54 protein-coding genes and 2 tRNA genes (1 of these 56 running past the window's edge) are annotated in these 57,404 nt (G+C 62.9%); 14 read left to right on the plus strand and 42 right to left on the minus strand.

The window, feature by feature from the left end:
• The first annotated feature begins 374 nt into the window (after positions 1–374).
• The 4 genes from BG57_RS00005 to BG57_RS00020 all read left to right on the plus strand — a co-directional run bounded on the left by BG57_RS00005 (position 375) and on the right by BG57_RS00020 (position 4,080).
• Positions 375–1,586: a DUF2863 family protein gene (locus BG57_RS00005; protein ID WP_035959353.1), complete on the plus strand. Its 1,212-nt coding sequence runs from the start codon at positions 375–377 to the stop codon at positions 1,584–1,586.
• A 185-nt stretch (positions 1,587–1,771) separates the two neighbouring features.
• Positions 1,772–2,581, plus strand: coding sequence for a response regulator transcription factor (locus tag BG57_RS00010; RefSeq protein ID WP_035959354.1), 810 nt, complete (start codon positions 1,772–1,774; stop codon positions 2,579–2,581).
• 68 nt (positions 2,582–2,649) lie between these two features.
• The gene (locus BG57_RS00015; RefSeq protein ID WP_035959816.1) at positions 2,650–3,324 is read left to right on the plus strand and encodes an energy-coupling factor ABC transporter permease; all 675 of its coding nucleotides are present in this window, start codon (positions 2,650–2,652) and stop codon (positions 3,322–3,324) included.
• Positions 3,325–3,462: 138 nt separating this feature from the next.
• Complete coding sequence (locus BG57_RS00020; protein ID WP_035959355.1) at positions 3,463–4,080, plus strand: BspC domain-containing protein; 618 nt, start codon at positions 3,463–3,465, stop codon at positions 4,078–4,080.
• A gap of 90 nt (positions 4,081–4,170) precedes the next feature.
• Here BG57_RS00020 and BG57_RS00025 read toward each other — a convergent pair whose 3' ends face one another.
• Positions 4,171–5,340 carry a M14 family metallopeptidase gene (locus BG57_RS00025; protein WP_035959357.1) on the minus strand — a complete coding sequence of 390 codons (1,170 nt, stop codon included), beginning with the start codon at positions 5,338–5,340 and terminating at the stop codon, positions 4,171–4,173.
• 47 nt (positions 5,341–5,387) lie between these two features.
• The gene (gene yaaA, locus BG57_RS00030) at positions 5,388–6,167 is read right to left on the minus strand and encodes a peroxide stress protein YaaA (protein WP_035959358.1); all 780 of its coding nucleotides are present in this window, start codon (positions 6,165–6,167) and stop codon (positions 5,388–5,390) included.
• A gap of 56 nt (positions 6,168–6,223) precedes the next feature.
• Here yaaA and BG57_RS00035 point away from each other — a divergent pair, with 56 nt between their 5' ends.
• From BG57_RS00035 to BG57_RS00065, 7 genes are all read left to right on the plus strand, one after another.
• A complete protein-coding gene (locus BG57_RS00035; protein ID WP_035959359.1) occupies positions 6,224–6,706 on the plus strand; it encodes a putative toxin-antitoxin system toxin component, PIN family in 483 nt (160 codons plus the stop codon).
• Between the two features lie 51 nt (positions 6,707–6,757).
• A complete protein-coding gene (locus BG57_RS00040) occupies positions 6,758–7,930 on the plus strand; it encodes a pyridoxal phosphate-dependent aminotransferase (RefSeq protein ID WP_152562468.1) in 1,173 nt (390 codons plus the stop codon).
• 62 nt (positions 7,931–7,992) lie between these two features.
• Positions 7,993–9,534, plus strand: a complete 1,542-nt coding sequence (locus tag BG57_RS00045) for a 3-hydroxyacyl-CoA dehydrogenase (protein WP_035959362.1) — start codon at positions 7,993–7,995, stop codon at positions 9,532–9,534.
• On the plus strand, positions 9,531–10,319 hold the full coding sequence (locus tag BG57_RS00050) for an oxepin-CoA hydrolase, alternative type (RefSeq protein WP_035959363.1): 789 nt from the start codon (positions 9,531–9,533) through the stop codon (positions 10,317–10,319). Before BG57_RS00045 ends, BG57_RS00050 begins: the two co-directional genes overlap by 4 nt.
• A gap of 3 nt (positions 10,320–10,322) precedes the next feature.
• Positions 10,323–11,048, plus strand: coding sequence for a histidine phosphatase family protein (locus BG57_RS00055; RefSeq protein WP_035959364.1), 726 nt, complete (start codon positions 10,323–10,325; stop codon positions 11,046–11,048).
• Between the two features lie 31 nt (positions 11,049–11,079).
• Positions 11,080–12,177 carry a phosphotransferase gene (locus tag BG57_RS00060; protein WP_035959365.1) on the plus strand — a complete coding sequence of 366 codons (1,098 nt, stop codon included), beginning with the start codon at positions 11,080–11,082 and terminating at the stop codon, positions 12,175–12,177.
• A gap of 21 nt (positions 12,178–12,198) precedes the next feature.
• Positions 12,199–13,422 (plus strand): acyl-CoA dehydrogenase family protein, encoded by a 1,224-nt coding sequence (locus BG57_RS00065; RefSeq protein WP_035959366.1) that lies wholly within the window; start codon positions 12,199–12,201, stop codon positions 13,420–13,422.
• 24 nt (positions 13,423–13,446) lie between these two features.
• Here the strand turns inward: BG57_RS00065 and BG57_RS00070 are convergent, their stop codons facing one another.
• The 27 genes from BG57_RS00070 to BG57_RS00200 form a co-directional block, all read right to left on the minus strand.
• Positions 13,447–13,905, minus strand: a complete 459-nt coding sequence (locus tag BG57_RS00070) for a MaoC family dehydratase (protein ID WP_035959368.1) — start codon at positions 13,903–13,905, stop codon at positions 13,447–13,449.
• Between the two features lie 19 nt (positions 13,906–13,924).
• Positions 13,925–15,058 (minus strand): acyl-CoA dehydrogenase family protein, encoded by a 1,134-nt coding sequence (locus BG57_RS00075; protein ID WP_035959369.1) that lies wholly within the window; start codon positions 15,056–15,058, stop codon positions 13,925–13,927.
• Between the two features lie 10 nt (positions 15,059–15,068).
• Positions 15,069–16,265 (minus strand): acyl-CoA dehydrogenase family protein, encoded by a 1,197-nt coding sequence (locus tag BG57_RS00080; RefSeq protein ID WP_035959370.1) that lies wholly within the window; start codon positions 16,263–16,265, stop codon positions 15,069–15,071.
• Between the two features lie 52 nt (positions 16,266–16,317).
• Positions 16,318–16,767 carry a DUF1178 family protein gene (locus tag BG57_RS00085; protein ID WP_035959371.1) on the minus strand — a complete coding sequence of 150 codons (450 nt, stop codon included), beginning with the start codon at positions 16,765–16,767 and terminating at the stop codon, positions 16,318–16,320.
• A gap of 188 nt (positions 16,768–16,955) precedes the next feature.
• The gene (locus BG57_RS00090; RefSeq protein WP_035959372.1) at positions 16,956–17,555 is read right to left on the minus strand and encodes an NUDIX domain-containing protein; all 600 of its coding nucleotides are present in this window, start codon (positions 17,553–17,555) and stop codon (positions 16,956–16,958) included.
• Between the two features lie 46 nt (positions 17,556–17,601).
• Positions 17,602–17,922 carry a DUF2818 family protein gene (locus tag BG57_RS00095; RefSeq protein WP_035959373.1) on the minus strand — a complete coding sequence of 107 codons (321 nt, stop codon included), beginning with the start codon at positions 17,920–17,922 and terminating at the stop codon, positions 17,602–17,604.
• Entirely contained in the window at positions 17,922–19,394 is a 1,473-nt protein-coding gene (nuoN, locus tag BG57_RS00100) for an NADH-quinone oxidoreductase subunit NuoN (RefSeq protein WP_035959375.1), read from the minus strand. Before nuoN ends, BG57_RS00095 begins: the two co-directional genes overlap by 1 nt.
• 25 nt (positions 19,395–19,419) lie before the next feature.
• Positions 19,420–20,910 carry an NADH-quinone oxidoreductase subunit M gene (locus tag BG57_RS00105; RefSeq protein ID WP_035959376.1) on the minus strand — a complete coding sequence of 497 codons (1,491 nt, stop codon included), beginning with the start codon at positions 20,908–20,910 and terminating at the stop codon, positions 19,420–19,422.
• Between the two features lie 13 nt (positions 20,911–20,923).
• Entirely contained in the window at positions 20,924–22,996 is a 2,073-nt protein-coding gene (gene nuoL / locus BG57_RS00110; RefSeq protein ID WP_035959377.1) for an NADH-quinone oxidoreductase subunit L, read from the minus strand.
• Between the two features lie 17 nt (positions 22,997–23,013).
• A complete protein-coding gene (nuoK, locus tag BG57_RS00115; protein WP_007588140.1) occupies positions 23,014–23,319 on the minus strand; it encodes an NADH-quinone oxidoreductase subunit NuoK in 306 nt (101 codons plus the stop codon).
• 21 nt (positions 23,320–23,340) lie between these two features.
• The gene (locus tag BG57_RS00120) at positions 23,341–24,030 is read right to left on the minus strand and encodes an NADH-quinone oxidoreductase subunit J (RefSeq protein ID WP_035959378.1); all 690 of its coding nucleotides are present in this window, start codon (positions 24,028–24,030) and stop codon (positions 23,341–23,343) included.
• Positions 24,031–24,191: 161 nt separating this feature from the next.
• Entirely contained in the window at positions 24,192–24,680 is a 489-nt protein-coding gene (gene nuoI, locus BG57_RS00125; protein ID WP_035959380.1) for an NADH-quinone oxidoreductase subunit NuoI, read from the minus strand.
• 26 nt (positions 24,681–24,706) lie between these two features.
• Positions 24,707–25,771: an NADH-quinone oxidoreductase subunit NuoH gene (nuoH, locus tag BG57_RS00130; RefSeq protein WP_035959381.1), complete on the minus strand. Its 1,065-nt coding sequence runs from the start codon at positions 25,769–25,771 to the stop codon at positions 24,707–24,709.
• A complete protein-coding gene (gene nuoG / locus BG57_RS00135; RefSeq protein ID WP_035959383.1) occupies positions 25,771–28,107 on the minus strand; it encodes an NADH-quinone oxidoreductase subunit NuoG in 2,337 nt (778 codons plus the stop codon). The genes nuoH and nuoG overlap by 1 nt, the downstream gene beginning before the upstream one ends.
• 50 nt (positions 28,108–28,157) lie before the next feature.
• Positions 28,158–29,480, minus strand: coding sequence for an NADH-quinone oxidoreductase subunit NuoF (gene nuoF / locus BG57_RS00140; RefSeq protein ID WP_035959384.1), 1,323 nt, complete (start codon positions 29,478–29,480; stop codon positions 28,158–28,160).
• Positions 29,477–29,962, minus strand: a complete 486-nt coding sequence (gene nuoE, locus BG57_RS00145; protein ID WP_035959385.1) for an NADH-quinone oxidoreductase subunit NuoE — start codon at positions 29,960–29,962, stop codon at positions 29,477–29,479. Before nuoE ends, nuoF begins: the two co-directional genes overlap by 4 nt.
• A gap of 168 nt (positions 29,963–30,130) precedes the next feature.
• Positions 30,131–31,384, minus strand: a complete 1,254-nt coding sequence (locus BG57_RS00150; protein WP_035959386.1) for an NADH-quinone oxidoreductase subunit D — start codon at positions 31,382–31,384, stop codon at positions 30,131–30,133.
• Positions 31,385–31,393: 9 nt separating this feature from the next.
• Entirely contained in the window at positions 31,394–31,996 is a 603-nt protein-coding gene (locus tag BG57_RS00155; protein WP_035959387.1) for an NADH-quinone oxidoreductase subunit C, read from the minus strand.
• A 20-nt stretch (positions 31,997–32,016) separates the two neighbouring features.
• Positions 32,017–32,496, minus strand: coding sequence for a NuoB/complex I 20 kDa subunit family protein (locus BG57_RS00160; protein WP_006052903.1), 480 nt, complete (start codon positions 32,494–32,496; stop codon positions 32,017–32,019).
• 61 nt (positions 32,497–32,557) lie between these two features.
• Entirely contained in the window at positions 32,558–32,917 is a 360-nt protein-coding gene (locus BG57_RS00165) for an NADH-quinone oxidoreductase subunit A (protein ID WP_035959388.1), read from the minus strand.
• Positions 32,918–33,094: 177 nt separating this feature from the next.
• Positions 33,095–33,179, minus strand: a tRNA-Leu gene (locus tag BG57_RS00170).
• 127 nt (positions 33,180–33,306) lie between these two features.
• Complete coding sequence (gene secG / locus BG57_RS00175) at positions 33,307–33,672, minus strand: preprotein translocase subunit SecG (RefSeq protein WP_035959390.1); 366 nt, start codon at positions 33,670–33,672, stop codon at positions 33,307–33,309.
• 80 nt (positions 33,673–33,752) lie between these two features.
• On the minus strand, positions 33,753–34,526 hold the full coding sequence (tpiA, locus tag BG57_RS00180; RefSeq protein ID WP_035959391.1) for a triose-phosphate isomerase: 774 nt from the start codon (positions 34,524–34,526) through the stop codon (positions 33,753–33,755).
• A gap of 186 nt (positions 34,527–34,712) precedes the next feature.
• Complete coding sequence (locus BG57_RS00185) at positions 34,713–35,729, minus strand: NAD(P)H-quinone oxidoreductase (protein WP_174447172.1); 1,017 nt, start codon at positions 35,727–35,729, stop codon at positions 34,713–34,715.
• A gap of 199 nt (positions 35,730–35,928) precedes the next feature.
• Positions 35,929–38,064 carry a polyribonucleotide nucleotidyltransferase gene (pnp, locus tag BG57_RS00190; protein ID WP_035959393.1) on the minus strand — a complete coding sequence of 712 codons (2,136 nt, stop codon included), beginning with the start codon at positions 38,062–38,064 and terminating at the stop codon, positions 35,929–35,931.
• Positions 38,065–38,432: 368 nt separating this feature from the next.
• Positions 38,433–38,702, minus strand: coding sequence for a 30S ribosomal protein S15 (gene rpsO / locus BG57_RS00195; protein WP_035959394.1), 270 nt, complete (start codon positions 38,700–38,702; stop codon positions 38,433–38,435).
• Positions 38,703–38,867: 165 nt separating this feature from the next.
• Positions 38,868–40,148 carry a branched-chain amino acid ABC transporter substrate-binding protein gene (locus tag BG57_RS00200; RefSeq protein ID WP_081850797.1) on the minus strand — a complete coding sequence of 427 codons (1,281 nt, stop codon included), beginning with the start codon at positions 40,146–40,148 and terminating at the stop codon, positions 38,868–38,870.
• Positions 40,149–40,296: 148 nt separating this feature from the next.
• On the opposite strand from BG57_RS00200, the gene BG57_RS00205 reads away from it, so the two are divergent.
• Positions 40,297–40,812, plus strand: a complete 516-nt coding sequence (locus BG57_RS00205; RefSeq protein ID WP_035959818.1) for a hypothetical protein — start codon at positions 40,297–40,299, stop codon at positions 40,810–40,812.
• Positions 40,813–40,877: 65 nt separating this feature from the next.
• On the opposite strand, the gene BG57_RS00210 is transcribed toward BG57_RS00205, so the two are convergent.
• The 6 genes from BG57_RS00210 to BG57_RS00235 form a co-directional block, all read right to left on the minus strand.
• Positions 40,878–42,422 (minus strand): 2-isopropylmalate synthase, encoded by a 1,545-nt coding sequence (locus BG57_RS00210; RefSeq protein WP_035959395.1) that lies wholly within the window; start codon positions 42,420–42,422, stop codon positions 40,878–40,880.
• A 376-nt stretch (positions 42,423–42,798) separates the two neighbouring features.
• Positions 42,799–43,455: a C40 family peptidase gene (locus BG57_RS00215; RefSeq protein ID WP_035959397.1), complete on the minus strand. Its 657-nt coding sequence runs from the start codon at positions 43,453–43,455 to the stop codon at positions 42,799–42,801.
• Positions 43,456–43,602: 147 nt separating this feature from the next.
• Complete coding sequence (locus BG57_RS00220; RefSeq protein ID WP_229753899.1) at positions 43,603–45,147, minus strand: ABC transporter ATP-binding protein; 1,545 nt, start codon at positions 45,145–45,147, stop codon at positions 43,603–43,605.
• A 50-nt stretch (positions 45,148–45,197) separates the two neighbouring features.
• On the minus strand, positions 45,198–46,310 hold the full coding sequence (locus BG57_RS00225; protein ID WP_035959400.1) for an ABC transporter permease: 1,113 nt from the start codon (positions 46,308–46,310) through the stop codon (positions 45,198–45,200).
• Positions 46,311–46,312: 2 nt separating this feature from the next.
• Complete coding sequence (locus BG57_RS00230) at positions 46,313–47,362, minus strand: microcin C ABC transporter permease YejB (RefSeq protein ID WP_035959401.1); 1,050 nt, start codon at positions 47,360–47,362, stop codon at positions 46,313–46,315.
• A 12-nt stretch (positions 47,363–47,374) separates the two neighbouring features.
• Complete coding sequence (locus BG57_RS00235; protein ID WP_035959819.1) at positions 47,375–49,207, minus strand: extracellular solute-binding protein; 1,833 nt, start codon at positions 49,205–49,207, stop codon at positions 47,375–47,377.
• 335 nt (positions 49,208–49,542) lie between these two features.
• Here BG57_RS00235 and fabI point away from each other — a divergent pair, with 335 nt between their 5' ends.
• The gene (fabI, locus tag BG57_RS00240; protein WP_035959402.1) at positions 49,543–50,334 is read left to right on the plus strand and encodes an enoyl-ACP reductase FabI; all 792 of its coding nucleotides are present in this window, start codon (positions 49,543–49,545) and stop codon (positions 50,332–50,334) included.
• A 93-nt stretch (positions 50,335–50,427) separates the two neighbouring features.
• Here fabI and BG57_RS00245 read toward each other — a convergent pair whose 3' ends face one another.
• Positions 50,428–50,772, minus strand: a complete 345-nt coding sequence (locus BG57_RS00245; protein WP_035959403.1) for a hypothetical protein — start codon at positions 50,770–50,772, stop codon at positions 50,428–50,430.
• 228 nt (positions 50,773–51,000) lie between these two features.
• The gene (locus BG57_RS00250; protein ID WP_035959404.1) at positions 51,001–51,339 is read right to left on the minus strand and encodes a hypothetical protein; all 339 of its coding nucleotides are present in this window, start codon (positions 51,337–51,339) and stop codon (positions 51,001–51,003) included.
• Positions 51,340–51,691: 352 nt separating this feature from the next.
• Here BG57_RS00250 and loiP point away from each other — a divergent pair, with 352 nt between their 5' ends.
• A complete protein-coding gene (gene loiP / locus BG57_RS00255; protein WP_035959405.1) occupies positions 51,692–52,462 on the plus strand; it encodes a metalloprotease LoiP in 771 nt (256 codons plus the stop codon).
• Positions 52,463–52,542: 80 nt separating this feature from the next.
• Here the strand turns inward: loiP and BG57_RS00260 are convergent, their stop codons facing one another.
• The 5 genes from BG57_RS00260 to BG57_RS00280 form a co-directional block, all read right to left on the minus strand.
• Positions 52,543–53,043 (minus strand): porin family protein, encoded by a 501-nt coding sequence (locus BG57_RS00260; RefSeq protein ID WP_035959820.1) that lies wholly within the window; start codon positions 53,041–53,043, stop codon positions 52,543–52,545.
• A 523-nt stretch (positions 53,044–53,566) separates the two neighbouring features.
• Positions 53,567–53,659: transfer RNA gene (locus BG57_RS00265), tRNA-Ser, on the minus strand.
• Positions 53,660–53,809: 150 nt separating this feature from the next.
• Positions 53,810–55,060, minus strand: a complete 1,251-nt coding sequence (locus BG57_RS00270) for an aspartate kinase (protein WP_035959406.1) — start codon at positions 55,058–55,060, stop codon at positions 53,810–53,812.
• A gap of 323 nt (positions 55,061–55,383) precedes the next feature.
• Positions 55,384–56,820, minus strand: coding sequence for a tRNA lysidine(34) synthetase TilS (gene tilS / locus BG57_RS00275; RefSeq protein WP_035959408.1), 1,437 nt, complete (start codon positions 56,818–56,820; stop codon positions 55,384–55,386).
• 28 nt (positions 56,821–56,848) lie between these two features.
• Positions 56,849–57,404, minus strand: the 3' portion of a protein-coding gene (locus BG57_RS00280; RefSeq protein WP_035959409.1) for an acetyl-CoA carboxylase carboxyltransferase subunit alpha. It continues 416 nt past the right edge of the window; only the last 556 of its 972 coding nucleotides appear in the window; the start codon falls outside the window, past its right edge; it ends in the stop codon at positions 56,849–56,851.

The following is a 57,404-nucleotide window of genomic DNA, read 5'->3' on the forward strand; positions in this document are numbered from 1 at the left end:
TGCATCAGCAGCAGAGAAACGAGATTATGAACATCGTTTCGAAGTCTGTCAACAAGTTTTTGAACCGCTTTACTTGCTGACTGCGCTCGAGAGAATGTTTTACCGCTCATCTCCAGCACCCCTCCGAACCGCTTACTCCCGCTTCCTTCGCGTTCCGTGAATCGCGAAGGAACGGAATTCTAGTTAGCCCGAACGCAATATGCAAGGGCTGCAACGTGAAATTTCTAGCGCGCTACGGCACGTCGCTCGTCCCCGCCGATCGCGTGGGGCGCGCCGCTTCGTCGCTCATGTCCTTCGACGACGAACGCTCCGGTAAAACAAGCGCCCAAGCGACTACAATAAAAGGTTCACTGCCCCAATTAACTTGTATCGATATGCGCACGCGAACCGCTAAACGTATTCCCCCAGACGCGGACAAGCTCGTCAGTCTCTCCCTCGCGCTGTTCGCCTCTGGCAGCCGCGTCGAGGATCGATTCTGGGAAAGCCGCCTCGACACACTCGTCGCCAAACTCGTGCGCAATGGCAACCAGACGACACTTGATGCCGCGCTCGATCACCTCCAGCAGAATCATCCCGATGCCTACGGCGCTCTGGCCGATATGGCCGAAACTCACAGCGAGTCGTTCCGCATCGACATCGATGGCGCCCCGCACGAAGCGCTGTTGATCGCGGCGCCCGTGCTGGCCTGGACGCGCTACGCGATCCCATCGGGGACACTCAAAAGCGATACCGTCGACGCCCTTCGTACGCAATTGCAAGCGCATGTCCTTGCTTCGGACGCGCGCGTCGCCGTCGCGCCTTATCTGTACAGCATCGACCAGTTGCCGCGCCATCACGTGGACACCGCGCGTCTCGCGCAACAGTTGATGCAGACTGCGCTTGGCGGCGCCACGGCCCGCCTGAACTTGTCGGACTTGCCTGAAACCTCGCCGATTCTCGCCGACCCGCGCTTCTTGCTCGCACTGGCTGTCGTTCCGGCGGACGCCGCGTTCTTCCGCTGGCAACAAGAAGAGAACGGCGTGCGGGTCGAGCGTAGTCAGTGTCTTGAGCAGTGGGCAACGCAAGGCGGTGCGAGCTTCGCGACGATTCTGCCCGGCTGTGAATTCGAATGCCTGCTGCCGGATGCCTACTATTCGGCGTGCCGTGATGCCGACGAGCAAGTTCGTCCCCATACCGTTCGCACCGCCGTCCGCTATCTTTTCGATACGCTCGGCACCGCGCCGCAGGAATTGCGAGCGGTTATCGCCGGCTTCGGGGAGCGGCGCATCGACGAATACCGCATCGGCTTCACGCGCCGCGGCAGCAACGACGTGATCTACGGCGTCGTCTGGCCGCTATATGGCCGTGAAAACGCGGACACCGATATGGAAGACGAAGGCGACCTGGAGGGGGAAGACGGTCCCATCGAAGAGATCGTCGAACTGTTGAGGAAAGCAGGCGTCTCGGATGTTCGTCGCCATGCCGGCCGCTTCGAGCCGGAATTTTGCGACGACTGCGGCGTTCCGCTGTATGCCGATCCCTTAGGCGAGATCGTCCACGCGGAAATGCCCGAAGACGCCGAGCCCGCGCAACCTCATTTTCACTGACCCGACTCAGCCATCTCGCCGTCCAGCCAAGCCCCGCCTCGCGCGGGGCTTTGTCCATTTTGCTTATGCCTTTCGGATAGGGGGCGGAACGACCGGAAGTTTGTCAATATGACGTCGACACCGACAGATTGCCGGCGTCGAGACCCGTCGCGAATGGCGGCGGACGTATTGAAACGAGGTCAAGCATGAAAATTATCATCATGGGTTCGGACGCGGAGCGCCGTGCGGGCCTGAAAACATTGCTGCGCCGTATCGCGCGTCAAGCACAGTTCACCGAAGCGAAAGACTGGCGGCAAGCTGCTTCCGCGCTGAAGCGCACCGAGGCCAGCATGATCGTCATCGACTGGGCGGAGACTTTGCGCATGAGCGATCTGGAGACATTGCTCGATAACGCGCCGGGCGTACCCGCCGCCACGGTGGTGGACCGCTGCGGAGCTGCGCAGGTGTACATGCTGATGGGCGCCGGCGCGATGGGCGTCATTCCGCGCACCCTCGAACCCGTTTTGATCCTCCGCGCGCTCGAGATGGTGCTGATCGGCGGCCACTATGTGCCGCCCGATGTCATCGACCTGGAGCCGCTGCGCGACCTTCCCCTGCGCCGCTTTCAGAACAACGCCGCACTTCCGCGCCCCACACGGATTCATTCGACCTTGTCGCCGCGCCAGCATCAGATCATGCGATGCGTCCATATGGGAAGCACGAACAAGATGATTGCGAAGACGCTCGGCATCAGTGAAGGCACGGTCAAGATTCACCTTGCGAGCATCTTTCAGCAACTCGGCGCGACGAATCGCGCGGCTGCCGTCGCCATCTATAACGGCGTGCAGAACTCGCATCTCGAAGTCCTGCGCAGCGAGGCGCAACGATCGATACGCCCCAAGCCCGGCGAATCCAACGTGATCCCGCTGCGTCATCGGCATATCCAGTATTCGCCGCTAACGGATGACGCAGCCGCGCCCCTGCCGATGGCGGCCGAGCCCGAGGCTTCGTTTTAGCAACAATCGCGAAAAGTGGGTTCGTGGATTGCGCACACGTTTCACACGCAACGAGTAATATGCAAGGCATGGGGTTCTTCTACACACCGCTACCGCTTTGGCTGACCCTCGGCAGCTGGATTGTCGCCGCGGGGCTGCTCGCACTCGTACTGGTGCAGCGGCCGTTCAGCCGGCTGCAAGACGCTACGCTTCAGCACGTGTGGCTGGGCGTCATCGTGTCGGTGACCGTGCTATGGGCGTGCAATGCATGGTTCGACGACGGCCCCGTCATCCATCTGCTGGGCGCAACGCTAATGGTCACGCTGTTCGACTGGCGGCTGGCGCTCATCGGCACCGCCGCCAGCACGGGACTTGCCGCAGTGGTACTCGATGCCTCGTGGCTCTCGGTTGCCACCACGTACCTGCTTTTCGGCGCGCTTCCCGTCGGGGTGTCGACTTTGCTGCAACGTCTCTCCAACGCGTGGCTGCCTCGCAATCTCTTCACGTTCATCGTCGGCCACGGATTCGTCACTTCGGCGGCGGCAGTTGCTGCTGCATGCGGCGCGACGGTGCTTCTAGAGATGGCGCTTGCCGGCGGTCACATCAATGTTCCTGCGTCATTTACGCGCGGCTCGCTGCTGCTTGGCATCGGCGAGGCGCTCTTCACCGGGCTGCTCACCATATTGATTACGGTGTATAAGCCCGCGTGGATCACCACCTACGACGTCCGTCGTTACCGGCTCGACCGCGGGCCTCGCGTCTGAACGCGCCGGGTTTTTTACCTGCCCGGCAACGTCATCTCGGACTTCAGGCGGTCCGAAGCGCGCACAAAGTACGATAAGATTGAACTCCTTCCCCACACGAGGCATCTTACTTGCCCGTGTCTTCTTAGCGCCAAATTGATGGAAAGTAACTACGCACCGCGCCGGCTCATGCGGCTCGTCGGCCGGTTCGCGGTATGCGCATGGCTTGCCTGCGCGGTATCCGCCTTTGCCGATACGCTCGACGAGCGCAATGAACTGATTCACCACTTCGTCACCGATTACAACGCCAACCCGCTGGTTGCCGATTGCGCCGCGCACGGCAACTTCATCGCCAGCACATCGGCGGCGTTCGATCACGTCGACTTTCCTCCCTCTTCTTTCGATCCCTCGCATTCCACCATCGAGCCCTGGAACGATTCCTTCGATGAGAAAAAGCAGCGCATCAAGGTCGACAACGTCGTGACGGTCGAGGGACAAGGCATGTCGAAGAGCGGCGAGAACGATTCCACGCCGCTCAAGTTCCGCTGCGGCTATGTCGGCAGTCAGATGCTCGCGTTCGGCTGGAACGACCCCGTGCCGCCCCTGCGTCCGCGCACCGAAGCGCCTGCTGCGCGAAGCACGGCACGCGGCGGGAAGCACGGCGCGAAGAGCAAGCCGGCGGCATCGGCAGGCAAGGCAAAGACCACGAGCAAGGCGTCCACGAAGTCAACGAAGGCATCGTCGGGCAGCACGAAGAAGACTTCGAAGAAGCACTGAGCTTCGGGAAGGCACATAGGCAAAGGGCGTGGCCATCGGAAGATGGCCACGCCCTTCGTTTTATCGCGCTTCAGCGATGCCCCGATGAACTCACGCGACGCCGTCGGCAAATGCCTGCAGGTGCCAAAGAATCGCCTGAAGCATCGATGCTCCCAGCGCCGCACTCCGCTCCCCGTTCCAGCCGACGCGCTCGTCCGGCAGGTTCGCGTTGTCCTTGAACGGCATCTCCAGCGTGAGCGACACGCACTTGTACTCATTGCCGATGTACTTCGACGCGAGCTTCAACGCATCCGACTGATACTTGCCCGACTCATAGCCGTGGACATCCTGAAAGTCCGGGCTCGCCTGCTTGAAGAAATCGACGAAGGCTTTCTGCTCTCTCGCCTGCTGCGCGGTGAAGCCCGGCAGCATCTCGGAGCCTGCGACGAACACGTACGGAATGGCTTCGTCGCCGTGGATATCGAAGAACATGTCGCAGCCGGTCGTCCGGATCGCGTCGCGCACGAGCAGCACTTCGGGGCTGCGCTCGGCGCTGGGCTCCATCCATTCGCGATTCAGATTCGCGCCCGCCGCATTCGTGCGCAGATTGCCGAGCACGCCGCCGTCCGGGTTCATGTTCGGCACGATATGAAACACCGCGCGATCGAACAGCGCGCGCGCAACCGGATCGCCGGACCAGTCGCCCCAGCCCGCGAGGCGCTTGACGAGCCCTTCGACGAACCATTCCGCCATCGTTTCGCCAGGATGCTGACGCGCGATGATCCAGACGTGCTTCTTCGCCCGCGCGTCCGGCTCGTTGTCGAGACCGAGCGTGAGCAGCGACATCGGCCGATGCTCGACCGTGCGGCCAAGCTCGGTCAGCCTCGCGTGCGGCATTTGCTGAAGCGCGCCGAGAAACTCGGCATGGCGCTCCTCGCTGTACGGCTCGAAGTAGGCGTAGTAGATGCGATCGAAATCCGGCGTATGGTCGATGACCAGCACCGTGCCGTCATACCGCGTCGGCACACGGAACCAGTTCACGCGATCGTAGCTCGCGACCGCCTGATAGTCGCGCCAGCCCTCGGGAAAGGCGCACTTCGACGCGTTCTCGAACGTCATCACGAGACGCTCGCCGCGCACGCCCGATACGCGAAAGTAAAACCACTGCGCAAAGTCGGCGCGGTTATCCGGACGAACGCGCAGACGAATGTCCGCCGGATTGCCGGCGTCGATGACTTCGATCGCGCCCGCGTCGAAGTTGCTGGTGATGGAAATGCTCATGTGGATGTCCCTTGCTCTGCGTCGCGATGCATGAATGCCACTGGCGGTCACTCCGCGATGCGGCGGCGAAAAACGTAAGTCGTATCGTTCGATGCTTTCGCGTCGAACCGGTAGCCTTCGCTGTCGAAACCCTTCAGCGCCTCCGGCTCGTCGATGCGATTCTGCACCGCGTAACGCGCCATCAACCCGCGCGCGCGCTTCGCATGAAAGCTAATGATCTTGTACCGCCCGCCCTTCCAGTCCTCGAACACCGGCGAGATCACCGGCACCTCCAGCAGCTTCGGCCTCACCGACTTGAAATACTCTCCCGACGCGCAATTCACCAGCACGCGCGCGCCGCGCTGCCGTTTGAACTGCTCGTTGAGCGCCGCCGTGATGCGCTCGCCCCAGAATGCGTACAGGTCCTTGCCGCGTGCGTTCGGAAACTTCGTGCCCATTTCCAGCCGATACGGCTGCAGCAGATCCAGCGGCCGCAACAGCCCATACAGCCCCGACAGCACGCGCACGTGGCTCTGCGCGAAATCGAGATCGGCGGAGGTGAGCGTCCTGGCCGCGAAGCCTTCGTACACGTCGCCGTTGAACGCGAGCACCGCCTGCTTCGAGTTCTGCGCGTCGAAGGTCTTCGACCATTCGGCGTAGCGCTGGAAGTTCAGCGTCGCGAGCTGATCGGAAATGCCCATCATGCCGCCGATCTGCTGCGGCGAAAGTTGCCGCAAGCCCTGTATGAGTTCGGCGGCGTCATCGACGAAATCCGGCAGCGTGTGTTTCCTGATATGGGCGGGCGTCTCGTAGTCGAGCGATTTGGCAGGCGAGAGAACGATTATCATGGAGGCTCGCCGGCACCCCGCCGACGATCATAGGCATAAACCCCCGATTGTATCGAATGGATAATTCCGCCGCGTCACCCGCCAGAGCGCGCGTCGTGCTCGATTCGAACGTGTGGATCGACATCCTCGTGTTCGACGATCCCGCCACCCGGCCGATCCGCGCCGCGCTCGAAGCCCGCACGCTCGACGCGCTGATCGATGCCCGCTGTCTCGCCGAACTGACGCACGTGCTCGACTATCCGCAGTTCGTGCGCATCGGCATCGACAAGGCAGCGGCACTCGATACGCTCGCGCGTCTGTCGACACTGATCGCACCGGAAGCGCCGGCGGACGAGCGGCCTTTGCCGAAGTGCCGCGACCGCGACGATCAGAAATTTCTCGAACTCGCGCATGCTTCGAACGCGGACTGGCTCGTTTCGAAGGACCGCGCGGTGTTGAAGCTCGCGCGCCGCGTCGCGCGCGATTTCGCGTTCCGTATCGCCGAGCCGAAGCCGTTCGTCGCGGCATTCGAAGCGGGAGTCGTCGCCGAACCTGCCTGAAAGCGTGCGCGAGAACCGCACAGCCCACGTCCAACAATCACCATGAACGCCATGCAATCCATGCCTGAAGCGTCACCCGAGCTGTCCTTTCCGTCGCGTCTGCCGAACGTCGGCACGACCATCTTCACCGTGATGAGCGCGCTCGCCGCCCAAAAAGGCGCGGTGAATCTCGGTCAGGGCTTTCCTGATTTCGATTGCGATCCGCGCATCGTCGATGCTGTCGCCTCCGCGATGCGCGACGGCCACAACCAGTATCCGCCGATGGCCGGCGCCGCGCCGCTGCGTCAGGCCATCGCGCGCAAGATCGAGGCGCTTTATGGCCGCGCCTACGACGCCGACCGCGAAATCACCGTCACCGCGGGCGCGACGCAAGCGCTGCTCACCGCCGTGCTGTGCTGCGTGCATCCGGGCGATGAAGTCGTCGTGATCGAGCCGATGTACGACAGCTACGTGCCCGCGATCGAACTGGCGGGCGGCAAGCCCGTGTTCGTATCGCTCGAAGCGCCGGACTACGCGCTGCCCTTCGACAAGATCGCCGCCGCGATCACGCCGAAGACGCGGCTCCTGATGATCAACACGCCGCACAATCCGACCGGCCGCGTCTGGCGCGAAGCGGACATGCGCAAGCTCGAAGACATCGTGCGCGGCACCAACGTGCTGATCGTCTCCGATGAAGTCTACGAGCACATGGTCTACGACGGCGCGCCGCACGAAAGCGTCTCGCGCTATCCCGAACTCGCGAAGCGCAGCTTCGTCGTGTCGAGCTTCGGCAAGACGTTTCACGTGACGGGCTGGAAGCTCGGCTATGTCGCCGCGCCCGCCGCGCTCACCGCCGAGTTGCGCAAGGTGCATCAGTTCAACGTGTTCACGGTGAACACGCCGATGCAGATCGGCCTCGCGCACTATCTCGAAGACCCGAAGCCGTATCTGGAACTGCCCGCGTTCTATCAGAAAAAGCGCGACTTCTTCCGCGCGGGCCTCGCGAACACCCGCTTTTCGCTGCTGCCTTGCGACGGCACGTACTTCCAGTGTGTCGATTATTCGGCGATCAGCGACATGTCCGAGGCCGACTTTGCGCAATGGCTCACGAGCGAGATCGGCGTCGCGGCCATTCCCGTGTCGGCGTTCTATCACGAGCCTCACGAATCCGGCGTCGTGCGTTTCTGCTTCGCGAAGAAGGAAGAAACGCTGGCGCTCGCGCTGGAGCGGCTGAGCAAGCTCTAGACGTCGATTCCGCTGCCGGACTTTCAGTTCAGACGAAGCACATCGAGGAGACGAAACGCATCATGAGTCCGCAGGAATACAAGATCGACACGCTGGGCATCGTCGGCAGCGGCGCGATGGGACGCGGCATCGCCCAGATCGCCGCGCTCGCCGGGCTGACCGTGCGTCTCTACGATTCAAACCCGGCCGCGCTCGACGCCGCGCGCGCGTATCTGTCGGAGACCTTCGGCAAGCTCGCCGCCAAGGGCAAGATCAAGGAGGCCGACGCGCACGCCGCGTTCGCCCTCGTCCACGATGCGCAAGACCTGAGCGAGCTTGCCGATTGCGGCGCGGTCGTCGAGGCGATCGTCGAGAAACTCGACATCAAGCGCGAACTTTTTCGCGAACTCGAAGCCGTGGTCGGCGCGTCGTGCATTCTGGCGTCGAATACGTCGTCGCTGTCGATCACCGCGATCGCCGCGGGCTGTTCGAAACCCGAGCGCGTCGCGGGCTTCCACTTCTTCAACCCTGTGCCGCTGATGCGCGTCGCCGAAGTCATCGACGGACTGCGCGGCGATCCCCGCGCCGGCGATGCGCTGATGCAGCTCGCGCGCCGCATCGGTCACACGCCGGTGCGCGCGAAGGACATGCCGGGGTTCATCGTCAACCACGCGGGACGCGGCATGAACACCGAAGGCCTGCGCGTGGCGAGCGAAGGCGTCGCGAGCTTCGCGGATATCGACCGCATCATGCGCGAGCAGGCGGGCTTCAGGCTCGGGCCGTTCGAACTGCTCGACCTGACCGCGCTGGACGTCTCGCACCCGGTGATGGAATCCATCTATCACCAGTTCTACGAAGAGCCGCGCTTCACGCCGTCGCCGATCACCGGCACGCGGCTCGCGGGCGGACTGATCGGACGCAAGGCGGGCGAAGGCTTCTATCGTTATGTCGATGGCAAGCAGCAAGCGCCCGAAGAAGCGCCCGCGCCGACGCAACTGCCGGCCCGCGTGTGGATCAGCCGGGCATCGCACGCCGCGCGCGAGCAAGTGCTGAAAGTGATTGCGAAGCATGACGCCGGCATTCACATCGATTGCGGCATCACGCCCGCGCCGGAATCGCTGATCGTCGTCACGCCGCTCGGCTTCGATGCGACGACGACCGCCGTCGCCGAACATCTCGACGCCACGCGCGTCGTCGCCGTCGACACGCTCTTTCCGCTCGATACCGTCGCGCGCCGCACGGTCATGACGACGCCCGCGACCACGCCCGCGATGCGCGACGCCGCCCACGCGCTCTTCTCCGCCGATGGCGTGCCCGTCACCATGATTCGCGATTCGACCGGCTTCGTCGCCCAACGCGTCGTGGCGACGATCGTCAACATCGGCTGCGATATCGCGCAGCAAGGCATCGCGACGCCGGAGGATATCGACCTCGCCGTGACGCTCGGGCTTGGCTATCCGCGCGGGCCGCTCGCGCTCGGCGACTCGCTCGGCGCGACGACCATCCTCACGATCCTGCGCAACATGCAAAGCGTGCTCGGCGATCCGCGTTACCGCCCTTCGCCGTGGCTCACGCGCCGCGCGCAGCTCGGACTTTCGCTCACCCACGACGAGGAGCGCCGATGAGCGCCGAACTTCTGACACACCGCCCGGCGGGCAGCGACACCACGCTCGTGCTGAAGCTGTCGAATCCGGGCGCACGCAACGCGCTGCATCCGGACATGTACGCCGCGGGCATCGAAGCGCTTTCGACCGCCGAGCGCGATAGCTCCGTGCGCGCCATCGTCCTCACCGGCGCGGACAACTTTTTCTGCGCGGGCGGCAATCTGAATCGCCTGCTGGAAAATCGCGCGAAGGAGCCATCGGTACAGGCCGAAAGCATCGACTTGCTCGCGGAATGGATCAGCGCGCTGCGGGCATCGACGAAACCGGTGATCGCGGCTGTCGAAGGCGCGGCGGCCGGCGCGGGCTTTTCGCTTGCGCTCGCGTGCGATCTGATCGTCGCCGCCGACGACGCGCGCTTCGTCATGTCGTACGCACGCGTCGGCCTCACGCCGGATGGTGGCGCTTCGTGGTTTCTCTCCCGCGCGCTGCCGCGCACGCTCGCGAGCGAAGTGCTGCTCGAAGCGAAGCCGATCGGCGCGGTGCGGCTGTACGAGGTGGGCGTCGTCAACCGGCTGACGAAGAAAGGCATCGCGCTGGATGCGGCGATCGCCTGGGCCGACGATCTCGGCAGCGTGTCGCCGAAGGCGCTCGCGCGCATCAAGTCGCTGATCAACGCAGCGGACGTGCAGCCGCTCGCCGCGCATCTCGATCTGGAACGCGACTGCTTCGTCGATGCCCTCCATCACGGCGATGCGCTCGAAGGCATCACCGCGTTCCTCGAAAAGCGCCAGCCCAACTACCGTTAAGTCATGGCTCACTACGAACTGCCGAAACGGCGGCGCATCTTTCTGATGCGTCACGGCGACGTCACTTATTTCGACGACACCGGCCGCGCGATCGATCCCGAAAGCGTGCCGCTCAACGAACGCGGCCGCGAGGAAGCGAGCGCGGCCGGGCGCGAGTTCGCGGCGCAGAAGATCCGCTTCGACCGCGTGATCGCGAGCGGCCTGCCGCGCACGGTGGAGACGGTGCAACGCGTCCTCGCGGAAACGGGGCAAGCGGCGGAAATCGAAATCTGGCCGGAATGGCAAGAGATACGCGGCGGCCGGCTCGCGAACCTGTCGACGAGCGACATCGAGCGTGCGTTTCTTTCGGTGTTCGACGGCGTCGTGCCCGAAGACACGCAGTTTCTCGGCGGCGAGACCATCGGCGAATTGCTCGACCGCGCCCTGCCCGCGATGGCCCGCCTGCGCGCGGACACGGCGTGGGACACGGTGCTGCTCGTGCTGCACGGCGGCGTCAACCGCGCGCTGCTCTCGCATGCGATCACGGCGGGCGGACGCGCGTTCTACGGGCATCTGTCGCAGGCGACGGGCTGCATCAACGCGCTCGATGTCGGCGACAAAAGCGGCGACTGGGTCGTTCACGCGATCAACCATTCGCCGCCCTCGCCGCTGCACGCCGGCGTCCGCAATACGACGATGGAACTGCTTTACGCCCAATTCGTGCGATTCAAGGCGAGCGGCATGAACTGACGACGCTTCGCCCACAAAACCGGAGGAGACAATGCCCGACAACGACACAGACAAGCACTCCGATTTTTCAGCATTCGAAGGCACGCGCCCCGTTCACGAACGGCAGCGCTTCGATACCGGCGCGCTCGCCGCGTGGCTCGCATCGCACGTCGATGGCTTCGCGGGGCCGCTCGAGATCGAGCAATTTGCAGGCGGCCAGTCGAACCCGACCTTCAAGCTCGTTACGCCGTCGCGCAGTTTCGTGATGCGTGCGAAGCCCGGCCCGGCCGCGAAGCTGCTGCCGTCGGCGCACGCGATCGAGCGCGAGTACCGCGTGATGGACGCGCTCGCCGCCACCGACGTGCCCGTCGCGCGCATGCTGGCGCTCTGCGAGGACGAGAGCGTGATCGGCCGCGCGTTCTATGTGATGGAGTTCGTCGACGGCCGCGTGCTGTGGGACCCGTCGCTGCCCGGCATGACGCAGGCCCAACGCGCCGCGATCTACGACGAAACCAATCGCGTGATCGCTGCCCTTCATACGGTCGATGCCGAAGCCGCCGGTCTCGCGAGCTATGGCAAGCCGGGCAATTACTTCGAGCGGCAGATCGGGCGCTGGAGCAAGCAATACGTCGCATCGCAGACGGAGGACATCGATGCGATGAACCGGCTGATCGACTGGCTGCCTCGACACCTTCCCCCTCAGTCGGAACGCAAAGCGAGCGTCGTGCATGGCGACTTCCGGCTCGACAATCTCATCTTTCATCGCGACGAGCCGCGCGTGCTCGCCGTGCTCGACTGGGAACTCTCGACGCTCGGCGATCCGCTCGCCGACTTCGCGTATCACTGCATGGCGTGGCATGTCGATCCGTCGCAGTTTCGCGGTATCGCCGGACTGGACTGGGCATCGCTCGGGATTCCCGACGAAGCCGCGTATGTCGCGCGCTATTGCGAGCGCACGGGCTTCGCGATCGAAGGCGACTGGAACTTCTACCTGGCGTACAACATGTTCCGCATCGCGGCGATTCTGCAAGGCATCATGAAGCGCGTCGCCGATGGCACCGCCGCGAGCGCGCAGGCCGTCGACGCGGGACGCCGCGCCCGCCCGATGGCCGAACTCGCGTGGCGATACGCGCAGAAAGCCGGACGATGAACACAACGGGGATACGACCGCATGAACTTCGATTACACGCCGAAAGTCGACGCGCTGCGCGAGAAGCTGCTTGCGTTCTTCGATGCGCACATCTACCCGAACGAGCGCGCGTTCTTCGATGAGATCGCAGCGAATCGCGCGGCGGGCAATGCGTGGGTCCCGACGCGGCTCGTCGAAAGCCTCAAGGAAAGAGCCCGCAGCGAAGGACTGTGGAATCTCTTTCTGCCCGCGTCGGAACGTGGCGCGGGCCTGACGAACCTCGAATACGCGCCGCTTTGCGAGATCATGGGCCGTGTGCCGTGGGCGCCGGAAGTGTTCAATTGCAGCGCGCCCGATACCGGCAACATGGAGACCATCGAGCGTTACGGCGCCGAAGCACAGAAGGCGCAATGGCTCGAACCGCTGCTGCGCGGCGAGATCCGCTCGGCGTTCCTGATGACGGAGCCGGAAGTAGCGTCATCAGATGCGACGAATATCCGGTGCAGCATCGTGCGCGACGGCGACAGCTATGTCATCGACGGTCACAAGTGGTGGTCGTCCGGTGCGGGCGATCCGCGCTGCAAGCTGTTCATCGTGATGGGCAAGACGAATCCCGACGCACCGAAGCACGCGCAACAGTCGATGATCCTCGTCCCGGCGGATGCGGACGGCATCACGATCCATCGCCCGCTGAACGTCTTCGGATACGACGACGCGCCGCACGGCCACATGGACATCACGCTCGATCGCGTGCGCGTGCCCGCTGCGAACATGCTGCTCGGCGAGGGACGCGGCTTCGAGATCGCGCAGGGACGGCTCGGGCCGGGGCGCATCCATCACTGCATGCGGCTGATCGGGCTCGCGGAACGCGCGCTCGAACTGATGACGACGCGCACGCTTTCGCGCGTCGCGTTCGGCAAGCCGATTGCGGAGCATGGCGTGACGCAGGAACGGATCGCACAGGCGCGAATCATGATCGAGCAGGCGCGGCTTCTCACGCTGAAGGCCGCGTACATGATGGACACCGTCGGCAACAAGGGCGCACGCGGCGAAATCGCGATGATCAAGGTCGTCGCGCCGAACGTCGCGTGTCAGGTCATCGACTGGGCGATACAGGCGCACGGCGCCGGCGGCGTCTGCGATGACTTTCCGCTCGCGTACGCCTATGCGTCGGCGCGGACCTTGCGCCTGGCGGACGGACCCGACGAGGTTCATCGCAACGCGATCGCCCGGCTCGAGTTGGCGAAATACATCGCGCGCGAGTAGCGACCCAGCGCGCGACGGCTGCCGTCAAGACTGCGATGCCGGCTCGCGCAATCCAAACAACGCGGCCGAATCGACCGTCAGGACGAGTTCGCCGTCCTGGTTATGCGCTTCCCAGCGCGTCGACACGATGCCGCGATCCGGCTTGCTCTTCGACACGCGCTTGTCGAGCACGCGCACCGTGAGGCGCACCGAATCGCCCACGCGCACGGGCTTCAGCCAACGAATGTTGTCGAGGCCCGGCGATCCCATCGATGTCGAATCGGCGAGCATGTCGCGCACCAGAATGCCCATCATCGCCGAGCAGGTGTTCCAGCCGCTCGCGACGAGCCCGCCGAAATGCGACGCCCTGCCCGCTTCCTCGGAGAGATGGAACGGCTGCGGATCGTAGCGGCCGGCGAAGTCGACGATTTCCTCGCGCGTGAAGGTATGGGCGCCGAGCGTCACCGCCGCGCCGACTTCGAAGTCTTCAAAGCTGTAGGTCATGCAAAGGTCCTCGTGAACGTCAAACGTTGGTGATGTTGGTGATGGAAAACGCGGGCGACGATGCAAAGCGCGCGAGATGATGATCCACGTCGCCGAGCGTCGTCTCGATAATCGACAAGCGCTTGAACCAGTGCGCGACCGGCAACTCGTTCGTCATGCCCATGCCGCCGTGCAACTGCACCGCCTGCTGGCCGACGAAGCGCGCGGCCTGTCCGATACGCGCCTTCGCCGCCGATATCGCTTGCGCGCGCGTCGCGGCGTCGTCGTGCCGGCAGCGCGCGGCGGCGAGATAGGTGATCGAGCGCGCCTGCTCCGTGTGAATCAGCATGTCGACCATGCGATGCTGCAACGCCTGGAACCGCGCGATCGGCCCGCCGAATTGCTGGCGCTCTTTCGTGTAGCCGACCGTCGCGAGATTGAGCGCATCGAGCGCGCCGAGCGCTTCGGCGCAGAGCAGGAACGTCGCGTGATCCGCGATGCGCTCGAGCGTGGCTGCGCCTGAGCCTTCGAGGCGGGTGGCGGGCGTCGCGTCGAAGACGAGGGTCGCGGCGCGCTGGCCGTCGATCGTGCGGTATTCGGTGATGCCCGCATTGGCCGCATCGCGCGCAATGAGAAACAGCGCGATCTCACCGTCCACGCGTGCCGGCACGATCCAGTAATCCGCTTGCGCGCCGTGCTGCACGACGGACTTTACGCCGGTTATCGCGCAAGCATCGCCGCTCAAGGTGGCCGTCGCGCGCAAGTCGAACACGTCATAACGCGCGTGTGGCTCGTTGAACGCGACCGTCAGGCGCACATCGCCGGTTGCGGCACGCTCGAGCAGCTCACTGGCTATCGCGCTTCCCTGCGAAGCGGCGAGCCGCAACGCCTCGATTCCCGTCAGCGTCGCCCAGACCGGCTCGACGACGAGCGCGCGCCCGAGCTCCTGCATGACGGCGAGCATATCGACCGGACCGCCATCGAAGCCGCCTTGCGCTTCCGGAACCGGCAGCGCAAGCAGGCCGAGTTCCGCGAAAGCACGCCAATGCTTGTCATCGACGCCGGACTCGGATGCAACGATTTTCTGCCGCACATCGAAGCTGTATTCATTGTCGAGATAGCGGCGCAGCGCATCGCGAAACTGCTGCTGTTCATCGCTGAAGTCGAAGTTCATGGGCGGCTCCTCAAAGTCCCAGAATCATCTGCGCGATGATGTTCTTCTGAATCTCGTTCGATCCGCCGTAGATCGATGTCTTGCGGAAATTGAAGTAGTAAGCCGCGAGCGGCGCGGCGTCATCGTCACCGGTAATGCCTGTTTGCCGCTCGCCGTCGAGGAACGCCGGATCGAAGGCGGCGGCCTGCGGACCGATGGCTTCGAACATCAACTCGGTCAACGTCTGCTGCACTTCCGTGCCCTTGATCTTGAGCATCGATGCTTCCGGCCCGAGGCCCTTCCCGCCCGTCTCGCTCCCGACGACACGCAGCACCGTCACCTCCAGCGCCATCAATTCGATTTCGAGCGCCGCGACCTTCGCCGCAAACAAGGGATCGTGGAGCAGCGGCTTGCCCTCTTTGTTCCGATCGAGCGCGAGGCGCTTGAGGAACGCCAGTTCCCGCTTCGATTGCCCGACGCGCGCGATGCCCGTGCGCTCGTGGCCAAGCAGATACTTCGCGTACGTCCACCCGTGATTCTCCTCGCCGACGAGATTGGCGACCGGCACCTTCACGTCCTGGAAGAAGACTTCGTTGACCTCGTGATCTTCGTCGAGCGTGATGATCGGGCGCACGGTGATGCCCGGCGTTTTCATATCGACGAGCAGGAATGAAATGCCTTCCTGCTTTTTCGCGCTGCTGTCGGTGCGCACGAGGCAGAACATCATGTCGGCGTGCTGGCCGAGCGTCGTCCAGGTCTTTTGCCCGTTGATGACGTAGTGATCGCCTTGCCGCTCGGCGCGAGTGCGCAGCGACGCGAGGTCGGACCCCGCGCCAGGTTCGGAATAGCCCTGACACCACCAGTCGTCGCCATTGAGGATGCGGGGAAGGTAACGAGACTTTTGCGCGTCGCTGCCGAATTTCATCAGCACGGGCGCGACCATCGACACCCCGAACGGCAGCACGATCGGCGCGCCGGCGCGGGCGCATTCCTCGTCCCAGATGTGGCGCTGCGTGGCGTCCCAGCCGGGGCCGCCGTATTCCCTCGGCCACGCGACCGCCGACCAGCCGCGTGCGGCCAGCAGCTTGTGCCAACTCGCGTAGTCATCGCGATTCAGGCGTTTGTGTCCGAGAACTTTATCGCGCAGCGCGCGCGGCAGACTGGCGTCGAGCCAGGCGCGGACGTCGGCCCGGAAGGCGTTGTCCGCAGGGGAATAGTCGAGATCCATGCGCGGTGTCTCCTTATCGTGCCGAAGCCTTCGGAGACGCCGCGCTCGCGCTCTACTGCAGCGGCTCCTTCAACGCTGCCGGCACCGGCAGCGGCATCACTTCGATTCCTTCTTCGAGCAAGGCATGCGCGTCTTCCGGCGTCGTGACGCCGCGAATATTGCGCGCGGGCGCTTCGTTGTAATGGATGCGCCGCGCCTCTTCCGCAAAACGCTCCCCCACGTTTTCCGTCTTCTCGACGAGCTCGCGCATGAACTTCAGCGCGCGGGCCTGAAGCGCGGCGGCGTCGGAGGCGGCAACCGGCGGCTGCGCCGATGCGGGCGCATCTCCGCGCGCCGACGTCAAATTCAGCCGCGGTGCGGACGGCATGCGGCTGACGTCCGTCGCCGAGCAAACGGGACAGGCGACCAGCTTGCGCGCCAATTGCGACTCGAACTCGTCGGCCGAAGCGAACCAGCCTTCAAAGCGATGTTCGTGCGCGCACTTTAAATCGAGGACCTTCATGCTGATGGGGCTTCGTGAAGTTTAATCTCGGAACTGCTGTTTGTGAACGGTCGTTCGTGACGGAGCGCGATGATGCGTCCGGCTTTTAGATTCTAGCTGTTCAACCGGTGCGACGCTTGGCCGTTCGAGTGCATACAAACGACAAAAGCGGCCACGTGGGCCGCTTTCGAATCCGCTGACGCTTTGGCTCAAGCCTTGACCGGATCGCCCGCCTGCCACTCGCCGGAGCGCAGCTTCTCGAGCCAGAACGCGCCGATGATCGTCTTCACGTCGCTGATGGTTCCGTCTTTAACCCACGTCATCAGCTGCGCGTGATCCACGATGAACGTTTCAAGGAATTCTCCCTCGTCGAGCTTCGCGTCGCCGGCGGTCAGGCCGCTTGCGAGATACAGATCGATGAATTCCGTCGAATACGAAATCACCGGATGAATGCGCGTCAGAAACGTCCACTCACGCGCGCTATAGCCCGTCTCTTCCTGCAACTCGCGCTTGGCGCACGTGAGTTCGTCCTCGTTCGGATCGAGCTTGCCCGCCGGGAACTCGAGCACCACGCGGCCGACCGGATAACGAAACTGGCGTTCGAGCAGCACGCGGCCATCGTCGAACACGGGGAGGATCATCACCGCGCCCGGATGCTCGACGAACTCGCGCGTCGCATGCTTGCCGTCGGGCAAAGCCACGGTGTCGCGCTTGAGCGTCAGAAATTTGCCTTCGTGCAACGTGACGCTTTCGACCTTTTTTTCGATAAGGCCATCGTCGCTACCGGGAGTGGACGTGTGATCTGCCATGCTGAACCCTAGCTTGGATGCAAACAAGCCGCTGACGGCAGAACCATCAGCGGCGTTTGACGAGGTATTGGTACGTGAAGCCCGGAAACGCGAACACCACGAAGAGACTGAAGGTAATGGCATAAAACTGCCATTCCTGACTGAAGCGATTGCCGGCGCGCGCTTCGAGCGTGAAGCCGAGCGCGCCGACGACGAAGTACAGAACGATCAACTCGCCGATTCTGATCCAGGCGCTTTTCTTCGCCGCCTTGCGTCCCGTCGACGCGGGAAGCGGCAACGGCACGACGGCGAAGAGGCGCTGATTCAGGAAGGGAATGTTGGCGCCCACGAGCGCCAACAGCACGATGAACCAGCCCGCCGCCGACATTACAGCGGCAGCGTATGCGAGATCGCCTGCAGGCACGCCGTCATCAGCGGACCGGGAACCAGGCCGAGCACCAGCACGGCCAGACCGTTGAACGCGAGCAGCGAACGATTGAATGCACCGGCCACGATCGGCGATGCGTCCTGCGGCGCGTCGAAGTACATCAGCTTCACGATACGCAGATAGTAGAACGCGCCGACCAGCGAAGTCAGGACGGCCAGCACTGCGAGCCACGTAAGGCCAGCGTTCATCGTCGCTTCGAGCACGGCGAGCTTCGCGTAGAAGCCGACCGTCGGCGGGATGCCGGCGAGCGAGAACATCATCACCATCATCACGAACGCGAAGACCGGGCTGCGTTGATTCAGGCCCTTGAAGTCGTCGATCATTTCGGCTTCGAAGTCGCGCCGCGCGAGCAGCATGACCACGCCGAACGTGCCAAGCGTCGTCACAAGATAGATGATGCTGTAGAACATCGCCGAGCTGTATGCGCCTGCCGCGCCCGTCACCTTGCCGTCCACGACGCCCGCAAGCAGGCCGAGCAGCACGAAACCCATGTTGGAGATGGCCGAGTAAGCCAGCATCCGCTTGATGTTCCGCTGCACGATACCCGTGATGTTGCCGACGATCAGCGACAGCGCCGCCAGAATCACCAGCATTTCCTGCCAGTCCACCGCCAGCGGCAGCAGGCCCATCACGAGGAAGCGCAGGCCCCAGGCGAACGCCGCGACCTTCGGGCCGCCGCCAGTGAGCAGCGTCATGGCGGTCGGTGCGCCCTGATAGACGTCGGGCACCCACATATGGAACGGCACCGCGCCCATCTTGAACGCCACGCCCGCGACGATAAAGATCACGCCGAAGAGCAGCACGGCGTCGTTGATGCGGCCGGAAGCCACCGCCTTCAGCACTTCGTTCAGTTCGAGCGAGCCGGTCGCGCCGTACAGCATCGACACGCCGTAGAGCAGGAAACCGGAAGCGAGCGCGCCGAGCACGTAGTACTTCATCGCCGATTCGTTCGACTGCGGCGCGTCCTTACGCAGCGCGATGACCGCATACAGCGACAGCGACATCAGTTCCAGACCGAGATACAGCGTCAGGAAGTTGTTGCCCGAAATCATCACGCACTGGCCGAGCAGCGAGAACAGGCCGAGCAGGAAGAAGTCGCCGCGGAACAGATCGCGGTCTTCCAGATACTTGCGCGAATAGATGATCGACACCGCGTACCCGAGCGTCACGACCGCTTTCATCGCGCTCGCGAACGGATCGACGACATACATGCGCGTGAAGAAGTAGTGCGGCGTCGGATCGAGCGCGGTGAAGGCGAACCACACGCCGACGACGATCGTCGACAACAGCGCGATCAGATACGTGACGCGACGGCTCGACGGTCCGAAGATGGTGTCGTTCAACCAGGCCACGACGACCGCGGCCATCAGGACCGCGTCGGGCAACAGCACACTCATAGGGGCGTTTTGCATGATCTTTTAGTTCCTCCGCACGGCGTTACTGAGCCAGCGGCAGCTTGGACTGCGCGACGTGGGAGAGCAGGTTTGCCACCGACTCGTGCATCACGTCGGTGAAGGGCTTCGGATGCAGGCCCATGTAAAGCGTGAACAGCGCGAGCACGACGAGCATGAACATCTCACGCTTGTTGATGTCCGCGAGTTTCGCGACGTGGTCGTTCGCGACCGCGCCGAAGTACACGCGCTTGTACATCCACAGCGTGTAAGCCGCGCCGAGAATCAGCGTGAACGTGGCGAGGAAGCCAATCCAGAAGTTGAACTTCACGGCAGCCAGAATCACCATGAATTCGCCGACGAAGCCCGACGTGCCCGGCAGGCCGCAGTTGGCCATCGCGAACAGCATCGACAGCGCCGCGAACTTCGGCATCGTGTTGACGACGCCGCCGTAATCCGCGATCTGGCGCGAATGGACGCGGTCATACAGCACGCCGATCGAAAGGAACATCGCGCCCGAGATGAAGCCGTGCGAGATCATCTGGATGATCGCGCCTTCGACGCCCAACTGGCTGAAGATGAAGAAGCCGAGCGTGACGAAGCCCATGTGCGCGATCGACGAATACGCGACGAGCTTCTTCATGTCCGCCTGCACCATCGCCACGAGGCCGATGTAGATCACCGCGATCAGCGACAGCGTGATGACCACGGGCGCCAGGAAGTGGCTCGCGTCCGGCGCAATCGGCAGCGAGAAACGCAGGAAGCCGTATGCGCCGAGCTTCAGCATGATCGCCGCCAGCACGACGGAGCCGCCCGTCGGCGCTTCGACGTGCGCGTCGGGCAGCCAGGTGTGGACCGGCCACATCGGCACCTTCACGGCGAACGCCAGGAAGAACGCGATGAACAGCAGCACCTGCGGCGTCATGCCGATCTTGGCGGCGTGCCACGTGGCGAGGTCGAACGTGTGCGTCTGCGTGTAGAGATACAGCAGCGCGACCAGCATCAGCAGCGAGCCGGCAAGCGTGTACAGGAAGAACTTGAACGCCGCGTACACACGGTTCGGGCCGCCCCATACGCCGATGATGATGTACATCGGAATCAGCGTGGCCTCGAAGAACACGTAGAACAGCATGCCGTCGGCCGTCGAGAACACGCCGATCATGATGCCCGAGAGGATCAGGAACGCGGCGAAGTACTGCGACACGCGCTCGGTGATCACTTCCCATCCGGCGATCACGACGATAACGGTGATCAGCGCGGTCAGCACGACGAACCACATCGAGATGCCGTCCACGCCCAGGTGATACGTGATGCTGAACCGCTCGATCCAGTTCGCCTGCTCGACGAACTGCAACGCGGCGGTCGACGAATCGAAGCCGGTGATCAGCGGAATGGTGACGATCAAACCGAGTACCGAGCCGATCAGCGCGACCCAGCGCGCGGGCGCCGGGTTGCGGTCATTGCCTACAGCGAGAACCAGGAGGCCGAATACGATCGGCAACCAGATCGCGACACTGAGAATCGGAAAAGAGTGCATGGGGTCCCTCGCCTTATTTGCCGCCGAGCGTTACAAACAGGGTCAACAGCCCCAACATGCCGATAATCATGGCGAACGCGTAGTGATAGATGTAACCGGATTGAAGGAAGCGGATGACACCGGCGAACCAGCCGACGAATCGCGCACTGCCATTGACCATGCCGTCGATGACGACCACATCGCCCTCTTTCCACAGGCCGCGGCCGATGGCGATGGCGCCCTTCGCAAAGACCACTTCGTTGATCTTGTCGAAGTAGTACTTGTTGTCGAGCAGCGTGTAGATCGGGCCGAAGCGGCGGCGAATGACCGGCGGCAGATCAGGGCGCTTCATGTACAGGAACCACGCGACGACCACGCCCGCGAGCGCCAGCCACACCGGCAAGCCGGAGACCGAATGCAGGCCCATCGCGAACCAGCCGTGGAATTCCTCGGCCATTTCGTGCATGCCTTCGTGGTTCTCGGCGATGTAGATCACCTTGTCGAACACAACGCCGTGCGAGAAGAAGTCGCCGAACAGCATCGGGCCGATCATGATCGCGCCGATCACCACCGACGGAATCGCGAGCAGGATCAACGGCAGCGTGACGACCCACGGGCTTTCGTGCGGCTCGTGCGCGTGGCCGTGGCCGTGGCCGTGGTCATCGTGCCCGTGCCCGTGACCATGACCGTGGCCGTGCGCTGCTTCTTCGGCGCCCATCGGCGACTCAGGGTGTTTCGGACCGCGGAAACGCTCTTTGCCATGGAACACCAGGAAGTACATGCGGAACGAGTAGAGCGCCGTGACGAAGACGCTCGCCACCACCGCGAAGTACGCGAAACCCGAACCCGGCAGATGCGAGAGCTTCACTGCGTCGATGATCGAGTCTTTCGAGTAGAAGCCCGAGAAGAACGGCGTGCCGATCAGCGCGAGCGAACCGAGCAGCGACGTGATCCACGTGATCGGCATGTACTTGGCCAGGCCGCCCATGTTGCGCATGTCCTGATCGTGGTGCATGCCGATGATGACCGACCCCGCGCCGAGGAACAGCAGCGCCTTGAAGAACGCGTGCGTGCCCAGATGGAACACGGCGACCGGATACGCCGATACACCGAGCGCGACCGTCATGTAACCGAGCTGCGAAAGCGTCGAATAAGCGACGACACGCTTGATGTCGTTCTGCACCACGCCGAGGAAGCCCATGAACAGGGCCGTGATCGCACCGATGACGGTCACGAACGACAGCGCCGCATCCGAATGCTCGAACAGCGGCGACATGCGCGTCACCATGAAGATGCCGGCGGTCACCATCGTCGCTGCGTGAATCAGCGCGGAGATCGGCGTCGGGCCTTCCATCGAATCAGGCAGCCACACGTGCAGCGGGAACTGCGCGGACTTGCCCATCGCGCCGATGAACAGGCAGATGCACGCAACCGTCAGCAAGCCCCAGCTCGTGCCGGGAAATTGCATGCTGGCGAGCTTGTCGCCTTGCGCGAAGACATCGCCATAGTTGAGCGAGCCAGCGAACGCAAGCAACAGGCCGATGCCCAGCAGAAAGCCGAAGTCGCCGACGCGGTTCACGAGGAACGCCTTCAGGTTCGCGTAAATGGCGCTTTCACGCGTGTAGTAGAAGCCGATCAGCAGGTACGACACGAGACCCACCGCTTCCCAGCCGAAGAACAGCTGCAGGAAGTTGTTGCTCATGACGAGCATCAGCATCGAGAACGTGAAGAGCGAGATGTACGAGAAGAAACGCTGGTAGCCGTCCTCTTCCGCCATGTAGCCGATGGTGTAGATATGGACCATCAGCGAGACGAAGGTGACGATGACCATCATCATCGCGGTGAGCGAGTCGACCAGGAAGCCGACTTCCATCTTGAGCGAGCCGAGCGACATCCACTGATAGATGGTCCCGTTGAAGCTGGCGCCCTTCATCACGTCGGCGTAGACGATCGCCGACAGGATGAACGAGATAAAAACGCCGAGAATGGTCACGCGATGCGCGCCCTTGCGCCCGATGGCCTTCCCGAGCAGCCCCGCGATCAGCGAGCCCGCGAGCGGCGCAAGCGGGATCGCAAGCAGTAGGTTTTCGTTGAGTGTCGTGGACATAACAGCCTAGCCTGAAATTAACCTTTGAGCTGATCGAGATCCTCGACGTTGATCGTGTCGAGGCTACGGAACAGGGTCACGAGAATCGCGAGACCGATCGCGGCTTCGGCGGCGGCCACGGTCAGGACGAAGAACACGAAAATCTGGCCGTGCACGTCGCCCAGATAGTGCGAGAACGCGACGAAATTGGTGTTCACCGCGAGCAGCATCAGCTCGATAGCCATCAAGATGATGATCACGTTGCGGCGGTTCAGGAAGATCCCGACGATGCTGATCGCGAACAGGATCGCGCCGAGCACCAGGTAATGAGCAAGACTCAACATGTTTAGATTTCTCCTCTGCGCTCAGCCTTTGTTGTCGACGGTGCCCGCGCCGACATTGCCGGTCACGGCGGGCTCGACAGACGCGTCCGGCGCCTGCTTCTCCGCTTGCATCTTCACGAGGCGCACGCGGTCTTCGCGGCGCACCTTGACCTGCTCGCTGACGGTTTGCGTCTTCTTGTCCTTCTTGTCGCGGATGGTGAGCGAGATCGCCGCGATGATCGCGACGAGCAGCACGAGGCCCGCGATTTCGAACGCGAAAATGTAATCGGTGTAGATGACCTTGCCGATGAGTTGCGTGTTCGGCATGACCGCCGCCCCGCCGACGCCCGCGCCCGCTGCCGCATCACGCAGCGGCGCGAAGGTGTCCCCGTAGCCGTGCCACAGGATCAGCGCCGTCTCGATCACGATGATCGCGCCGACGATGGTCGCGAGCGGCACGAAGCGCCGGAAGTCGCGTCGCAGCACGTCGATGTTGATGTCCAGCATCATCACGACGAACAGGAACAGCACCATCACGGCGCCGACATACACGAGAACCAGCAGGATCGCGAGGAATTCGGCTTGCAGCAGCATCCAGATCGCGGCCGCGTTGAAGAACGCGAGCACGAGAAAAAGCGCGGACGACACCGGATTGCGCGAAGTGATCACCTTCAGCGCAGACACGGTCAGCAGCAGCGCGAAGATATAGAACAGTACGGTTGTGAATTCCATGATTACCGGTTCATCGTTAGGCCATCATCAGGCAGGGTGTGTCGGCGCGCGTCTTTCTTCACGTGCGCCGACAGCAAAGCAGAATCGCTTCGTGTTCGAAGCCGGTTTGCGCGAAAGCATGACGCCTGGTTCTTCCGCGCGGCGCCGGCACCGAACTCGCATCAACGGTAAGGAGCGTCGGCCGCCTTCGATGCGGCGATTTCCTTCTCGTAACGATCGCCCACTGCAAGCAGCATGTCCTTCGTGAAATACAGATCGCCGCGTTTTTCGCCGTGATACTCGAGGATGTGCGTCTCGACGATCGAATCGACCGGGCAGCTTTCTTCGCAGAAGCCGCAGAAGATGCACTTGGTCAGGTCGATGTCGTAGCGCGTCGTGCGGCGGGTGTTGTCCGCGCGCGTTTCCGATTCGATGGTGATCGCGAGCGCCGGGCATACCGCTTCGCACAGCTTGCACGCAATGCAGCGCTCTTCGCCGTTTTCGTAGCGGCGCAGCGCATGCAACCCGCGGAAGCGCGGCGAAACCGGCGTCTTTTCTTCCGGGAACTGCACGGTGATCTTGCGCTGGAACGTGTAACGTCCCGTCAGCGCCAGACCCTTCAGCAGTTCGGTCAGGAAGAAGGTCTTAAAGAAGTTCTGAATGGCATTCATGATGATTTTCGTCCGCGCTTTCGCCGTTACTTCCAGATGTTGAGCGGCGACATGATCCAGAAGCCGACCACGACCACCCACACGACCGACACCGGCAGGAACACCTTCCAGCCGAGACGCATGATCTGGTCATAGCGGTAACGTGGGAAAGTCGCGCGCGCCCAGATGAAAATCGACAGCAGCAAGAAGACTTTCAGCACGAGCCAGAAGACGCCGGGGATGAACGACAGGAAGCCGAACGGTGCATCCCAGCCGCCCAGAAACAGCGTCGCCGCGATCGCCGAAATCACGATCATGTTGATGTATTCCGCCAGGAAGAACAGCGCGAACGCCATGCCCGAATAGTCGATCATGTGACCCGCGACGATCTCCGATTCGCCTTCCACCACGTCGAACGGGTGACGGTTCGTTTCGGCGATGCCCGAGATGAAGTACACGACGAACATCGGCAACAGCGGCAGCCAGTTCCACGACAGGAAGTTCACGCCGAAGCCCGCGAAGATGCCGCGCTGCTGCGAAGCGACGATATCCGACATGTTCAGCGTGCCGGCGACCATCAACACGACGACCAGCGCGAAGCCCATCGAAATTTCGTAGGACACCATCTGCGCCGCCGCGCGCATTGCGCCGAGGAACGCGTACTTCGAGTTCGACGCCCAGCCCGCGAGAATCACGCCGTACACGCCGATCGACGAGATCGCCATGATGTACAGCAGGCCCGCGTTGATGTTGCCGAGCACGGCCTTCGCCTGGAACGGAATGACCGCCCACACGGCGAACGCCGGAACCACGGTCATGATCGGCGCAATCACGTAGATCCACTTGCTGGCCTGCGTCGGCTGAATGACTTCCTTCAGCAGCAGCTTCAGCACGTCCGCGATCGGCTGCAACAGGCCAGCCGGGCCGACGCGGTTCGGTCCGAGACGCACGTGCATCCAGCCGATGAGCTTGCGCTCCCAGAGAATCAGGTACGCGACGCACAGCAGGATCACCACCGCGACGACGACGATGCGCACGAGCGCCCACACGGTCGGCCATGCAACGCCAAGAAGCTGCGTGCCGCCTGCGTTGATCGTATCGAACAAGCCCATTACGCCTTCTCCACTACCAGTTCACCGAACAGGCCGCCGAGTGCCGCGCCAGCCGCCGTCGCGGCCGGCACGCGGACCACCGATTCAGCCAGATTCGCATCACGGACCGCGGGCAGCACCACCGACAGGTCGCCTTGCCTGACACGCACCGCGTCGCCGTCCTTCAGGCCGAGCTTGTCGAAGAGCGTCGTCGGCAGGCCGGCGACATTCGCGTCGCGCGCCGCTGCGGTCAGATGCAGCGACGGCGCGCGACGCACGAGCGCGTCGGCGTGATAGATCGGCACATCGGCGAGACGCTCGAAGCCGCCCTTCACCGCGATGTTCGACGCTGCGCGCTTTGCCGCGACCGTCGTCTTGTTCGACAGGCGCGTGGTCAGATCACCCGTGCCGAGCGCCGCGATGCGCACTTCTTCGGCGGTGTCGAATTCGAAGCCCGGCAGGCCGAGCATCGTGCCGAGCACGCGCAGCACCTTCCAGCCCGGACGCGTATCGCCGAGACCGCGCACGACGCCGTTGAACGACTGAGCCGTGCCTTCCGCGTTGACGAACGTGCCCGATGTTTCCGTGAACGGCGCGATGGGCAGCAGCACGTCCGCATACTCCATGCCGTGCCTGAACGGCGACATCACGACGACCATTTCCGCCGACTTCAGCGCAGCGATGGCTTGCGCCGGGTTGGCCGTGTCGAATTCCGGCTCCGCGTTCAACAGCACATAGCCCTTGCGCGGTTGTTCGAACACTTCGCGTGCATTGAGGCCGCCTTCGCCGGGCAATGCGTCGACGAGATAGGCGCCGACCGAGTTTGCACCTTCAGTCAGGAAGCCGAAGCTCGCGCCGGTGTTATCGGCGATCCACTGCGCCGCCGCTTGAATCTGCGCGAAATCAGGATGTTGAACCGCGACGTTGCCGAGCAGCACGACGCGCTTCTCGCCCGCCGACAGCGATGCAGCAACGTCCTTTGCCGCAGCCGATGCTTCGCGGCCCGCGAATGCCTCGGGCAACGCGACGCCGCGCGCCTCGGAGACCGCCGCCGCGATGCCGGCCAGTTGATCCAGCCATGCCGACGGCGCCGCCACCAGGCGATGCGCAGTCGGGATCAGCGAATCGTCGTTGCTTGCGTTGAGGAACGTGAGCTTCGCGCCGTTCTTCGCTGCCTGACGCAGACGCGCGGCGAAGAGCGGATGATCGCGGCGCAGGAACGAGCCGATCACGAAAGCGGTGTCCACGTTCGACAGATCCGCGATCTTGACGCCCAGCCACGGCGCGCCCACGCCGACCGGCGCGGAGAAGTCGCTCTGACGCAGACGGAAATCGATGTTCGGCGTGCCGACGCCTTCAGTCAGCGCCTTCAGAAGGTGCAGTTCTTCGATCGTGCTATGCGGCGTCGCGAGTGCGGCGATGGCGTTCGCGCCATGATCCGCCTTGATGCCCTTGATGCCCTTCGCCACGTATTCGAGCGCGGTCTGCCAGTCGGTTTCGATCCAGTTGCCGCCCTGCTTCAGCATCGGCGTGGTGAGACGGTCGTCGCTGTTCAGGCCTTCGTACGAGAAGCGGTCCTTGTCCGAGATCCAGCATTCGTTGATGGCTTCGTTTTCCATCGGCAGAACGCGCATCACGCGGTTGTTCTTCACCTGGACGACCAGGTTGGCGCCGACGGAATCATGCGGGCTCACCGACTTGCGGCGCGACAATTCCCACGTCCGCGCGCTGTAGCGGAACGGCTTGCTCGTGAGCGCGCCGACCGGGCACAGGTCGATCATGTTGCCGGACAGTTCGGAATCCACCGTCTTGCCGACGAACGACGTGATCTCCGAATGCTCGCCGCGGCCCAGCATGCCGAGTTCCATCACGCCAGCGACTTCCTGGCCGAAGCGTACGCAGCGGGTGCAGTGGATGCAGCGCGTCATCTCTTCCATCGAGATGAGCGGACCGACGTTCTTGTGGAACACGACGCGCTTTTCTTCGCTATAGCGAGACTGCGACTTGCCGTAACCGACCGCCAGATCCTGCAACTGGCACTCGCCGCCCTGATCGCAGATCGGGCAATCGAGCGGATGGTTGATCAGCAGGAATTCCATCACCGACTGCTGGGCCTTCACGGCCTTGTCGGACGTCGTGCGCACGACCATGCCCGCGGACACGGGGGTCGCGCACGCGGGGACGGCCTTCGGCATTTTCTCGACTTCGACGAGGCACATCCGGCAGTTCGCCGCGATCGACAGCTTCTTGTGATAGCAGAAGTGAGGAATGTACGTATCGACCTTATGCGCAGCCTGGATCACCATGCTGCCTTCGGGCACCTCGACCGTCTTGCCGTCAATTTCTAGTTCAACCATGATGGGGAATGGTCCTCAACCTCTTTCGCGCAACTGACTTGTGCGCCTGATTACGCGGTAAGCGCTTCGGACGCCGCATGATGTGCGTGCCCGCCGACGAGACAGTGCTTGTGCTCGACGTGATATTCGAATTCGTTCCAGAAGTGCTTCAGCATGCCGCGCACCGGCATCGCCGCGGCATCTCCGAGCGCGCAAATCGTGCGGCCCATGATGTTTTCGGCGACCGAGTTTAGGAGATCCAGATCTTCCTTGCGCCCGAGACCATGCTCGATGCGATGCACGACGCGATAAAGCCAGCCCGTGCCCTCGCGGCAAGGCGTGCACTGGCCGCATGACTCTTCGTAATAGAAGTACGACAGGCGCAACAGCGAGCGCACCATGCAGCGCGTTTCGTTCATGACGATGACCGCGCCCGAGCCCAGCATCGACCCGGCTTTGGCGATCGAATCGTAGTCCATATCGGTGGCGAGCATCATCTCGCCAGGCACGACCGGCGCGGACGAACCGCCCGGAATCACCGCCTTCACCGAGTTGCCGCGCACGCCGCCGGCGAGTTCCATCAGCGTCGAGAACGGCGTGCCAAGCGGAATTTCGTAGTTGCCCGGACGGTTCACATCGCCCGACACCGAGAAAATCTTCGTCCCGCCGTTGTTCGGCTTGCCGAGTTCCAGATAATTCTGCGGCCCGATTTCCAGCAGGAACGGCACCGCCGCGAACGTTTCGGTGTTGTTGATCGTGGTCGGCTTGCCGTACACGCCGAAGCTCGCCGGGAACGGCGGCTTGAAGCGCGGCTGGCCCTTCTTGCCTTCGAGCGATTCGAGCAGCGCCGTTTCTTCGCCGCAGATGTACGCGCCGTAACCATGGTGCGCGTAAAGCTCGAACGAGAAGCCGGAGCCGAGAATGTTCGCGCCGAGATAACCGGCTGCGCGCGCTTCTTCGAGCGCCGCTTCGAACACGCGGTAGACCTCGAAGATCTCGCCGTGGATGTAGTTGTAGCCGACGGTGATGCCCATCGCGTACGCGCCGATGGCCATGCCTTCGATCAGCGCGTGCGGGTTCCAGCGAAGGATATCGCGGTCCTTGAACGTGCCCGGCTCGCCCTCGTCCGAGTTGCAAACGAGATACTTTTGCCCCGGGAACTGGCGCGGCATGAAGCTCCACTTCAGGCCGGTCGGGAAGCCCGCACCGCCACGGCCGCGCAGACCCGACGCCTTGACGTCGGCGATCACCTGCTCCGGCGGAATCTTCTCTTCGAGAATGCGGCGCAGTTGCTTGTAGCCGCCGCGCGCAACGTAATCTTCGAGATGCCAGTTCTCGCCGTTGAGGCCGGCGAGGATCAGCGGCTTGATGTGACGATCGTGGAGAGACGTCATTTCGAAAGTTCCTCGATCAACTGGTCGATCTTCTCGCGGCTCATGAAGCTGCACATGCGGTGATTGTTCACCAGCATCACCGGCGCATCGCCGCACGAACCGAAGCACTCGCCTTCCTTCAGCGTGAACTTGCCGTCGGGCGTGGTCTCGCCGAAATCGATGCCGAGCTTCTGCTTCAGATACTGCGCCGCGCTGTCGGAGCCGCCATCCGGGCCCAACTGGCAAGGCAGGTTCGTGCAGAGCGTGATCTTGTGCTTACCGACCGGCGCCAGTTCGTACATCGTGTAGAAGGTGGCGACTTCCTGTACGGCAACAGGCGGCATGCCCAGATAGTCGGCGACGAACTTCATCAGTTCCGGCGACAGCCATCCGTGTTCCTCCTGCGCGACAGCGAGCGCAGCCATCACCGCCGACTGCTTTTGTTCGGCGGGATACTTCGCGATCGCACGATCGATTTCTTTGAGGCCTTCAGCTGAGATCATTTTCAGACACGACTCTTTCAATTCCTACCGAACGAAAACCTGCCGCGACCATCTTATTGCAGCAGACCTGGCGTCCTGCGGTTTCCTGTAATTGCTTCTACGCTTCCCGCTTCGATTCACCGCGACGGCGGCTCGATGAGCGCGCCGTGCTTGCAGCGGGCGAATGGATCAGCGATCGATCTCGCCGAACACGATGTCTTGCGTACCGATGATCGTCACGGCGTCGGCAATCATGTGGCCGCGCGCCATTTCGTCGAGCGAGGCGAGGTGTGCATAACCGGGCGCACGGATCTTCAGGCGGTACGGCTTGTTCGCGCCGTCCGAGACCAGATAGATGCCGAATTCGCCCTTCGGATGCTCGATCGCGGCGTACGTCTCGCCTTCCGGCACATGGAAGCCTTCGGTAAAGAGCTTGAAGTGGTGAATCAGCTCTTCCATGTTGCTCTTCATGCCGACACGCGACGGCGGCGCAACCTTGTGATTATCGATCATCACAGGGCCGGGATTCGCGCGCAGCCAGGCAATGCACTGTTTGGCGATACGCGTGGATTGACGCATTTCTTCGACGCGCACCAGATAGCGGTCATAGCAATCGCCATTCACGCCGACGGGGATGTCGAAGTCGAGCTGGTCGTAGACTTCGTACGGCTGCTTCTTGCGCAGGTCCCATTCGATGCCCGAACCGCGCAGCATCGCGCCGCTCATGCCGAGCTGCAATGCGCGCTCTGGGCTCACCACGCCGATGCCGACCAGACGCTGCTTCCAGATGCGGTTGTCGGTGAGCAGCGTTTCGTACTCGTCGACATGACCGGGGAAACGCGTGAAGAAGTCGTCGATGAAGTCGAGCAGCGAACCCTGGCGGTTTTCGTTCATCCTCTCGAGCGCCTTCGCGTTGCGAATCTTCGAGACCTTGTATTGCGGCATCGCGTCCGGCAGATCGCGATACACGCCGCCCGGACGATAGTAGGCCGCGTGCATGCGCGCGCCGGATACCGCCTCGTAGACGTCCATCAGGTCTTCGCGCTCGCGGAACGCGTAGAGGAACACGGCCATCGCGCCGACGTCGAGCGCGTGCGAGCCGATCCACATCAGGTGGTTCAGCACGCGCGTGATTTCATCGAACAGCACGCGGATGTATTTCGCGCGCACCGGCACGTCGACGCCGAGCAGCTTCTCGATGGCGAGCACGTAAGCGTGCTCGTTACACATCATCGACACGTAGTCGAGACGGTCCATGTACGGCACGGACTGAATGAACGTCTTGGTTTCCGCGAGCTTTTCGGTCGCGCGATGCAGCAGCCCGATGTGCGGATCGGCGCGCTGGATCACTTCGCCGTCCAGTTCCAGCACGAGGCGCAACACGCCGTGTGCGGCAGGGTGCTGCGGGCCAAAATTCAGCGTGTAATTCTTGATCTCTGCCATGACGCTCTCTTAATGTTTCAGGCCACCGTAGCGATCTTCGCGAATCACGCGCGGCGTGATCTCGCGCGGCTCGATCGTCACGGGCTGATACACGACGCGCTTCTCTTCCGGGTCATAACGCATCTCGACGAAACCGCTCACCGGGAAGTCCTTGCGGAACGGATGGCCGATGAAGCCATAGTCCGTGAGAATGCGGCGCAGATCGGGGTGGCCTTCGAACACGATGCCGTACAGGTCGAATGCCTCGCGCTCGTACCAGTTTGCCGACGACCAGACGTCGACCACCGACGGCACGATCGGCACGTCGTCGTCCGGTGCGAATACGCGTACGCGCACGCGCCAGTTGTTCGACACGGAGAGGAGATGCAGAACGGCTGCGAAGCGCGGGCCTTCGTAGGCGCCGTCGCCATAGGTCGAATAGTCGACGCCGGCGAGGTCCATCAACTGCTCGAAACCGAGCGAGCGATCGTCGCGCAGCCGGGTTGCGACTTCGAGGTAATCGGCCGCCTTCACGACGACCGTCAACTGACCCAGCGACTCGGTGATGCTCTGGAGACGGCCGCCAAACGCCGTCTCGAGGTTCGCCTTCAGGGTCTCGAGTTTGCTTGCCATAGTTGGGGAGGCTCAGGCCTTTATTGACGGGCGATGGTGTTGGTGCGGCGAATCTTCGCCTGCAACTGGATCACGCCGTAGACCAGCGCTTCGGCCGTGGGAGGACAGCCGGGAACGTAGACATCGACCGGAACGATTCGGTCGCAGCCGCGCACGACGGAGTACGAGTAGTGGTAATAGCCGCCACCGTTCGCGCACGAACCCATCGAGATGACCCAGCGAGGCTCGGCCATCTGGTCGTACACCTTACGAAGCGCGGGCGCCATCTTGTTGCATAGCGTGCCGGCGACGATCATCACGTCGGACTGACGCGGACTCGGGCGAAACACCACGCCGAAGCGGTCCAGGTCGTAGCGGGCCGCGCCCGCATGCATCATCTCGACCGCACAGCACGCGAGACCGAACGTCATCGGCCACAACGAGCCGGTGCGCGTCCAGTTGATCAGCTTGTCAGCCGTGGTGGTGACAAAGCCTTCCTTCAAGACCCCTTCGATACTCATTTGATTTCCACTCCAGATGAGCAGCCAGCCAAAGCCGCCCATGAATCCGGTGATCTACCCGTTACTCCCAGTCGAGGCCGCCCTTTCTCCAGATGTAGGCGAAGCCGAGCAGGAATTCGAGCAGAAAGATCATCATGGCCATGAAGCCGGGCCAGCCGATATCACGCAGAGCCACGCCCCACGGAAACAGGAACGCCGTCTCAAGGTCGAAAATGATGAAAAGAATTGCGACGAGATAGTAACGCACATCGAACTTCATACGGGCGTCTTCGAAGGCTTCGAAGCCGCACTCGTAAGGTGCGTTCTTTTCGGTGTCAGGCTTGCTGGGACCGAGAATCTTGCCGATGCTGACCAACGCTATACCTAAACCAAGGCCCACCACGAGGAACAAGAAGACGGGGTAATAGGGTGCGAGGTTCAAGGCTATCCTCAGATCGGTAGGTTCGGTCAGTCGATGATTGGGCGCTTCTGCCGGGACAGACCACCCGGCGACGGAACTCACTTGGGACCACTCACGATGCCACGCGGCAGCATAAGGGTACTCCAGAAGTGACAATGCCAGCCGAAGCGAAGCAAGCGGCTGGCATTGGATAACTTTTGGTGCCGACGGCGAGACTCGAACTCGCACAGCTTTCGCCACTACCCCCTCAAGATAGCGTGTCTACCAATTTCACCACGTCGGCACTGTACTGCAATCCGGGAAAACAACTTCTTAATTGCCGCGAATCGCTTCAAGACTTGAATTATAACTAGGCCTCAAGAATTGTTCAACGCATAAAACACGAATTTCGCGAAAATATGTCCCGGACGTTATTTCGGAACGTCAGTGCCCGGCGCCGCCGATGCGGGAGCCGTTGCGGCCGGTGCGGAGGCACCCGAAGCGGGCGCCGACGCAGCGGGAGCGGCACCGCCCAGCACGCCAGCCGAGGTCTGCGGCTTGTAGCTGCCGAGATAGGTCAACGCAAGCGTCGTGATGAAGAAGATCGCCGCGAGGACGGCGGTGGTGCGCGAGAGGAAGTTCGCCGATCCGGTTGCGCCGAACAGGCTTCCCGATGCGCCGCTGCCGAACGCCGCGCCCATGTCTGCGCCCTTGCCGTGTTGCAGCAGCACGAGCCCGATAACGCCAAGCGCCGACAGCAACTGGACGACGATAATCAATGTCTTCAAATACAGCATTTAAACTCACCTAGATCTTGATGTTTCCGTGACACTCACGTGCCGCGACTTACTCTTTCTACTGCCCTGCGTCCGGCCGCTTATCGCGTCGCGGTGTGCGCCGCCTGGCAGATCGCAAGAAAATCTTTCGACTTCAGCGACGCGCCGCCAATCAGCCCGCCGTCGATGTCCCGTTGCCCGAACAATTCCTGCGCGTTCTCGGGCTTCACGCTGCCGCCATACAACACCGGCACGTTCGCTACCGCTTCGCCCTTCTCGGCCAGCTTGCCCCGCACGAAGGCGTGAACGCCCTGCGCCTGCTCGGCCGTCGCGCTCTTGCCCGTGCCGATCGCCCACACCGGTTCATAGGCGATGACGATGCGCGCCGCTTCCTCCGCGCTCAACATAAGAAGCACGGCGTCCAGTTGCGCGCCGATGACTTGCTCCGTCGCGCCGGATTCGCGCTCTTCGAGCGTTTCGCCGATACAGACGATGGGCGTCAAACCCGCTTCCAGCGCACGACGGGCCTTCGCCGCGACCAGCTCGGGCGTTTCGCGATGATACGCGCGCCGCTCCGAATGCCCGACGATCGCATACGTCGCGCCGAAGTCAGCTGCCATTTCCGCAGCGACTTCACCGGTGTAGGCGCCTTGCGCGTGCGCCGAAATATCCTGCACGCCCCAGCGCAACAGCGAGCCGGAAAGCAGCGCCTGCGATTGCGCGAGATACGGGCACGGCACGCATACGCCGACACTCACGCCATTCTGCAAAGCCGATGCGCCTGCGGCGACTTCGGTCAGCAGGGCCGCGTTGTCCTTGATGCGACCATGCATCTTCCAGTTGCCCACCACCAGTTTTGCTCGTTCTCTGGACATTGTCTCGTCGCTCGGCGGCTTTCGACAGCCGCCTTCTTAGTCGATCAGACGGCCTCTCGATACGGAAGCCGCCCTGTTATTGGAATGAAGCGCTGTGAACTGCAAACTGCTTACAAAACAGGCGATTTTACTGTGATACGGCGAAACCGGTCAAACCGCCAAAGCCGCTGCCGTTGCATTGCGCTGTCACGCGTTCTCGCGCCAGTCGAGCACGATCTTGCCAACGTGGGTGCTGCTCTCCATCAACGCATGGGCGGCAGCCGCCTCGGCCGCCGGAAATACCTGGTGGATCACCGGCTTGATGCGTCCCGCTTCGATCTCCGGCCACACGCGCTCCTTCAGCTTCGCGGCGATCTTCGCCTTGAACGCAACAGGACGCGGACGCAGCGTCGAGCCGGTGATAACGAGCCGGCGGCGCAAGATGTCGTTCAGATTGATTTCCGCCTTCGCGCCGCCGAGCAGCGCGATCACGCAGACGCGGCCGCCGTCGGCCAGTGCCTTCAGCTCGCGCGGCAGATAGTCGCCGGCGACCATATCGAGAATGACGTCGACGCCGCGATCGTTCGTCAGCGATTTCACCACTTCGACGAAATCTTCCGTCTTGTAGTTGATCGCGCGCTCCGCGCCGAGCGATTCGCAGGCGCGGCACTTTTCGTCGCTGCCAGCCGTGGCGAACACGCGAAAACCGAGCGCCCGCGCAATCTGAATCGCCGTCACGCCGATACCGCTCGATCCGCCCTGCACGAGCAGCGTCTCCTCCTCACCGTTCTCGCCGGCGCCGAGATGCGCGCGCTCGAACACGTTGCTCCATACGGTGAAGAACGTCTCGGGCAGCGAGGCCGCCTCGATATCGGAAAGGCCTGCCGGCACCGGCAGGCATTGCTCGATCGGCGCGACCGCGTATTCCGCATAGCCGCCGCCCGCGAGCAGCGCGCACACGCGATCGCCCTTCTTGAGACCGAACGGGTTGTGCTTCGAATCGAAGTCGCCATCGACGATCTCGCCCGCCACTTCAAGCCCCGGCAGATCCGACGCGCCCGGCGGCGGTGCATACGCGCCCTTGCGTTGAAAGACGTCGGGCCGGTTCACGCCCGAAGCCGCGACCTTGATCAGTACTTCGCCCTCGCCCGCTTCGGGCATCGGACGTTCGCCCAGCTTCAGCACTTCGGGTGCGCCGAACTCCGTGATTTCGATGGCCTTCATAGCTTTCCCCTGAATGCGTGGCAGGTTGATCGAATGACGCTACGGCTCGAATCGGATGGCAGTGCGCACGCGACGCGCGCTTCACGCGCCACACTGCCATCGAATCCGATGACGCGTCGGACAATGCATAGCCCGAACGCCGTCATACATGAAAACGGCCGGCTCGCGCAGGCGAGCCGGCCGTCGACACATTACCGCATTACTGCTGCGGGTGCGTCGTCTCGGCTGGGGCGCCTTCGTTCAGCAACGCCTTGGCCGACAAACGCACACGGCCCTTCTCGTCCGTCTGGATGACCTTGACCTTCACGATCTGGCCTTCCTTCAGATAGTCGTTGATGTCCTTCACGCGCTCGTTGACGATTTCCGAGATGTGCAGCAGACCGTCCTTGCCCGGCAGGATGTTCACGATCGCGCCGAAATCCAGCAGCTTCAGCACCGGACCTTCGTAGATCTGGCCGACTTCCACTTCAGCCGTGATGTTCTCGATGCGCTTCTTCGCCTCGGCCATGCCTTCGGAACTCGTGCTTGCGATCGTCACCACGCCGTCGTCGGAAATATCGATCGTCGTGTTGGTTTCTTCCGTCAGCGCGCGGATCACCGAACCGCCCTTGCCGATCACGTCGCGGATCTTTTCCGGGTTGATCTTCAGCGTGATCATGCGCGGCGCGAACTCGGACAGTTCCGTGTTCGTGCCCGGCACGGCGCTGGTCATCTTGCCGAGGATGTGCATGCGGCCTTCCTTCGCTTGCGCGAGCGCGACCTGCATGATTTCCTTCGTGATGCCCTGGATCTTGATGTCCATCTGCAGCGCGGTTACGCCTTGCGCCGTGCCGGCCACCTTGAAGTCCATGTCGCCGAGGTGATCTTCGTCGCCGAGGATGTCGGTCAGAACCGCGAACTTGTTGCCTTCGAGAATCAGGCCCATTGCGATGCCCGCGACGTGCGCCTTCATCGGCACGCCGGCGTCCATCAGCGCGAGGCAGCCGCCGCAGACCGAAGCCATCGACGACGAACCGTTCGATTCCGTGATTTCCGACACGACGCGGATCGAGTAGCCGAATTCGTCGGCGCTCGGCAGACACGGGACCAGCGCGCGCTTCGCCAGGCGGCCGTGGCCGATTTCGCGGCGCTTCGGCGAACCGACGCGGCCGGTTTCGCCGGTCGCGAACGGGGGCATGTTGTAGTGGAGCATGAAGCGCTCGCGGTACTCGCCTTCGAGGGCGTCGATGTTCTGCTCATCGCCCTTCGTGCCGAGCGTGGCGACGACCAGCGCTTGCGTCTCGCCGCGCGTGAAAAGCGCCGAGCCGTGCGTGCGCGGCAGCACGCCAGTGCGGATTTCGATCGGACGCACCGTGCGCGTGTCGCGGCCGTCGATACGCGGTTCGCCGTTCAGGATCTGCGTACGGACGATCTTCGCTTCGATGTCGAACAGAACGTTGCCGACGGTGGCCGCATCCGCTGCCGCCGTGCCCGATGCCGCCGCTTCTTCGGCCAGCTTCGCGGACGTCGCTGCGAAGACTTCCTTCAGCTTGGCCGAACGCGCTTGCTTGTTGCGCAGCTGGTAAGCCGCTTCGAGTTCCGGCTTGGCGATTTCGGTCACGCGCGCAATCAGCGCTTCGTTCTTCGGCGCCGGCTGCCAGTCCCATTCCGGCTTGCCGCCGTCGCGCACGAGTTCGTGGATCGCGTCGATCGCGGTTTGCATCTGGTCATGACCGTACACGACCGCGCCGAGCATCACTTCTTCCGAAAGCTGCTGCGCTTCGGATTCGACCATCAGCACCGCGCGCTCCGTGCCCGCGACGACCAGATCCAGCGCCGATTCCTTCATCTGCGCGCGCGTCGGGTTGAGCACGTATTCGTTGTTGATGTACGCGACGCGTGCAGCGCCGACCGGGCCGTTGAACGGCAGGCCGGAAACGGCCAGCGCTGCGGACGCGCCGATCAGCGCGGGAATGTCCGCCGGAACTTCCGGGTTCAGCGACAGGACGTGAATCACGACCTGCACTTCGTTATAGAAGCCTTCCGGGAACAGCGGACGCAGCGGACGGTCGATCAGGCGCGAGATGAGCGTCTCGCCTTCCGACGGACGGCCTTCGCGGCGGAAGAAGCCGCCGGGGATCTTGCCGGCCGCATAGGTCTTTTCGAGGTAATCGACGGTCAGCGGGAAGAAGTCCTGACCCGGCTTGGCCGTCTTCGCGCCGACGACCGTGGCCAGAACCACGGTGTCTTCCACGTCGACGACGACCGCGCCGCTCGCCTGACGCGCGATTTCACCCGTTTCGAGGCGGACGTTGTGTTGTCCCCACTTAAATTCTTTAACGATTTTATTGAACATTGCGACTCCTTCTAGGTTGCGCCGCGCCTTCGATCGAGCGCATGAGGCTACCGAGCGGCGCTGGGCTGGGACGGTCCCGCGCCACGCTTGAGAGGTGTGTTTATGCCATTCCAGCGCGACGCGCGTTCGCGCCGCCGTGCCGCGCTGGAATGACACAAAGCTCTGCCGCGAGGCTGGACCGTGCATCGGACCGGATGACTCATCCGGGTAAAACTGAAATTGCTGACTTCAACAACACGTGCCGACCATACAAACTTCGATCAGGCACCACTTCGCGAGCGGATCGCGCAAAAACAAAATGCCTGTATCAGCGAACTGACACAGGCACTTCGTTAGAACGCTGGCCGCGAAGCCACGTTATGGGCCAATTACTTGCGCAGACCCAGCTTTTCGATCAGCGAGCGATAACGGTCCGCATCCTTGCCCTTCAGGTAGTCGAGCAGCTTGCGACGGCGGCTCACCATGCGCAGCAGACCGCGGCGGCTGTGGTGGTCCTTCGTGTGGGCCTTGAAGTGGACGGTCAGTTCGTTGATGCGGCTCGTGAGCAGTGCAACTTGCACTTCGGGGGAGCCGGTGTCGTTGGCGCCGCGCGCGTACTCAGCGACGACGTCGGATTTCTTGACTTCTGCTACGGACATTTGCTTTTCCTTTGAAACAGACAGGCGGTCACGGAAGAAAGGCCGTGCCGTGGTTTGCTTCGACGGACTCGGCCTGAGCCCGTCTCCTTTCATCTCTAGCTTTACGCCAAAAACGAAGCGCAGAGTATAGCACAGGGCACGGCCGGCACGCGACCGCCCCTGGGCTTAGCGCGACGGCCGCGCCATCTTGCAGGTCGTCGCCTGCGCGGTGGCTTGAGCCGGCACGGCAAGCAGCGTGCGAAAGCCGTATCCCGAACCTTCGTTGTCGAACTGCACGCCCGGCGCGCCGGCCTTGTCCATCTCCATCACGTAAAGGGGCTGAATCAGTTGATGATCGGCGGCGCGCATCGTCGACCGATGGAAGCCCCCGCCGTCGGACCGCATGCCTTCGAGCGCACGCGCCACGGCGAGCGGATCGGCGCTGCCGGCGCGCGTCATGGCGGCGGCGAGCATGTCGATCATCATCGGCATGCGCAGCACGAGGTAATCGTCCGATGCGGCCGGAAAGCGCGCGCGGAACGCCCGGTAGTACGCGTCCGATTCCGCGCCGCCCGCGTTCGGATGCCAGTCCGCGACGGCGACCACGCGCTTCACGCCGGCATCGCCGAGCGCGGCCGGCGCGCCCAGACTATTGCCGTAGAAGGTGTAGAACTTCGTGTTCAGCCCTTGCTCGCGCGCGGCCTTGACCAGCAGCGTCAGATCGTTGCCCCAGTTGCCGGTGATGATCGCATCCGCCCCGCTCGCGCGAATCTTCGCGATATACGGCGCGAAGTCCTTCACGCGTCCGATCGGATGAAACTCGTCGCCCGCGATCGCGACGTCGGGCCGCTTTTCCTGCAATGCGCGCCGCGCCTCGCGGCTCACGTCGTGACCGAAGCTGTAGTCCTGATTCAGCAAATAGACTTTCTTCACGGCGTGGTCGCGCGCCAGCGCATCGGCGAGCGCGTCCATGCGCATGCCGGCATGGGCATCGAAACGGAAATGCCAGAAACTGCACGCGTCGTTGGTGAGCGCGGGATCGTCGGCGGAATAATTGAGGAACAGCACGCGGCGATCAGGCTCGCGTGCATTCTGCTTGTCGATTGCGGCGACGAGCGCCGCCGCTACCGCGGAACTGTTGCCCTGCATGACGAAGCCGATTTTCTCGTCGATCGCAGCGCGCAATTGCACGAGACTGGCTTCGCTGCTGCCCTTGCCGTCGAGCACGACAAGTTGCAGCGGATGCATGCCGTCGGCGAGCTTCACGCCGCCTTGCGCATTCACGCGCTCCACGCCGAAGCGCAGATTGCGCTCGACCGCCGCGCCCGCGTTCGCGAACGGGCCGGACATGCCTTCGATCATCGCGAGCTTGACCGGCGGCAGATCGGCGGCGCTGGCCTGAACGCATATGGACGCGACGCACGCGAGCAGCCATCGCAATTTTTTCGGGGGATGAACGCTTGCCATCGATCCTTCCGGGAGAGAAGAAGCGCGGATCATAGGCCGGGCTGTGGGCGCGACGCAAGAGCGCATGCATCTTGCGCCGCGTGTCAGAATCACGGAAAACGACGAACGATTCCCGCCTCTGCGCGGGAACAAGCACGTGGAGGCTGCAATGCTGCAATCATTCATCCGTCTGCGCGGCGCGCTGGCATGCGCGGGGGCCGCGCTTCTGCTGTCGGCTTGCGCGCAACCGTGGCAGAACTATCAGCCGGGCGCGGATGCATCGACGATTACCGCGCGCCTCGGCCCGCCGCGCGAAGTCTATGACTTGCCCAACGGCGGCAAGCGCCTGATGTGGCCGACGCAGCCGCTCGGCGAATTCACCACCGCCGCTGATGTCGATGCGTCGGGCAGGATCGTCAGCGTGCGGCAAGTGCTCGACGAGAACGAGTTCTATAAAGCGCAGATCGGCACGTGGACGAAGGACGACGTCCTCGTGAACTTCGGCCGGCCGGTCGAAACGTCGTACTTTCCGCTGATGAAGCGGGAGGTATGGACGTACCGCTATATGGAAGCGAACTTCTGGTATCTGATGTACAGCTTCTATTTCGACGATCAGGGCGTCCTGCGCACGACGCAGAAATCGCCCGATCCGCTGCACGATCCCGACCGGCGCAGTCTCTTCTGACGCAGCCCAAACGCAACGAAGCCCTCGCTCGGAGGGCTTCGTTGTTCAGGCGGGCCGCTCGCGAATCAAAGCTGCGGATTGAGCTTTTCGACCTTCGAATGCAGCTTGTTCAGCGCCGCGATATACGCCTTCGCCGATGCCGCGACGATATCCGGATCGGTGCCCACGCCATTCACGATGCGCCCGCTCTTCGACAGACGCACCGTCACTTCGCCCTGCGCCTGCGTGCCGGTCGTGATCGCGTTGACCGAATACAGCACGAGTTCCGCACCACTATCCACCTTCGATTCGATCGCGTGCAGCGTCGCATCGACGGGACCGTTGCCGCGCGCTTCGCCCGTGACTTCCGCGCCTTCCACCGCGAACACGACGCTCGCTTGCGGCTGCTCGCCGGTCTCCGAGTGCTGCTTCATCGAGACGAAGCGGAAATGCTCCTTGGCCTGCGCTTCCGCCGATTCTTCGGACACGATCTGCATGATGTCTTCGTCGAAGATTTCGGCCTTGCGGTCGGCGAGATCCTTGAAGCGGGCGAACGCGGCGTTGACGTCGGCTTCGGATTGCAGCGACACGCCCAACTCCTCGAGCCGCTGCTTGAACGCGTTACGGCCGGACAGCTTGCCGAGCACGATCTTGTTCGCGCTCCAGCCCACGTCTTCCGCGCGCATGATTTCGTAGGTGTCGCGCGCCTTGAGCACGCCGTCCTGGTGGATGCCCGACGCATGCGCGAACGCGTTCGCGCCGACCACCGCCTTGTTCGGCTGCACGACGAAACCCGTAATCTGCGACACGAGCTTCGAGGTCGGGACGATCTGCGTCGTATCGATGCCGACATCCAGGCCGTAATAATCCTTGCGTGTCTTCACCGCCATCACGATTTCTTCGAGCGACGTATTGCCGGCGCGCTCGCCCAAGCCGTTGATCGTGCATTCCACCTGACGCGCGCCGCCGATCTGCACGCCCGCGAGCGAGTTCGCCACGGCCATGCCGAGGTCGTCGTGGCAGTGCACGGAGAAGACTGCCTTGTCCGAATTCGGGATGCGCTCGCGCAGCGTCTTGACGAGGTTGCCGTACAGCTCGGGCACGCCGTAGCCGACCGTATCCGCGATATTGATCGTGCGCGCGCCTTCGGCAATGACGGCTTCCAGCACGCGGCACAGGAAGTCGATGTCCGAGCGGCTGCCGTCTTCCGGCGAGAACTCGACGTCGTCGGTGAACTTGCGCGCGAAGCGGACGGCGAGCCGCGCCTGCTCATAAACCTGCTCCGGCGTCATGCGCAGCTTCTTTTCCATGTGCAGCGGCGACGTCGCGATGAACGTGTGGATGCGGAACTGGTTCGCGGGCTTGAGCGCATCGGCGGCGCGCTGAATGTCTTTGTCGTTGGCGCGGGCGAGCGAGCAGACCGTGCTGTCCTTCACGAGTGAGGCGATGGTGTTGATCGCGTCGAAATCGCCGTTCGAACTCGCCGCGAAGCCCGCTTCGATCACATCAACTTTCATGCGCTCGAGCTGCTTGGCGATGCGAATCTTCTCCTCCTTCGTCATCGAAGCGCCGGGGGACTGCTCGCCGTCGCGCAAGGTCGTATCGAAGATGATCAACTTGTCTGCTGCCATTTTGGGCTCCTGTGGGGAGATTTATCGATTGTTGGGAATATCGAGATGAAACGACAAAACGGAATCCGGGTGTTCGCGCCACCGCTGGCGTCGAAAACCTTGAACGAGCAGACGGGAGGCGAGAAGAATCAGCGCGCGAGCGGCGCTAGTAGCGATAGCGCGCGTAGCAGCGCACCAGCCGGAGAAAACGAGAGGGGGAACGAAGAAAAGTTCATTCGAAAACTATAACGGCTTTTGGATACGCGTGCAATGAGGCTTTCCGATGGGATTCATAGCCGGGACATTTGCTTTCTCGAGCGGGGCCATAAAACAAAAAAGCCTGCGTTCGCGACGAAGCAGGCTTTTCGTTGACTGTCATAAGACAGCGACCGGTCGATCAGTAGCCGCCGAGCGTCGCGCTTACGCGCTGACGCAATTCGCTGCCGTCGCCGATCTGGGCATTCTCGATACGGCGCGCACCCTGGAAACGCTGTTCCCAGTAGCCGCTTTCCATGTCGTCGACGCGAATCGTGCTGCCGGTGGACGGCGAATGCACGAACTTGTTGTCGCCGATATAGATGCCAACGTGCGAGAACGACCGGCGCATCGTATTGAAGAACACGAGATCGCCCGGCTTCAGATCCGACACGCGGACCTTCTCGCCCACACGGCTCATTTCTTCCGCGCGGCGCGGCAGCGTCATGCCGAGCGTGTCCTGAAACACGTAGCGCACGAAGCCGCTGCAATCGAGGCCGGAGTCCGGCGTATTGCCGCCCCAGCGATAACGCACGCCGATCATGTTGAGCGCGCCGACGACTACGTCGCCCGCTTTGCTCGCCATGCCAGAAAGGAAAGACTTCGCGCCGCCGGGAGTGCTCGTGGTGTCGAGCGTGGCTGCATCGGTGGGCTTCGAAGTGAGATTGCCGTTGCCGGCATTTTGGCTGTAACTGTTGACTTCGTCGGCAAACGCGCCCGAAGTTGTTGTCATCAGAAGGCCGATCAACATGCCAGCGGCAGCGCGCGCGCATGTCTGAGTCAGTGTGAGTGGCTGCATCGGTCGGTAGGTTTTACAATTAAAGACTGAAAAATCAGTGAGATATGCGAAAGTTTGAACGCATACTAGCCACAAAGTATTTAACTGTCAAAAGAAATAGAAAAATACAATGGACGCGGACACGCAATTGACGAAAAAGAAAGATTTTTAGGAATTAAGGGCAGCCGCCAGCAGCTTTCGTGTGTATTCGTCCGACGGATTCGCAAAAATCTTCTCCACGTCCCCGGCTTCGACGACATTTCCATCTCGCATCACCGCGACCCGGTGCGCCATCGCGCCGATCACCTGCAAGTCGTGGCTGATGAAGACGTAACCCAAATTGTGCTTTCTTTGAATATCGGCAAGAAGCGCCAGAACTTGAGTCTGGATTGAGACATCGAGCGCGCTGGTCGGTTCGTCGAGAATCAAAATACTCGGCTCGAGCACGAGTGCGCGTGCAATCGCGATGCGTTGCCGCTGGCCGCCCGAGAACTCGTGCGGATAGCGCGTGAGCGCGGTGCGATCCAGCCCGACCTCACGCAATACGGCGATGACCTTGGCGCGCCGTGCATCTGCGTTGAGTTCCGGCCGGTGCAGCGCCAGCCCTTCCCCGACGATCCGCTCCACCGTCTGCCGTGGCGAAAGCGAACTGAACGGGTCCTGAAACACCACTTGCAGGTTTGAGCGCAGCACCGTTTTTTCGCGTCCGCGAAAATCCTGCAGCGCCTTTCCCTGGAACTCGACGCTGCCGTGCGAGATGCGTTGCAGGCCGAGCAGCGCCATCGCGAGCGTGGACTTCCCCGATCCCGATTCCCCGACGATCCCGAGCGTTTCCCCTTGCCGGACCGAGAGCGTGACGTCATCGACCGCCTTGAAGCGGCCACGCCCGAACCAGCCGGCAAAGCCCGGCAGCCGCGTCGGATATTCCACGCGGACGTCTTTCGCATCGAGCAGCACGGGCGCGATCGGCAGCACCGGCAGCACGCTGCGCTTCGGCCGGCTCTGCAAGAGGCGCTGCGTATAGGGATGCTGCGGCGCCTCGAAGATGGCATCGACCGTGCCGCTTTCGACGAGCACGCCCTTCTCCATCACCGCGACGCGCTGTGCAAACCGCCGCACGAGATTCAAATCGTGCGTGATGAGCAGCACCGCCATGCCGCGCTTGGCAGCCTCGTCGCGCTGCAGCTCGAGCAGCAGTTCGACGATCTGCGCGCGGATCGTCACGTCGAGCGCGGTCGTCGGCTCGTCGGCGAGCAGGAGGCGCGGCCTGCACGCGAGCGCCATCGCGATCATCACGCGCTGCCGCTGTCCGCCCGAGAGCTGATGCGGATAGCTGTCGACGCGTCGCTCCGGCTCGGTGATGCCGGTGCGCGCCAGCAGCGCGATAGCCCGCTCGCGCGCCTCGCGCGGACTTGCGCCGTCATGGAGCTGGATGGTTTCGCTGATCTGATCGCCCACCGTGTAGAGCGGGTTCAGCGCGGTCATCGGCTCCTGAAAGATCATCGCGATATCGGAGCCGCGCAGGCCGCGCATCGCGTGCTCGCTTTTCGTGAGCAACTCCTCTCCGGCGAAGCGGACAGAGCCGCTGACTTCCGCATCGCGGATGAGCCGCAGGATCGACAGCGCCGTCACGCTCTTGCCCGAACCGGATTCGCCGACGAGCGCCACGCGCTCACCGGGCCGAATGTCGAGACTCACGCCGTCGACTGCCATGGTGTCGCCAAAGCGCACGCGCAGATCGTCGATGGACAGCAACGGTTCGCTCACTGCCCGCCTCCCGCTTTCACCGCATCCGCGATGCGTGTGTCGAGCGCGTTGCGCAGGGCGTCGCCCATGAACGTGAGCAGCAGCAGCGTCGCGACGAGCACGCCGAAGGTCGACAGCGAAATCCACCACGCATCCAGATTCGCTTTGCCCTGCGCGAGCAGTTCGCCGAGCGAAGGCGTCGGCGACGGCACGCCGAGGCCAAGAAAATCGAGGCTCGTGAGCGCGAGAATCGCCCCGCTCATCCGGAACGGCAGGAACGTGATGACCGGCGTCAGGCTATTGGGCAGCACGTGTCGCCAGATGATCTGCCAGTTAGACAGGCCCATCGCGCGGGCGGCGCGCACGTAGTCCTGCGTGCGATTGCGCAAAAACTCCGCGCGCACGTAGTCCGATAGCCCGATCCACCCGAACAGCGACAGCAGCACGATGAGCAGCACGAGACTCGGCTCGAAAATCGACGCGAAGATGATCAGCAGATAAAGCTCCGGCAACGCGCTCCAGATCTCGATCAATCGCTGCCCGACGATATCCGTCCTGCCCCCGAAGAAGCCCTGCACCGCGCCCGCCACCACGCCCAGCACCGTGCCGATGGCCGTCAGCACCAGCGCGAACAGCACCGACACGCGAAAGCCGTAAAGGAGCCGCGCGAACACGTCGCGGCCGCGATCATCGGTGCCGAGCCAGTTTTCACGCGAAGGCGGCGCGGGGTTCGAGCCCTTCGAGAAGTAATTGAGCGTGTCGTAGTAATAGTGATTCGGCGGATACACCGCAAAGTTGCCGGGCGCGCTGAAGCGGTCGCGCACGAAGGGATCGAGATAATCGGCCGGCGTCGGGAAGTCGCCACCGAAGGTGGTTTCCGGATAGGTCTTCGCGAGCGGGAAGTACAACTGCCCCTGATAGCGCACGACGAGCGGCTTGTCGTTCGACCACAGCGGTCCGGCGAGACTGATGACGAACGCCGCAACGAAGAGCACGAGGCTCCAGTAGCCCAGCCGGTTCTGCCGGAAGCGCAGCCACACGCGCCGTCCGGGCGTGATCGATACTTCGCTCGAAAGCGGCTGGCCGTCGCTGGCGGTCGCGGCGCGGCGCGACGATGCGGCTCGATTCAAAGTCAGCGCTCCAGTTGCTTGAATTGAATGCGCGGATCGACCCAGACGTAGCAGAGGTCCGAGATGAGCTTCGTCGCGAGCCCGATCAGCGTGAAGAGATAGAGCGTGCCGAGCACGACGGGATAATCGCGCCGCACGACGGATTCGTACGAAAGCAGCCCGAGGCCGTCGAGCGAAAACAGCGTTTCGATCAGCAGGCTGCCCGTGAAGAACGCGCCGATGAATGCCGCCGGAAAACCGACGATCAGCGGCAGCAGCGCGTTGCGAAACACGTGCTTCCACAGCACGCGCCGCTCCGACAAGCCTTTGGCGCGCGCGGTCAACACGTACTGCTTGCGGATTTCATCGAGGAAGGCGTTCTTCGTGAGCATCGTGACGATGGCGAAACTGCCGACCACCGACGCCACCACCGGCAAGGTGATGTGCCACAGATAATCGACGATCTTCCCGCCGAGCGAGAGCGTCGCCCAGTTATCCGAAGTCAGATTGCGCAGCGGAAACAGTTGCAGGAACGTGCCGCCGCCGAACAGCACGAGCAGCAGCACGCCGAGGACGAAGCCTGGAATCGCGAAGCCGATCAGCACGATGAGGCTCGTCGCGACATCGAAGCGCGAGCCGTTTCTCACCGCTTTCGCGATGCCGAGCGGCACCGATATCAGATAGGTGATGAAGAACGTCCATAAGCCGATGCTGATCGACACCGGCAGCTTCGACACGATGAGCGACCACACGCTCTGATGCCGGAAGTAGCTTTCGCCGAGATCGAAGCGCGCGAACTTGCCGAGCATCGACAGGTAACGTTCGAGCGGCGGCTTGTCGAAGCCGTACAGCGCCTTCAGTTGTGCAATCTGTTGCGCATCGACGCCGGTATGCGCGCGCATGCCGAAGCCCCCGCCCCCGCCACCGCCCTCCGCATTGCCGCGCCGCAAATCATGCACGGCCTGCTCGACCGGCCCGCCCGGCACAAACTGGATCACAACGAACGTGAGCGTGAGCACGCCGATGAGCGTCGGGATCATCAACAGAATGCGCTTTGCGATGTAGCTCCACATGCTCTTCGTCCTCTACTTGGCCGCGCTGCTGGCGCTAGCGGGCTGCTTCCACCACGTCGACAGCACCCACTCGTCCGCCGCGTAATACAGCGGCAGCGTCGACGGATACCCGAGCGTATTGCGATACGCAACGCGGTGCGTCGCCGAGTACCAGTGCGGCACCACATAGTAGCCGTGCATCAGCACGCGATCGAGCGCATGCGTCGCGTCGACGAGCTGCTCGCGCGTCTGCGCACCGACGACCTTTTGCAGGATCGCATCGATGGCCGGCGACTTCACGCCCGCGAGATTGTCGGAGCCTTGTTCGTCCGCATGCTTGCTCGCGAAACGCGAGACCTGCTCGGTGCCCGGCACCTGCACGTCGGGCAGACGCACGCTCGTCATGTCGAAATCGAACGCGTCGAGGCGCTTCTGAATCAGCGCGTAATCGACGGTGCGGAAATTCATCGTGATGCCGAGCTTTTGCAGATTGCGGCCGAACGCGGCGGCGACCGGCTCCATCGACGCCCCGCCGCCCGTATCGTCCAGTATCTCGAAGACGAACGGCTGGCCCGTTGCGTTACGCAGCGCGCCATCGCGATACGTCCATCCCGCCTGCGCCAGCAACTCGCGCGCCTTAATGAGGTTCGCCCGCAACGAGCCGGGCGGATCGGTGTCCGGTTGCTTCGGCATCTCGCCGAAGACGGCCGGATCGAGCTTCTTGCGCAGCGGTTCGAGGATCGCGAGTTCGCCTTCGCCCGGCGTGCCCTTCGCCTGCAGATCGGTATTCACGAAGAAGCTGTCGGTCCGCTTGTACTGATTGAAGAACAACTGGCGATTGAGCCATTCGAAGTCGAGCGCGAGATCGAGCGCCTGACGCACGCGGACGTCCTTGAAAAGCGGCCGCCGCAGGTTCATGAAGAAGCCTTGCATGCCGGTGCCGTTGTGATGCGGAAACTCGCGCTTGATCAGTTCGCCGCTATCGAAGCGCTTGCCGATATCTCTGCGCACCCAGCTTCGCGCGACGTTTTCGACGAGCACGTCGTATTCGCCCGCCTTGAATGCTTCGAGCCGCGCGGTCGCATCGGAATAAAGCTTGTAATCGATGCGCGCAAAGTTGTGCGTGCCGACGCGCACCGGCAGCGACGCGCCCCAATAGTTCGGGTCGCGCTTATAGGTGATCGTGCGGCCGTTGTCGAACCTGTCGATCAGATAGTCGCCGCTCCCGATCGGCTTCTCGAACGCGAGTTGATCGAATGGAATGCGCGTGCCGTCCGGGCGCAGGCCCCATTTGCGCGAGAACACCGGAATCCCGCCGGCGAGCAGCGGCATTTCGCGCGTCGCGACCTTGAATTCGAAGCGGATCGTCAGCCGGTCGACGACGACCGCGCGCGCAATCTGCCCGAAGTACACCGAAAACTGCGGCGCGGCTTTCGGACTCTTGAGCGTTTCGAACGAGAACTTGACGTCTTCCGCGGTGACCGCATCGCCATTGGTGAAGCGCGCCTTCGGATTGATGTGGAAGGTCGTCGAAAGACCATCGGGCGCGACGGCGATATCGTCGGCAAGGAGGCAATAGGCGCTCGCGACTTCGTCGGAACTGCCTGTCGTCAGGCTTTCGAACATCAGTCCGAGGCCGGGCGCGGGATTGCCGCGCAGCGTGAACGGATTGAACTTGTCGAAGCTCGTGAGGCGGTTGGGATTCGCGAGCACCAGCGTGCCGTCGCGGGGCGCGTCGGGATTGACGTAATCGAAGTGCTTGAAACCGGACGGATATTTGGGATCGCCGTATTGAGCGATGGCATGCGCCGCGTGCGCCCGACCGCCCGGATGCCAGGCGATCCACGCCGCCAGCGCGAGCGCCATGCACTTGCTCCAGACGGGCGATGATGCGATCGGCTTGGCGGACGTCGTCAGCCCGGTCATACGTTCCTTGCGAAATCGGTGGAGGCCCCGGCGCGATGAAAACGCGGCGGGTGAGGCCGTGAAGATGGCTCCAAGAAAGCCGGACCGCAGTGTCGATGTGAGAGAATTCTACCCAATCAAAACGCCGTCGGGTTCGGGCGCATGGCAGGCGTGAGCACGATGCTTGCCCGCCCCTCGGACCGATGCGCTCAGCACCCTGCGCGAAGCACGCACAACGCGGCCGCAATCGAGCCGCGCCGCGCGCCTCGCGTGACATTGACATTCAAGGAGCATTCATGGGCTTTCTCGCTGGAAAACGAATTCTGCTGACCGGCTTGCTGTCGAACCGCTCGATCGCTTATGGCATCGCGGAAGCCTGCAAGCGTGAAGGCGCGGAACTGGCGTTCACGTATGTCGGCGAGCGATTCAAGGACCGCATCACCGAATTCGCAACGGAGTTCGGCAGCGACATGGTCTATCCGTGCGACGTCGCTAGCGACGAGGAAATCGACGCCCTCTTCGCGTCGCTGAAGGAACGCTGGGGCACGCTCGACGGCCTCGTGCATTCCATCGGCTTCGCGCCGCGCGAGGCGATCGCAGGAAATTTCCTCGACGGCATGACGCGGGAGAACTTCCGCATCGCCCACGACATCTCCGCGTACAGCTTCCCGGCACTGGCCAAGGCGGCGCAATCGATGTTGTCGGACAGCGCGTCCCTGCTCACGTTGAGCTATCTCGGCGCGGAACGCGCGATTCCGAACTACAACACGATGGGCCTCGCCAAGGCGTCGCTCGAGGCGAGCGTGCGCTACCTGGCGGCATCGCTCGGCGAAAAGGGTGTGCGCGTGAACGGCATCTCGGCCGGCCCGATCAAGACGCTCGCTGCGAGCGGTATCAAGGGCTTCGGCAAGATTCTCGACTTCGTCGAAGATAACGCGCCGCTCAAGCGCAACGTGACGATCGAGCAAGTCGGCAATGTCGCGGCGTTCCTGCTGTCGGATCTGGCGGGCGGTGTGAGCGCGGAGATCGTTCACGTCGATTCCGGCTTCCACGCGGTCGTCGGCGGGATGGCGGGCATCGGCGAGTAAGTTTTTTTCTACGCCACCGCTAAAACAAAAGGGCTGCTTTCCTGGCGAGAGCGGCCCTTTTGCCCTTCAGGCGATGGCGTTAAGGGCCGTCGCTCAGTGGTGTCCGTGGCCGTTGCCATGCCCGTTGCCGTGACCATGACCGTGTTTGTCATGCCCCCTGCCGTGACCGTGATGCCGCTCCCAGTCGCCGCGATTCCAGTAGCGCCGGCCGTCCCAGTACCGGTCGTCGTGCCATCCGATGAACAGAGGCGGCGCTGCCTGATAGACAACGGGCGGCGGAGGCGGCGCATAGACCGGCGTCGGCACGACGTACACCGGCGCGGGCGTGCCGATATTGACCCCCACGTGGACATCCGCCGCTTGTGCCGTGCTGACGGCGGCGCTCGCGACGATACTGAGTGCGGCTGCGAGGATGCGCCCCGTAAGTATGGCTTTCATGGATAGGGACCTCGTTATTGGTGTTGGCGTACAGGAAATATAACGAAAGGCTTTCGAGCGGATATTTCAGCTTTGTAAGTTCTTTCGTGTTCTGACGTTACGTCAGAGGAAAGCTTACCTTTTGTTACATTCTGTCGCCACAGCCAACGGTCGCGCGCACGGCATTGACTACGCCGGAGAAAGAAAAAACCACCCGCGGGTGGTTTTTTTGTCATCGTATCGCGGGGATCAATGCCAGCCGTGATGCCCGTGATTCTCATGCCCGTAAGCATGGCCACGACCGTTGTGCCGATACCAGTCATCGCGATCCCAGTAACGACGTCCGTCGTAATAACGATCGCCATGCCAGCCGATGACGATGGCCGGCTGCGCGTAGATCGGCGCGGGAGGCGGCGCATAAACGACGGGCGGCGGAGGCGGCGCGTACATGGGCGCGGGCGCGACGTACACAGGCGCCGGAATCCCGATGTTCACGCCTACGGAAACTCCCGCCATCGCCGCACCGGACGACATCAGACCGCCGATGACCAGCGCGTAAGCGACGGAAGCCTTCGATACCTTGTTCATGTGAAGCCTTACCTCGATGGGTGTTGGTTGTGTCGAGTGGACTATATCGAAGAACGGCGCGAGCAGTGTTCGACTTGGTAACGTCCTATTACCGAGTCAGAATCTTGCGAAAATGTAAGATAACGCTGAAGTATCGCGTTTCTCATACGGCGCGCTAATGCGATTCCGCCGTGGCTCATCGATTTCACTTCCCGTGTGCGACTGATTCACGTTCGCTGCTGGCTTCGCATCGCTTTCGGCCAGCAAAATCGGAATTGTCGGATAGCTTACGGCACGACTCCCATTGAGCATTGCGCCCGTCCGCGACGTTTGCGGATTGACAACCACAACAGCTCACAACATAGGGCAGACCATGAAATTCACCCGTCTGGCATTGACCGCAAGCGCAGTTGCATGCGCCGTTTTCACGCTCGCATCGTGCAGCAGCGTGGCCAATATGAATCCCGACACGCTTCTTCAGTCGGGCCAACTGGCCACCTCCGCGCTCACGCTGAGCGACAGCGATGTCCGCGGTCTCTCCGACAAGTCCTGCGCGCAAATGGACGCTGAGAACAAAATCGCGCCGGCATCGAGCCAGTACACGCAGCGCCTGAACCACATTTCGAAGCAACTCGGCGACAACATCAACGGCGTGCCGGTCAACTACAAGGTGTACATGACGAAGGACGTCAATGCGTGGGCGATGGCCAATGGCTGCGTGCGCGTATATAGCGGCCTGATGGACCTGATGAACGACGACGAAGTGCGCGGCGTCGTGGGCCACGAGATGGGTCACGTGGCGCTCGGCCATACGAAGAAGGCGATGCAGGTCGCCTACGCGACGTCGGCGGCGCGCTCGGTGGCGTCGGCGGCGGGCGGCGCGGTCGCGAGCCTGTCGGCTTCGCAACTCGGCGATCTGTCGGAGAAGTTCGTCAATGCGCAGTTCTCGCAGTCGCAGGAAAGCGCCGCGGACGACTACTCGTTCGATCAGCAGAAGAAGAAGGGTTACAACCCGGCCGGTCTGGTGACGGCGTTCCAGAAGCTGGCGGCGCTGGATGGCGGCAAGTCGAGCATGCTGAGCTCGCACCCGTCGTCGCCTTCGCGTGCGAAACACATCGAAGAGCGCATTGCTTCGGGCAAGTAAGCGAGTATCGACCGGCGGCAGCGTTGCCGCCGGTGACGCGCGTCGCGGGCGGCAACGCTCGCGACGCAAGACGTCGGCAATTAGAAGAAGTAATGCACGCCGACAGTCAGGCTATCGTTGCGACGATGCCCCTGATCGTAGCTCGCGGTATCGCCCGTGTACTCGCCGGCCACGCTCCAGTTCTTGTGGAACTTGTACTCGACGCCCGCGCCGTAATGCAGGCGCGTGTCGGGCCACGTGCCCGTGAAACCGATGCGCGCATACGGCATGATGTTCTGCTGAAGCGGCATACCGAACTTGGCGTCGATGCCCGCGTCCTTCTTGGTGGTCGAGCCGCCGTGGAAATCAGCGAAGCCTTCCACGCCGATCACGAAGCGTTCGACATCGAAGTTATATCCGGCCGTGATGCCGGGGAAGAACGTCGTGTGCGTGTCGGTTTGATAGTGGCGGCCGGTTGCATCCGACCAGTTGAGCCCGAGCTTAGCGCCCGCGTACGGGCCAGCGAATTCGCTTGCTTGTGCGGTCACCGCTCCCAGCGCCAGGATAATGAGCGGCGCGACGAATTTTCTTAAACTTGCCATGATGTTTGGAACCTCGTTGTTGCTCGGTGCATCGGTCTTGCCTGCCGTTGCGTTTGATTGCTGAAGAAACAGCAACGCGCGAGGTTAGGTTCCAACAGTTCACTTCGGAAGCGGATTTGTCTTAAAGCGGGCTGACGGGAACGAGGCGGTAACAAAAAGGCGCAGAGTCGGCGGTTGGGGAAGTGCTCGTCTTGCGGAATGAGCGTGTGACTTTAGAGTGCGTGCGCCGTTTGCAATTACTTAGTACGACAGAATAGATATTGCGCGGAATCGTCCGCTTCCGGTTCAATCGCGAGCGGGTCGCGACGCTACGACATGCGCAGCCGCACGAACATTCCGTCAGTACGGCAAACCATCGGCAGACGCGCAGAGGTGATGCGCCTTGCGTCCTGGCGGTAATCGTCGCCCCGACCTGCCGAAAGCCATGCCGCCATTGCCGCGTTGGCTACTGAGGTTGCGAATGAATCGCCCAAACAAAAAGCCCCGCAAGGCGCAAACCTTGCGGGGCTTTTCTTCCTACCACTGGCGGAGACGGAGGGATTCGAACCCTCGATCCAGTTTTTAGCCAGATGCTCCCTTAGCAGGGGAGTGCCTTCGACCTCTCGGCCACGTCTCCCAAACTTTTCGTCGCACCGGGAGTGCAGTGCAACGAGATCGAGATAATAGCGTGTTCCCCGGCAGTGGTCAAATTCACATGACGATTTTTTCCAATGGATCGACCGCGAATGTTCCCGCCGCCAACCACCGGAGCAAACGCCCGCGCTTCTTACGCGCGATCCAGCTCGAATGCCTTGTGCAGCGCGCGCACCGCCAGCTCGGTGTATTTTTCGTCGATCAGCACCGAGATCTTGATTTCAGAAGTCGAGATCATCTGGATGTTGATGCCCTCTTCCGACAGCGTGCGGAACATCGTGCTCGCGATGCCCACGTGCGAACGCATGCCGACGCCCACCACCGACACCTTCGACACCTTCGGGTCGCCCAGCACCGTCTCCGCCTGCACGTGGCCCTTGACCTGACCGTTCAGGATTTCGAGTGCGCGCTGATAGTCGCCGCGGCCGACCGTGAACGTGAAGTCGGTCTTGCCGTTCACGCTCTGGTTCTGGATGATCATGTCGATGTCGATGTTCGCATCGGCCACCGGCCCGAGAATCTGATACGCGACGCCCGGCTTGTCGGGCACGCCCATGACCGCGATGCGCGCTTCGTCGCGCTGGAACGCGATGCCAGAAATCACTGCTTTTTCCATGTTCTTGTCTTCTTCAAAAGTAATCAGGGTGCCCGAGTGCATCTCTTCCTCGAGCGCCATCAGCGGGTCGGTCAGGCTGGAAAGCACACGCGTCTTCACCTGATACTTGCCGGCGAATTCCACCGAGCGGATTTGCAGGACCTTTGAGCCGAGACTCGCCATCTCCAGCATCTCTTCGAAGGTCACGCGGTCGAGCCGGCGCGCATCGTCGACGACGCGCGGGTCGGTCGTATACACGCCGTCGACGTCCGTGTAGATGAGGCATTCGTCGGCCTTCAGCGCCGCCGCGATCGCGACCGCCGACGTGTCCGAGCCGCCCCGTCCGAGGGTCGCGATGTGGCCTTCCGGATCGACGCCCTGGAAGCCCGTGATGACCACGACCTTGCCCGCGTCGAGATCGTTGAGCACGCGCTCACCGTCGATTTCACTGATGCGCGCCTTGGTGAACGCGCTGTCCGTCTTGATCGGCACTTGCCAGCCGGCATAACTCACGGCGTCGAGACCTTCGGCGTGCAGCGCGATGGCCAGAAGGCCGACGCTGACCTGCTCGCCCGTGGAGGCAATCATGTCGAGTTCGCGCGGGTCCGGGTTCGCCGTGATGTCTTTTGCGAGGCCGAGCAAGCGATTCGTTTCGCCGGACATCGCCGACGGCACGACGACCATCTTGTGGCCGGCCTTGTGCCATTTGGCGACGCGCTTGGCGACGTTCTTGATGCGCTCGACCGAGCCCATCGAAGTGCCGCCGTATTTGTGTACGATGAGTGCCATTGTCGTTTTGAACAGAAGGGAAACACGCGCTGACGCGCTCAATGCAAGGTGCTGTGCGTTGCTCGACCGCTTCGGGGATGGATGAAGCCAGCAACGATACGCGGGATGCGCCGCATGCCCGCCTTGCGGTCAGAACTCACGCAAGTGTGCTCAAGAGGTGCGTCAAGGGCGCGCGTTTGCAGGCGAAATTCGCGTCTTTTGAACGGAGATGCTGCGCAAAGCGCGTGGCGGGCAAGCGAGCTACGGTACCCGATCGAGGCCGAAATTACAAGATTGCACGCTTGCGAAGGTCATTTTACCGGCTCGCGCGCAACGTCGCCGCTTCAGGCCAGCAGCAGGTCCGGCCGCCACACGATGCGGCGTAACGGAGCGTTCGCGCTGTCCGGTCCGACCTCCGGCGCGACTTCACGATTCACGCCGATGCACGGCACGAACAGCAGCGCATCGCGGATGAAGAGCAACGGGACATCGCGTTTCCACGCCGGCACCCCGCGCTCCTGAAACAGGTTCTTGAGCGTGCGGCTCGGCGCATCGGCCGCGAGGCGCATCCGCTCGCCGCCCGCCCGCGAACGCGCGACCAGCGGCGCCGCGCGCAGCAAACCTTCCGCGATCACATCGGCGCCGGGCGCATCGACGGGCTCGAACACGAACGATCCCCGCCAGTGCGGCAAGCGCCAGACCTCATCGCCTTGCCAGCGCAACTCGCCGGGCGCTCGCGCGATGGCCGCGCCCTGATCGAGATCGGGCGCATCGGCGCTATCGCCCTGCTCCCAGAACAACGCATTGCGATACACCCGCAGGCACTGCCCCGCATGATCGACGCGCAATGCGTGACCATCGCGCGCCCGCGCCGCGTGCCGAAGCTGGCGCAGCATATCCGCGCTGCGCGCCGTCGATGCCGCCGGCAAGCCGCACACGCGCATCCAGTGACGCAGCAGATTGATCGCGCGCTCGTCGTCGAATGCGAGCAGCGCATCGAGCGCGAGCGCGCCCTCTTCGTCGCCGCGCGCCGTATCGACGTCCATGCGCGCGAGGTCATCCAGCAGCCGCTGCGCCGAAGCCGCATGCGACGCCGTGCGCGCGAGCGCATCGCGAAAGCCGGGGAAATGCACGGCGAGCACCGGCAGCACGTCATGCCGCAGCGCGTTGCGCGCATAGCGGGTGTCGGCGTTGGATTCGTCGTCGATCCAGGTGAGATCGCGCTCGTGCGCGTATTGCTCCAGTTGCGCACGCAAGAGCCGCAACAGCGGGCGCAGGCGCGGCGTCGCGCCATCGAGACGCTGCGGGGCCATCGCGGCGAGACCCGCGACGCCCGCGCCGCGCAACAACTGCAGCAGCACCGTCTCGGCCTGATCGTCGGCGTGATGCGCAATCAGCAGCGCCGACGCGCCCGCTTCATCGCACATGTCGTCGAGCGCGCGGTAACGCGCATCGCGGGCGGCGGCTTCGAGGCTCTCGCCGCCCGAACGCATCACCTCGACGTGGCGCGACGCATGGCGCACATCGAGCGACGCAGCGAAGGCGGCGCAATGTGCGGCCCACGCATCGGCGTTCGGGCTCAGGCCGTGATGAACGTGCAGCGCCACGACGCGCGCCGCGCCGAAACAGCGCACTGCGGCATCGACGAGAACGGTGGAATCGAGACCGCCGCTCAGCGCGACGGCGAGCCGCGCATCGGAGGGCAGCGCGGCATCCGACACCGCAGCGCGCACCGCCTCGAGAACGAGGCGGCCGGCCGGGGTGTCGGTATCGGAGATCACGAGGACACGTGAAAGAGAGAAGGCCCGCTCATGCGCCGGGCAGCGATTCCTTGAACTTGCCGTAGGCCATCAGCTTGTCGAAACGGCGATCGCGCAATTCCTGCACGCTCATGCCCTGGAACTGGCGCAGCGAATCCGCGAGCGCGCGGCGCAGCATCGCAGCCATGCCCTTCGGATCGCGATGCGCGCCGCCGAGCGGCTCGTTCACGATCTTGTCGACGAGTCCGAGAGCCTTCAGGCGATGCGCCGTCAAGCCGAGCGCTTCGGCCGCTTCCGGCGCCTTCGCCGCGCTCTTCCACAGAATGGACGCGCAGCCTTCCGGCGAGATCACGGAGTACGTGGAGAATTGCAGCATCATCACCGTATCGGCGACGGCGATGGCCAGCGCGCCGCCCGAACCGCCTTCGCCGATGATCGTCGTAATGATCGGCGTCTTGAGTTCCGCCATCACGTAAAGATTGCGTCCGATCGCTTCCGACTGTCCGCGCTCTTCCGCGCCGATGCCCGGATACGCGCCCGGCGTATCGACGAACGTGAAGATCGGCATGCCGAACTTCTCGGCGAGACGCATGAGCCGCTCGGCC

It is taken from the genome of Caballeronia grimmiae, assembly GCF_000698555.1.
Classification (GTDB): domain Bacteria; phylum Pseudomonadota; class Gammaproteobacteria; order Burkholderiales; family Burkholderiaceae; genus Caballeronia; species Caballeronia grimmiae.

Bases quoted from the DNA above. Each gene is read 5' to 3' on its own strand.
- BG57_RS00005 (WP_035959353.1), top strand. From the start codon at position 375: ATGCGCACGCGAACCGCTAAACGTATTCCCCCAGACGCGGACAAGCTC.
- BG57_RS00010 (WP_035959354.1), top strand. From the start codon at position 1,772: ATGAAAATTATCATCATGGGTTCGGACGCGGAGCGCCGTGCGGGCCTG.
- BG57_RS00015 (WP_035959816.1), top strand. From the start codon at position 2,650: ATGGGGTTCTTCTACACACCGCTACCGCTTTGGCTGACCCTCGGCAGC.
- BG57_RS00020 (WP_035959355.1), top strand. From the start codon at position 3,463: ATGGAAAGTAACTACGCACCGCGCCGGCTCATGCGGCTCGTCGGCCGG.
- BG57_RS00025 (WP_035959357.1), bottom strand. From the start codon at position 5,340: ATGAGCATTTCCATCACCAGCAACTTCGACGCGGGCGCGATCGAAGTC.
- yaaA (WP_035959358.1), bottom strand. From the start codon at position 6,167: ATGATAATCGTTCTCTCGCCTGCCAAATCGCTCGACTACGAGACGCCC.
- BG57_RS00035 (WP_035959359.1), top strand. From the start codon at position 6,224: ATGGATAATTCCGCCGCGTCACCCGCCAGAGCGCGCGTCGTGCTCGAT.
- BG57_RS00040 (WP_152562468.1), top strand. From the start codon at position 6,758: ATGCAATCCATGCCTGAAGCGTCACCCGAGCTGTCCTTTCCGTCGCGT.
- BG57_RS00045 (WP_035959362.1), top strand. From the start codon at position 7,993: ATGAGTCCGCAGGAATACAAGATCGACACGCTGGGCATCGTCGGCAGC.
- BG57_RS00050 (WP_035959363.1), top strand. From the start codon at position 9,531: ATGAGCGCCGAACTTCTGACACACCGCCCGGCGGGCAGCGACACCACG.
- BG57_RS00055 (WP_035959364.1), top strand. From the start codon at position 10,323: ATGGCTCACTACGAACTGCCGAAACGGCGGCGCATCTTTCTGATGCGT.
- BG57_RS00060 (WP_035959365.1), top strand. From the start codon at position 11,080: ATGCCCGACAACGACACAGACAAGCACTCCGATTTTTCAGCATTCGAA.
- BG57_RS00065 (WP_035959366.1), top strand. From the start codon at position 12,199: ATGAACTTCGATTACACGCCGAAAGTCGACGCGCTGCGCGAGAAGCTG.
- BG57_RS00070 (WP_035959368.1), bottom strand. From the start codon at position 13,905: ATGACCTACAGCTTTGAAGACTTCGAAGTCGGCGCGGCGGTGACGCTC.
- BG57_RS00075 (WP_035959369.1), bottom strand. From the start codon at position 15,058: ATGAACTTCGACTTCAGCGATGAACAGCAGCAGTTTCGCGATGCGCTG.
- BG57_RS00080 (WP_035959370.1), bottom strand. From the start codon at position 16,265: ATGGATCTCGACTATTCCCCTGCGGACAACGCCTTCCGGGCCGACGTC.
- BG57_RS00085 (WP_035959371.1), bottom strand. From the start codon at position 16,767: ATGAAGGTCCTCGATTTAAAGTGCGCGCACGAACATCGCTTTGAAGGC.
- BG57_RS00090 (WP_035959372.1), bottom strand. From the start codon at position 17,555: ATGGCAGATCACACGTCCACTCCCGGTAGCGACGATGGCCTTATCGAA.
- BG57_RS00095 (WP_035959373.1), bottom strand. From the start codon at position 17,922: ATGTCGGCGGCGGGCTGGTTCATCGTGCTGTTGGCGCTCGTGGGCGCC.
- nuoN (WP_035959375.1), bottom strand. From the start codon at position 19,394: ATGCAAAACGCCCCTATGAGTGTGCTGTTGCCCGACGCGGTCCTGATG.
- BG57_RS00105 (WP_035959376.1), bottom strand. From the start codon at position 20,910: ATGCACTCTTTTCCGATTCTCAGTGTCGCGATCTGGTTGCCGATCGTA.
- nuoL (WP_035959377.1), bottom strand. From the start codon at position 22,996: ATGTCCACGACACTCAACGAAAACCTACTGCTTGCGATCCCGCTTGCG.
- nuoK (WP_007588140.1), bottom strand. From the start codon at position 23,319: ATGTTGAGTCTTGCTCATTACCTGGTGCTCGGCGCGATCCTGTTCGCG.
- BG57_RS00120 (WP_035959378.1), bottom strand. From the start codon at position 24,030: ATGGAATTCACAACCGTACTGTTCTATATCTTCGCGCTGCTGCTGACC.
- nuoI (WP_035959380.1), bottom strand. From the start codon at position 24,680: ATGAATGCCATTCAGAACTTCTTTAAGACCTTCTTCCTGACCGAACTG.
- nuoH (WP_035959381.1), bottom strand. From the start codon at position 25,771: ATGGGCTTGTTCGATACGATCAACGCAGGCGGCACGCAGCTTCTTGGC.
- nuoG (WP_035959383.1), bottom strand. From the start codon at position 28,107: ATGGTTGAACTAGAAATTGACGGCAAGACGGTCGAGGTGCCCGAAGGC.
- nuoF (WP_035959384.1), bottom strand. From the start codon at position 29,480: ATGACGTCTCTCCACGATCGTCACATCAAGCCGCTGATCCTCGCCGGC.
- nuoE (WP_035959385.1), bottom strand. From the start codon at position 29,962: ATGATCTCAGCTGAAGGCCTCAAAGAAATCGATCGTGCGATCGCGAAG.
- BG57_RS00150 (WP_035959386.1), bottom strand. From the start codon at position 31,384: ATGGCAGAGATCAAGAATTACACGCTGAATTTTGGCCCGCAGCACCCT.
- BG57_RS00155 (WP_035959387.1), bottom strand. From the start codon at position 31,996: ATGGCAAGCAAACTCGAGACCCTGAAGGCGAACCTCGAGACGGCGTTT.
- BG57_RS00160 (WP_006052903.1), bottom strand. From the start codon at position 32,496: ATGAGTATCGAAGGGGTCTTGAAGGAAGGCTTTGTCACCACCACGGCT.
- secG (WP_035959390.1), bottom strand. From the start codon at position 33,672: ATGCTGTATTTGAAGACATTGATTATCGTCGTCCAGTTGCTGTCGGCG.
- tpiA (WP_035959391.1), bottom strand. From the start codon at position 34,526: ATGTCCAGAGAACGAGCAAAACTGGTGGTGGGCAACTGGAAGATGCAT.
- BG57_RS00185 (WP_174447172.1), bottom strand. From the start codon at position 35,729: ATGAAGGCCATCGAAATCACGGAGTTCGGCGCACCCGAAGTGCTGAAG.
- pnp (WP_035959393.1), bottom strand. From the start codon at position 38,064: ATGTTCAATAAAATCGTTAAAGAATTTAAGTGGGGACAACACAACGTC.
- rpsO (WP_035959394.1), bottom strand. From the start codon at position 38,702: ATGTCCGTAGCAGAAGTCAAGAAATCCGACGTCGTCGCTGAGTACGCG.
- BG57_RS00200 (WP_081850797.1), bottom strand. From the start codon at position 40,148: ATGGCAAGCGTTCATCCCCCGAAAAAATTGCGATGGCTGCTCGCGTGC.
- BG57_RS00205 (WP_035959818.1), top strand. From the start codon at position 40,297: ATGCTGCAATCATTCATCCGTCTGCGCGGCGCGCTGGCATGCGCGGGG.
- BG57_RS00210 (WP_035959395.1), bottom strand. From the start codon at position 42,422: ATGGCAGCAGACAAGTTGATCATCTTCGATACGACCTTGCGCGACGGC.
- BG57_RS00215 (WP_035959397.1), bottom strand. From the start codon at position 43,455: ATGCAGCCACTCACACTGACTCAGACATGCGCGCGCGCTGCCGCTGGC.
- BG57_RS00220 (WP_229753899.1), bottom strand. From the start codon at position 45,147: ATGGCAGTCGACGGCGTGAGTCTCGACATTCGGCCCGGTGAGCGCGTG.
- BG57_RS00230 (WP_035959401.1), bottom strand. From the start codon at position 47,362: ATGTGGAGCTACATCGCAAAGCGCATTCTGTTGATGATCCCGACGCTC.
- BG57_RS00235 (WP_035959819.1), bottom strand. From the start codon at position 49,207: ATGGCGCTCGCGCTGGCGGCGTGGATCGCCTGGCATCCGGGCGGTCGG.
- fabI (WP_035959402.1), top strand. From the start codon at position 49,543: ATGGGCTTTCTCGCTGGAAAACGAATTCTGCTGACCGGCTTGCTGTCG.
- BG57_RS00245 (WP_035959403.1), bottom strand. From the start codon at position 50,772: ATGAAAGCCATACTTACGGGGCGCATCCTCGCAGCCGCACTCAGTATC.
- BG57_RS00250 (WP_035959404.1), bottom strand. From the start codon at position 51,339: ATGAACAAGGTATCGAAGGCTTCCGTCGCTTACGCGCTGGTCATCGGC.
- loiP (WP_035959405.1), top strand. From the start codon at position 51,692: ATGAAATTCACCCGTCTGGCATTGACCGCAAGCGCAGTTGCATGCGCC.
- BG57_RS00260 (WP_035959820.1), bottom strand. From the start codon at position 53,043: ATGGCAAGTTTAAGAAAATTCGTCGCGCCGCTCATTATCCTGGCGCTG.
- BG57_RS00270 (WP_035959406.1), bottom strand. From the start codon at position 55,060: ATGGCACTCATCGTACACAAATACGGCGGCACTTCGATGGGCTCGGTC.